Annotated in this window: 37 protein-coding genes and 1 tRNA gene (1 of these 38 running past the window's edge); 21 read left to right on the plus strand and 17 right to left on the minus strand. The window is 63.4% G+C overall.

The window, feature by feature from the left end:
• Together IC234_RS21960 and IC234_RS20730 are read left to right on the plus strand one after the other, a co-directional pair.
• Nucleotides 1–242: hypothetical protein (locus IC234_RS21960; protein ID WP_223827823.1), on the plus strand; the 242-nt coding region annotated here is incomplete at its 5' end.
• A gap of 35 nt (nt 243–277) precedes the next feature.
• Entirely contained in the window at nt 278–769 is a 492-nt protein-coding gene (locus IC234_RS20730) for a gliding motility lipoprotein GldH (RefSeq protein ID WP_190928501.1), read from the plus strand.
• A 73-nt stretch (nt 770–842) separates the two neighbouring features.
• Here IC234_RS20730 and IC234_RS20735 read toward each other — a convergent pair whose 3' ends face one another.
• Nucleotides 843–1,037 carry a cold-shock protein gene (locus tag IC234_RS20735; RefSeq protein ID WP_190928503.1) on the minus strand — a complete coding sequence of 65 codons (195 nt, stop codon included), beginning with the start codon at nt 1,035–1,037 and terminating at the stop codon, nt 843–845.
• 223 nt (nt 1,038–1,260) lie between these two features.
• Between IC234_RS20735 and IC234_RS20740 the strand changes: the two genes are divergently transcribed.
• On the plus strand, nt 1,261–2,583 hold the full coding sequence (locus IC234_RS20740) for a hypothetical protein (RefSeq protein WP_190928505.1): 1,323 nt from the start codon (nt 1,261–1,263) through the stop codon (nt 2,581–2,583).
• A gap of 147 nt (nt 2,584–2,730) precedes the next feature.
• Here the strand turns inward: IC234_RS20740 and IC234_RS20745 are convergent, their stop codons facing one another.
• Nucleotides 2,731–3,708 carry a hypothetical protein gene (locus IC234_RS20745; protein ID WP_190928507.1) on the minus strand — a complete coding sequence of 326 codons (978 nt, stop codon included), beginning with the start codon at nt 3,706–3,708 and terminating at the stop codon, nt 2,731–2,733.
• Nucleotides 3,709–3,825: 117 nt separating this feature from the next.
• On the opposite strand from IC234_RS20745, the gene IC234_RS20750 reads away from it, so the two are divergent.
• A complete protein-coding gene (locus IC234_RS20750) occupies nt 3,826–4,425 on the plus strand; it encodes a DinB family protein (RefSeq protein WP_190928509.1) in 600 nt (199 codons plus the stop codon).
• An 85-nt stretch (nt 4,426–4,510) separates the two neighbouring features.
• Here IC234_RS20750 and IC234_RS20755 read toward each other — a convergent pair whose 3' ends face one another.
• A complete protein-coding gene (locus IC234_RS20755) occupies nt 4,511–5,299 on the minus strand; it encodes a porin family protein (protein ID WP_190928511.1) in 789 nt (262 codons plus the stop codon).
• Nucleotides 5,300–5,488: 189 nt separating this feature from the next.
• Between IC234_RS20755 and IC234_RS20760 the strand changes: the two genes are divergently transcribed.
• The gene (locus IC234_RS20760) at nt 5,489–11,719 is read left to right on the plus strand and encodes an alpha-2-macroglobulin family protein (RefSeq protein WP_190928513.1); all 6,231 of its coding nucleotides are present in this window, start codon (nt 5,489–5,491) and stop codon (nt 11,717–11,719) included.
• A 109-nt stretch (nt 11,720–11,828) separates the two neighbouring features.
• Nucleotides 11,829–12,530 (plus strand): hypothetical protein, encoded by a 702-nt coding sequence (locus tag IC234_RS20765; RefSeq protein WP_190928515.1) that lies wholly within the window; start codon nt 11,829–11,831, stop codon nt 12,528–12,530.
• Between the two features lie 244 nt (nt 12,531–12,774).
• Here the strand turns inward: IC234_RS20765 and IC234_RS20770 are convergent, their stop codons facing one another.
• The gene (locus IC234_RS20770) at nt 12,775–14,328 is read right to left on the minus strand and encodes a family 43 glycosylhydrolase (protein ID WP_190928517.1); all 1,554 of its coding nucleotides are present in this window, start codon (nt 14,326–14,328) and stop codon (nt 12,775–12,777) included.
• A gap of 593 nt (nt 14,329–14,921) precedes the next feature.
• On the opposite strand from IC234_RS20770, the gene IC234_RS20775 reads away from it, so the two are divergent.
• Complete coding sequence (locus tag IC234_RS20775; protein ID WP_190928519.1) at nt 14,922–15,500, plus strand: YdeI/OmpD-associated family protein; 579 nt, start codon at nt 14,922–14,924, stop codon at nt 15,498–15,500.
• Nucleotides 15,501–15,528: 28 nt separating this feature from the next.
• On the opposite strand, the gene IC234_RS20780 is transcribed toward IC234_RS20775, so the two are convergent.
• Entirely contained in the window at nt 15,529–15,975 is a 447-nt protein-coding gene (locus IC234_RS20780; RefSeq protein ID WP_190928521.1) for a DinB family protein, read from the minus strand.
• Between the two features lie 53 nt (nt 15,976–16,028).
• Here IC234_RS20780 and IC234_RS20785 point away from each other — a divergent pair, with 53 nt between their 5' ends.
• Entirely contained in the window at nt 16,029–16,445 is a 417-nt protein-coding gene (locus IC234_RS20785; protein WP_190928523.1) for a hypothetical protein, read from the plus strand.
• Nucleotides 16,446–16,531: 86 nt separating this feature from the next.
• On the opposite strand, the gene IC234_RS20790 is transcribed toward IC234_RS20785, so the two are convergent.
• From IC234_RS20790 to IC234_RS20800, 3 genes are all read right to left on the minus strand, one after another.
• The gene (locus IC234_RS20790) at nt 16,532–17,443 is read right to left on the minus strand and encodes a hypothetical protein (protein WP_190928525.1); all 912 of its coding nucleotides are present in this window, start codon (nt 17,441–17,443) and stop codon (nt 16,532–16,534) included.
• Nucleotides 17,444–17,583: 140 nt separating this feature from the next.
• The gene (locus IC234_RS20795; RefSeq protein WP_190928527.1) at nt 17,584–18,096 is read right to left on the minus strand and encodes a hypothetical protein; all 513 of its coding nucleotides are present in this window, start codon (nt 18,094–18,096) and stop codon (nt 17,584–17,586) included.
• 29 nt (nt 18,097–18,125) lie between these two features.
• A complete protein-coding gene (locus IC234_RS20800; protein ID WP_223827825.1) occupies nt 18,126–20,441 on the minus strand; it encodes a GH92 family glycosyl hydrolase in 2,316 nt (771 codons plus the stop codon).
• A gap of 42 nt (nt 20,442–20,483) precedes the next feature.
• Here IC234_RS20800 and IC234_RS20805 point away from each other — a divergent pair, with 42 nt between their 5' ends.
• Nucleotides 20,484–20,993, plus strand: coding sequence for an HNH endonuclease signature motif containing protein (locus tag IC234_RS20805; RefSeq protein ID WP_190928529.1), 510 nt, complete (start codon nt 20,484–20,486; stop codon nt 20,991–20,993).
• 42 nt (nt 20,994–21,035) lie between these two features.
• Here the strand turns inward: IC234_RS20805 and IC234_RS20810 are convergent.
• A tRNA-Arg gene (locus IC234_RS20810) sits at nt 21,036–21,107 on the minus strand.
• 31 nt (nt 21,108–21,138) lie between these two features.
• Complete coding sequence (locus tag IC234_RS20815) at nt 21,139–22,452, minus strand: Pycsar system effector family protein (RefSeq protein WP_223827826.1); 1,314 nt, start codon at nt 22,450–22,452, stop codon at nt 21,139–21,141.
• Nucleotides 22,453–22,675: 223 nt separating this feature from the next.
• On the opposite strand from IC234_RS20815, the gene IC234_RS20820 reads away from it, so the two are divergent.
• The 9 genes from IC234_RS20820 to IC234_RS20860 all read left to right on the plus strand — a co-directional run bounded on the left by IC234_RS20820 (nt 22,676) and on the right by IC234_RS20860 (nt 42,326).
• A complete protein-coding gene (locus tag IC234_RS20820) occupies nt 22,676–26,656 on the plus strand; it encodes a metallophosphoesterase (protein WP_190928531.1) in 3,981 nt (1,326 codons plus the stop codon).
• A 329-nt stretch (nt 26,657–26,985) separates the two neighbouring features.
• Nucleotides 26,986–28,320: a M43 family zinc metalloprotease gene (locus tag IC234_RS20825; protein ID WP_190928533.1), complete on the plus strand. Its 1,335-nt coding sequence runs from the start codon at nt 26,986–26,988 to the stop codon at nt 28,318–28,320.
• A 289-nt stretch (nt 28,321–28,609) separates the two neighbouring features.
• On the plus strand, nt 28,610–30,379 hold the full coding sequence (locus tag IC234_RS20830; RefSeq protein ID WP_190928535.1) for a GEVED domain-containing protein: 1,770 nt from the start codon (nt 28,610–28,612) through the stop codon (nt 30,377–30,379).
• Between the two features lie 461 nt (nt 30,380–30,840).
• A complete protein-coding gene (locus tag IC234_RS20835) occupies nt 30,841–35,043 on the plus strand; it encodes a CARDB domain-containing protein (RefSeq protein ID WP_190928537.1) in 4,203 nt (1,400 codons plus the stop codon).
• 81 nt (nt 35,044–35,124) lie between these two features.
• The gene (locus tag IC234_RS20840; RefSeq protein WP_190928540.1) at nt 35,125–35,265 is read left to right on the plus strand and encodes a hypothetical protein; all 141 of its coding nucleotides are present in this window, start codon (nt 35,125–35,127) and stop codon (nt 35,263–35,265) included.
• A 144-nt stretch (nt 35,266–35,409) separates the two neighbouring features.
• Nucleotides 35,410–35,949 (plus strand): RNA polymerase sigma factor, encoded by a 540-nt coding sequence (locus IC234_RS20845; protein WP_190928542.1) that lies wholly within the window; start codon nt 35,410–35,412, stop codon nt 35,947–35,949.
• 124 nt (nt 35,950–36,073) lie between these two features.
• Complete coding sequence (locus IC234_RS20850; protein ID WP_190928544.1) at nt 36,074–37,114, plus strand: FecR family protein; 1,041 nt, start codon at nt 36,074–36,076, stop codon at nt 37,112–37,114.
• A 182-nt stretch (nt 37,115–37,296) separates the two neighbouring features.
• A complete protein-coding gene (locus IC234_RS20855) occupies nt 37,297–40,689 on the plus strand; it encodes a TonB-dependent receptor (RefSeq protein WP_190928546.1) in 3,393 nt (1,130 codons plus the stop codon).
• Nucleotides 40,690–40,712: 23 nt separating this feature from the next.
• Nucleotides 40,713–42,326, plus strand: coding sequence for a RagB/SusD family nutrient uptake outer membrane protein (locus IC234_RS20860; RefSeq protein WP_190928548.1), 1,614 nt, complete (start codon nt 40,713–40,715; stop codon nt 42,324–42,326).
• A gap of 140 nt (nt 42,327–42,466) precedes the next feature.
• Here the strand turns inward: IC234_RS20860 and IC234_RS20865 are convergent, their stop codons facing one another.
• Together IC234_RS20865 and IC234_RS20870 are read right to left on the minus strand one after the other, a co-directional pair.
• Entirely contained in the window at nt 42,467–42,928 is a 462-nt protein-coding gene (locus IC234_RS20865) for a hypothetical protein (protein ID WP_190928550.1), read from the minus strand.
• 235 nt (nt 42,929–43,163) lie between these two features.
• Complete coding sequence (locus IC234_RS20870; protein WP_190928553.1) at nt 43,164–43,616, minus strand: hypothetical protein; 453 nt, start codon at nt 43,614–43,616, stop codon at nt 43,164–43,166.
• 409 nt (nt 43,617–44,025) lie between these two features.
• On the opposite strand from IC234_RS20870, the gene IC234_RS20875 reads away from it, so the two are divergent.
• The gene (locus tag IC234_RS20875) at nt 44,026–44,520 is read left to right on the plus strand and encodes a SixA phosphatase family protein (protein WP_190928555.1); all 495 of its coding nucleotides are present in this window, start codon (nt 44,026–44,028) and stop codon (nt 44,518–44,520) included.
• A gap of 164 nt (nt 44,521–44,684) precedes the next feature.
• Entirely contained in the window at nt 44,685–46,751 is a 2,067-nt protein-coding gene (ppk1, locus tag IC234_RS20880; RefSeq protein WP_223827828.1) for a polyphosphate kinase 1, read from the plus strand.
• Between the two features lie 145 nt (nt 46,752–46,896).
• Here ppk1 and IC234_RS20885 read toward each other — a convergent pair whose 3' ends face one another.
• From IC234_RS20885 to IC234_RS20905, 5 genes are all read right to left on the minus strand, one after another.
• Nucleotides 46,897–50,184 carry a M12 family metallo-peptidase gene (locus IC234_RS20885; protein WP_190928557.1) on the minus strand — a complete coding sequence of 1,096 codons (3,288 nt, stop codon included), beginning with the start codon at nt 50,182–50,184 and terminating at the stop codon, nt 46,897–46,899.
• Nucleotides 50,185–50,508: 324 nt separating this feature from the next.
• Nucleotides 50,509–51,633, minus strand: coding sequence for a DUF6268 family outer membrane beta-barrel protein (locus IC234_RS20890; RefSeq protein ID WP_190928559.1), 1,125 nt, complete (start codon nt 51,631–51,633; stop codon nt 50,509–50,511).
• 100 nt (nt 51,634–51,733) lie between these two features.
• Nucleotides 51,734–53,059 (minus strand): GTPase HflX, encoded by a 1,326-nt coding sequence (gene hflX, locus IC234_RS20895; RefSeq protein ID WP_190928561.1) that lies wholly within the window; start codon nt 53,057–53,059, stop codon nt 51,734–51,736.
• 246 nt (nt 53,060–53,305) lie between these two features.
• Nucleotides 53,306–56,083, minus strand: coding sequence for a M16 family metallopeptidase (locus IC234_RS20900; protein ID WP_190928563.1), 2,778 nt, complete (start codon nt 56,081–56,083; stop codon nt 53,306–53,308).
• A 185-nt stretch (nt 56,084–56,268) separates the two neighbouring features.
• Nucleotides 56,269–56,556 (minus strand): c-type cytochrome, encoded by a 288-nt coding sequence (locus tag IC234_RS20905; protein WP_190928565.1) that lies wholly within the window; start codon nt 56,554–56,556, stop codon nt 56,269–56,271.
• 161 nt (nt 56,557–56,717) lie between these two features.
• On the opposite strand from IC234_RS20905, the gene IC234_RS22225 reads away from it, so the two are divergent.
• A protein-coding gene (locus IC234_RS22225; RefSeq protein WP_190928567.1) for a glycosyltransferase family 4 protein crosses the window boundary here: on the plus strand, nt 56,718–57,671 show its 5' portion. The gene runs 159 nt beyond the window's last position; only the first 954 of its 1,113 coding nucleotides appear in the window; the start codon lies at nt 56,718–56,720; the stop codon falls past the right edge of the window.

The following is a 57,671-nucleotide window of genomic DNA, read 5'->3' on the forward strand; positions in this document are numbered from 1 at the left end:
CCCCCGGGGGCGCCCCCGGCGAGGCACGCCCCGAGGGCGGCCGCAACCGCCGCCCCGCAGCCGAAAGCGGCGAGCCTCGCCCCCGGCGCGAAGGCTCGGAGCCCCACGCTGAGGGCGGCGAGCGCCGCGAAGGTGGCGAACGCCGGGAGGGCCGCGGTGGCCGCAACCGCCGCGGTGGCCGCGGCCCGGCCGGTGAGGGCGGCGCCGCGGCTGGGCCCGCACCCGCACCGGCCGGTGCGTAATTTCTCTGCTTGATTACCGAATGCCCGCTATTTGCATGAATCACCGCTTTGCTATCCGCGCGGCCGTGGCCGCCGGGCTACTGTGCGCGCTCACCGCCTGCGACCCCAACCGGGTGTTCGAGCAGAACACGGACTTCGCCAACTACTCCTGGGACGTGCAGCAGAAGCCGGCGTTTACGTTTGCCATAGAGGACACGGCGGCGCGCTACGATGTGTATTTCAACGTGCGGCATGCCTCCAGCTACGGCTACTACAACCTGTACGTGAAGCATACGCTGGTGGGCCCGGCCGGCCCTGTGGGCCAGCCGATGCTGCACCAGATGCTGCTGATGGACCCCAAAACCGGCGAGCCCAAGGGCAGCGGCACCGGCGACATCTACGACATGCAGCTGCTGGCCCTGCCCAACCAGCGCTTTGCCAAGCCCGGCAACTACACCCTCACCTTGGAGCAGTACATGCGCCAGGACCAGCTGCCCGGCCTCATGGCCGTGGGCGTGCGCGTGGCCAGGCACGAGGCCAAGAAGTAGCGTTTGGCTTCAACAACAAAGCCGGTCTGCAGTGCGCAGACCGGCTTTGTTGCTTACAGATAGGGTCATTGGCTTACACGATGCGGGTAACCTCCACGGCGTTGGGGCCTTTTTTGCCGGCTTTAATGTTGAACTGCACCCGGTCGCCTTCCTGAATTTCGTGGATGAGGCCGGTTTGGTGCACAAAGATTTCTTCCTGGTTGTCGTCGGCGACGATGAAGCCGAAGCCTTTGGTGTCGTCGAAAAATTTAACGGTGCCGGTGAGCATGAGTGTATGAATGGGGTAAATAACGGGCCTTGGCATAACGTAGGGCGCCGGTGGCGAGTTGGCCGCCAGCGCGCCACACGGGCCCAGGCCCGGCAAAGGTAAAATTGCCGCGCCGAACGCCGCGCCAGGGCTACCCTTTGCCGAGGGGCTGGGAAAACAACGGGTTAATCGCCGCGTATAGACGAGCAGTTTATTCTTCACCTGTTCCCGCCCCGCCAGCCCCATGGAAAACGAAGCGCTCAACCTCAACACCGAATCCAACGACATTGCGGGCAACCGCATCGACGGGCCGATAGGCAACACAGCCGCCCGCCACACCGCCCCCGGTGCGGGCGTGGGCATTCCCGGCGGCCCGCCCCATACCGGCACCCCCAACCCGGGCACGCCCGACATCAGCAGCCCCGGCGCGCCGGCGTCGAGCGAGTCGCTGGCCGATGCCGAAACCGGCGTGGGCCAGGGCGCCGTGGAAGCCAACCCGCGCCCGCAGGAAAACAAGGAAGCCGACCCCGCCGACCTCACGCCCGGCGACACCTACGGCGGCAATTTCAGCAACAGCACCCAGGACAGCTACCGCGACCAAGCCCGCCGCGACAACCAAGACAGCGACCCCAACCGCGGCGAGTTTGGCGTGCAAAGCCAGCAGGGCACCACCCACGGCGGCTTCGGCAACCAGTTTCGGGAAGGCATCACCGAGCACCAGGGTCCCGCCGATGCTCAGTATTATGGCGAAGGCAATGTGCGCCCCGGCTCCGGCGACCTAAACGCTTACCGCACGTATGACGGCCGCGACGAACGCCCCGACACCCGTTCCGAGTACGGCTTCGAGCGCGGGCCCGTGCTGGCCAGCGCCTCCGGTGGCCCGGCGGCTAGCAGCGGCCAAGTGCGGGGCGGCGAGTATGCCGGCCCCAACGGCGACAACCGCAACCAGCCCGACCGCGCCGATGCCAACAGCGCCCGCCAGGTAGACAACGGCTCGGCCCAGAGCCCCACCGATACCGGCTTCGCGCCCGACTACGGCCATACCTCGTTGCGCGGCACCGCCGGCAGCAGCACCCAGCCCACCGGCGAGCACCGCAACCAAACCGAAGACTACCTGCCCACGCCGGGCGGCACCGACAAGCAAGGCCGCCCCGATGCCCATAACCCCAGCTACGCCGCCCACGCCCCTGCCGCTGCCGACGACCGCGGCGAGCGTCCCGCCAGCAGCCTAGGCTATGCCGACCGTGGCCGCGAGCAGCCCCGCCAAACTCCCGACTTTGCCACCGGCGACGACCGCAACGGCTACGTGCAGGAACAGGCCAACCGCGGCGATGCCAGCCAGGGCGTTGGCTCGCGCGGCGGCTCCTACAACGATGCCTACGACGACAGCCAGCCGGGCAGCAACGCCGGCTCGCCCGCCCAGGGCGAGCAGCGCAGCGAAGACCGCGCCCAGAACTACGGCCAGCAGGCCCGCCAGGAAAACCGCTCCGGCCAGGGCGACGACGAAGCCGCCGACCACGGCGCCCCCCGCCGCAATGCCGGCCGCGACGGCGAAGCCGACGAATAGGGGAGGCCTTGGGTAGGAGGGGAGAAACAGAACGTCATGCTGAGCGCAGCCGAAGCATCTCGCGTGCTGGAGTAATTATTTACTCTCGCGGTAGAGATGCTTCGACTGCGCTCAGCATGACGTTCCTTTTGCTTGCCACCTCACTGTTTACCGGTGCACCTTCACCTTCACATCGTACTGATAGCGCGGCGGGCCGCCCAGCGGGATGGCGAAGAAGGGCAGGGCCGTATCGTACTGGTCGGTGACGTACAGCACCATGTCGTTGGGAGCGGGCTTGGTTGAGGTCAGGCGAAAGTCGAGGCTGAGGCCGTGCTCTTTGTCGGCAATGGGCAGCGTGCTGCTGGTCCACACGCCATCGCCGCTCATGGCGCCGGGCTGGCCATTTTTGGCAATGCTGAACACGTTGAGCGAAGCGGCATTGTCCACGTCGAAATTGCTTTGCTTGATGCTCACCACCTTGTCGTTCACGAAAGGGTAGAGGTGCACGGTGGTTTTGCTGGCCGTGGCCGGCAACCGGAAGCAATACTCGTAGGTGAAGGCATTGCCGCCTTCGACCGACACGTTTTCGGTGGGGCTGGTGCTGAAAAAGTAGCGGTACAGGTTGCCGTCGTTGCCGCTCATTCCTCGGGCCACCAGTTTGAACACGTGGCCTTTGAACTCGTCCACCATCTCGCCTTCCAGCGGGTTGAGCGGGCCGAAGGTGTACCACTTGCCGTCGTACTTCGCATCCTGCCCGAAGGTGACGCTCTTGAGCAGGCGGCCGGGGGGCGTGGGGCTGGTGGGGCGCGGGTCGCGGGCCTGCGGGCCGCTGAAGGTGCCCGGGCCGCCGTAGAGGCTGAACGACGTGGTGGTGTTGGCCGGGCCTTTTAGGTCGTCATTTTTGCCGCCGCAGTCGGGGTCGAACACGCGGATGTACACGGGCGTGCGCTGCTTTTCCGGGATGAGGAAGAAAAAGGTCTGGCTAAAGTCGTCGTCGCCCCACTGCTTGTCCGACTGCGCTCCGAAGGTGATGAGGCTCTCGACTCGCTCGCCGGGGTTGGGCACGGCCTGGGCTCGGGCGGGGGAGAGGGCCAGCGTCAGCAGGCCCGCAAGTGCACTAGTTCCTAAAATCCGGTGTTGAAGCATGAGGCCAAGATACCGAACGGCAGTTAATTGCCCCGCCATGGCGCATGCCATTGCGCAGAAAACCGTTCGGAATCAATTGCTAAATTGTATGTTTACGGCTTGTTAGCCCCCGCGCCCATGCCCGCTGTCGTTCGCGCCACCTCCGATTTTTTTGACCAACTCACCAACGACCTGCTGGTGCTGCGGGTGGTGGCGCAGCAGCGCTTTCGGCCCCTGAGCGCCGAGGAGCTCAACCGCCGGCCCAGCCCCAGCCGCTGGAGCGCCGGCCAGTGCCTCGAACACCTCAACATCGTGGGCGGCTACTACTTGCCCAGCATTGCGGCGCGCATTGCCAAGGCCCAGGCCCGCGGCTCGAAGCCCGCGCCCACCGTGAAATCGGGTTACTTCGGGCGGCGTTTCATCGAGGCCATGCGCACGCCCGCCAGCGTCAAAACCTACGAGTCGCCGCAGCGCTACGCGCCCACCGGCACGCGCCTGCCGCGCACCGTGGCCGAGGTGTTCAGCCGCCAGATTGACGAATTGCTGCGCCTCGTGCTGCTGGCCCGGCAGGTAAACGCCAACGCCATCCGGATTCCGAACGCCATTTTTCCGCTGCTGCTCTTCCGCCTCACCGACCAGCTCGAGTTCATGGTGGTGCACATTCAGCGCCACATTGCCCAGGCCGAAGCCGTACTCGTGGGCAACGGCGTGCCGGCCAGCAACGTGAGCGCCGCCTAAGCCTCCTTTCGTTTTTCTTCTCCATCAAAAAGCCCCACTTCGGCAGGACCGGAGTGGGGCTTTTTGATGTTTTGAGCGGGCAAGCCTATTTGCCGCCGAAGAAGTAGTTGGCCGAAAGCTGCAGCACGCGGTTGTAGCTCTTGCTGCCGGTGTCGTTGCCGTCGGTGTCTTTGGGCACGAAGTTGACCAGGCCCAGGCCGTAGCCCAGCTGCGCCTGAAACGGCCCCACGCGGTAGCCCACGCCGGCGTTGAGGCCGGCGTCGAAGCGCCGCACCGTGACGGTGGCCGAGAGGGTGTTGGACGTGCTGTTGTTGTTGGCGTTGTCGTTCTGCTGGTCGCCAAACTCTACCTTGAGCGAGGCTGGGAACGAGCCCGTGGCGCCGGCGGCTATTAGGTCGGGGTCGTTGGTTTCGATGGTGCCTTTGGCCGAGCCGCTGCCGCTCACGCCCAGCGCCGCGTAGGGGCCGGCAAACACCTGGAAGCCGTCGTGGCCGCCGAAGGTGTACACGAAGTTCAGGGGTAGCTCCAGGTAGTTGATTTTGGGCGTGGCCGTCACCTTGATTGACGTTTTGTAGGGAGGGTTGTCGGCGAAGTCGAATGACCCCACAAATTCGGCACCCTTCTGCGAGAACAGCAGCGAGGGCTGGAACGAGAAGTTGTCGTTGATGCCCACGTTGAGGGTGGCGCCCACCTGCACGCCCACAATGGACTTGGTTTCCTGGCTGAACTGGCCGGCGGGCACGCCACTTTCCTTCACGGTCGAAATGTTGAGGCCCAGCCGGGGACCAAACTCGATGGCGGCCTGGGCGTGGGCGGAGGTAGCCGCCCCGGCCATGGCAGCCGTGAGGGCACACAGAGTAAGCAAGTTTTTCATAGAAAAAAGGAGTGGTAAAAGAGAAAAGAATGAAAGAGTTAAAGATGAAAAATGCAGGCAAAGCTACGCACGTAACTCGTGAGCTACGAGGATGTAGACGGTGAAAAAAAGGTTGCAACGCCGGCGCTGTGCAATAATTGAGCGGCGGGCATCTTTAAGGCGCTACCGGTTCAGCTTGTTATTTTGTTTATGCGCCTTTCCCTGTTGTTTCTGCTGCTGTTTGCGGCCATTCTGAGCGCCGATTCGGCGGCGCCCACGCCGCCCGGCCCGTATGCGGCCCGCTGGAAAAAAATTGACGGGCTGCTGGCCAAGGGCCAAACGGCCACGGCCGCCCCGCTGGTGCAGGCCCTGTATGCCCAAGCCAAAAAAGAAGGCAACAGCCCCCAGTACGTGCGGGCGCTGCTCTACAAAGTCCGCCTGCTGCAGGCCAAAGAGGAAGACGACGTCGAGAAATCCATTGCCCTGCTCGAAGCCGAAGCCTGGACGGCCACCTTCCCGGCCCGGCCCATCCTGCATTCGCTGCTGGCCGAGCTCTACACCCAATACCTCAACCAGAACCGCTACCGCCTCTACCAGCGCACGGCCGGCGCCGCCCCCAGCACCGGCCCCAGCGCCGATGCCGGCACGGGCCTGGCCACCTGGGACATGGGCCGGCTGGGCGCGGCCATTGTGCGGCACTACTACCAGTCGGTGGAAGACGAGCCCCAGCGCCAGCTGAAAACCACCCTGGCCCAGTTGGGCGACCTCGCCGCGGGGGGCGACGCCGAGGGCCGCGCCCTGCGCCCCACGCTCTACGACCTGCTGGCCCAGCGCGCCATCGAAGGCCTGAAGAACCAGGAGCTGTACATCACCCGGCCCGAGCAGCAGTTTCAGCCCACCGAGCCGGGGCTGTTTGGGACGGCGGCCGAGTTTGCGGCCCTGCGCCTGCTGGCGCCCGACGGCGACTCGCTCAACGGCACGCTGCACGCGCTACACCTGCTGCAGCGCCTCACGGCCTCGCGCCAGCAGCTGGCCCCGCAAAACCCGGCCGCGCTGGCCGACGTGGACCTGAGCCGCCTCGACTACCTGCACGGCCTCACCCAGAACACCGGTCTCTCCGCCCAGTACGTACCCGCGCTGGTGCGCATGGCCGATACGTACAAAGCGTTGCCCATCAGCACCGAGTTTATGGCCCGACGCGCCGAAGCCGCGCGCGAAGCCGGCGACAACGTGGCCGCCGTGCGCCTGGCCCGGGAGGCCGAAGCGCGGTTTCCGAAGTCGCGCGGCGCGGCGCGGGCCCGGGCGCTGCGCGCGGACCTTGAACGCCCCGAGCTGACGTTTTCGGCGGCGGGCATTGTGGTGCCCAACCAGCCGTGGCGGCTGGACGTGACGGCCCGCAACGTGACCCAGCTATACGCCTGGGCCTACCGCATTTCGCTGAAGCAGTGGCAGCAGTCTTACGAATACGACCCGCTGCAGCGCTCGTTCGGGCAGCGCTACGCTCGCGCATTGAAGGAAGCGCCTGTCGCGACGTGGGCCATGTCGGTGGCCGCGCCGCCGGACTACAAAGAGCAGAAACTGGCCGTGGCCGGGGCGGCTGTGCCGGCGGGGTACTACCTGGTAGTCGTCAGCAACCAGGCCACCCGGCCCACAGAAGAACGGCCGGGGGCAGTGACGAGCTATGCCCTGCTGGGCGCCAGCGAGCTGAGCGCCGTGAACCAGCGCGATGCCACAACCGGAGCGTTGCGCTTGCTGCTGATGCACCGCCAAACGGGCGCACCGTTGGCGGGCTTGCCGGTGCAGGCCACGACGCGGGTGTATGAAGCCGCGCCGCCCAAAGATTTCACGATTACCAGCGAAGTACTGCAAACCGATGCCAACGGCATCGTGACGCTGCCCCTGCCCGCCACGGCCAAGGGCCGGACCGAGCGCATGCTGTGGACCCGGGCCTGGCGCGGCCCCGACACGCTGCAGCTAAACGGCGGTGGCAGCTACTACCGGCCCGGCACTCTCTCGGGGCCCGTGGCGCAGCGACACGTTTTTCTGTTCACCGACCGTGCGATTTATCGCCCCGGCCAAACGGTGTATTTCAAGGGCATTCTCACCGAGAGCCTGGGCGCTAAAGCGCGCTTGCTAGCCAAACAGCCGCTGGTGGTTGGGCTAATGGACGTGAACGGCCAGCCCGTGCAAACCCTGCCCTTCACCACTTCCGACTACGGCAGCTTCAACGGCTCATTAGTCCTGCCCACGGGCCTGCTCAACGGCCAGATGATGCTGCGAACCGAATACGGCAGCACCAGCTTCGCGGTGGAAGACTACAAGCGGCCCACCTTTTTGGTCACGCTCGACTCGGTGCCCGGCCGGCCGCAGCTGGGCCAGCCGCTCACCCTGGGCGGCCGGGCCCGCGCCTACGCCGGGCAAGCCACCGACGGCGCCGCGGTGAGCTACCGCGTCACGCGCCGCGAGTTGTTTCCGTTGTTCGACCTTGTGTACGGCTCGCGCGGCGGCTACCTGCCCGGCGGCAGCCGCGGCGCGCAGGAAATTGCGCACGGCCGCACCCTCACCGACGGCGAGGGCCGGTTCAGCATCACGTTTACGCCGCCGCTGGTGCCGCCCGCGCAGGGGCGTCGGGGCTGGGAGCCCGGCTACCTGTTCGAAATCACGGCCGACGTGACCGATGCGGCCGGCGAAACCCGCACGGGCACCCGGGCCTTTCCCATCGGCCGCAACCCCATCCGCCTGCAACTTACCGGGCCGAACATGGCCGACAAGCAGCGCCTGCCCGTTGTGACGCTGCTGGCCACCAACGCCACCGGCGAACCCGTGCCCGCCACCGGCACGCTGCGCCTCCGCGCCCTGCGCTACCGCCCAAACCCGCCCGGCGTGCCCGGCCCGGCGCCGGAAACGGCCGAAAACGAAACGAAGTCGGCGGTACTCAAAACCGCTCCTTTCGACACCAACGCCGGGGCGCAACTGGCCTTGGGCGCGCTGGTGGCCGAGGTGCCCACGGGCCGCTACCGCCTCGAAGCCGTGGCGGCCGGCGCCGACTCGGCGCGGACGCAGTTCGATTTTACGCTCTACGACTCGCAGGTCGCCACCGTGCCTTTCGCCACGCCCGACTGGTTTGTGACGCTGGCCGACACCGTGGCCCCGGGCCAGCCCGCCACCGTGTTGGTGGGCGGCGGTGCGGCCGGCGGCCACCTCCTGCTCGAAGTAGACCGCGACGGCCAGCTGCTGCGGCAGGAGTGGCTGACGCTGAACGCCAACGAACAGCGCCGCCTCACGCTGCCCAGCGGCCCGGCCACGGCCAACGGCCCGCTGTTCATCCACACCACCCAAACGCGCGACAACGTGGTGTACCGCCACGATGCCACGGTGCAAGTGACGGAGAAGCCCCAGCCGCTGCAGCTGTCCATTGCCACTTTCCGCAACAAGCTGCAGCCCGGCCAGCAGGAAACGTGGCGCGTGACCATCCGCCAAGCCAACGGCAAGGCGGCCGATGCCGAGCTGCTCGCCACGCTCTACGACCAAAGCCTGGACATTTTTCGGCCGCACCACTTCACAGGGTTGGCGTTCTGGGATGGGTACTACCAGACCCGTTTCGGCTGGCAGGTTTTTTACCAGATGCTGAATGCGGTTCCGCTCTTCGCGCCCACCGACACTGGCCGGGATTACCCCATTGAGTACCCCGTGCTGCGGACTCATGCCGACTACTTCAGCGAAGCGGGCCGCCCGCAGCGTGACAGTGGCTTACACACGGTGGTGGAAGAAGTAGTGGAAAACAAGACGTATACGGCCGCCGCGATGCCGGCGCCGATGGCTGCTGACAGGGCCATGGCCGGCAATGCCGGCGGGGTGGTAAATTCCCAGCGCATCATGCTTCGCGGCAATGCGAGCATGGCCCCGGCCCCCGCGCCGGCCGCTCCCGACCTCAGCACCGTGCCCACCCGCTCCGATTTCCGCGAAACGGCCCTGTGGCAGCCGGCCCTGCACACCGACAAAAACGGCGACGTGGTGCTCGAATTCCAGATGCCCGAGGCGGTGACGCGCTGGCAGCTGCTGGCCCTGGCCCACGACAAAAACCTGCACAGCGGCCAGCTGGCCCGCCAGCTCGTGACGCAAAAGGAAATCCAGATTACGCCCAACGCGCCGCGCTTTTTCCGACAGGGCGACACCTTCACCTTCCCCGCCAAGTTCTCGAACCTGACCGACCACGCCACCAGTGGCACGGCCCAGCTGTTTCTGCTGGATGCCGCCACCGGCCAGGACCTCACCGCCCAGCTGCTGAAAGGCCCGGTGCAGCAGCCGGTGTCGGCCGCTGCGCACCAGAGCGCCGCGCTGGGCTGGGAAATCAGCCTGCCGGCGGATTTTGCGCCGGCGGCGGTGACGTACCGGGTGGTGGTAACGTCAGCAGTGGATATAGGCCCCACTCCGCTTAATGTGGGATACCGTGCGGTAGGACAGAAACCAAATGGAAAGGTTAAGTACAAGAAAATAACTGCTGAGGAACGCAAAAAGCACATGTCGCTCACTTTCTCAGATGGTGAGGAAAATACGCTCTCGGTTCTGCCGAATAGGATATTAATAACCGAAAGCCTGCCGCTGCCCATGGTGGGGCCAGGCACGCGCACCTTCGAGTTGCAAAAGCTCACTAGCACCAGCAGCCCCACGCGCCGCAACTACAGCCTGACGCTGGAAATGACGGCCAACCCGGCCTGGTATGCGGTGCAAAGCCTGCCCTACCTCATGGAGTACCCCTACGAATGCTCCGAGCAGGTATTCAGCCGCCTCTACGCCAACCTGCTGGCCGCCCAGATTCTCAAATCCAACCCGCGCTTCAAAACCGTGCTGGCCGAGTGGACGCGCCAGGCCCAAAGCGGCACGGCCGCCCAGCGCAACGCCCTCGCCAGCAAGCTGGCCCAGAACCAGGAGCTCAAAAATTTGCTGCTGCAGGAAACGCCCTGGGTGCGCGATGCCCAAAGCGAAACTGAGCGCCTGGCCCGCCTGACCGAACTGTTCGATGAAACCCGCCTGAAAGCCGAAACCAGCCGCGCCCTGCTCAAGCTCCAAAAAATGCAGCTGCCCGACGGCGCGTTTCCGTGGTTTGAGCAGATGCCCGCCGACCGCTACATCACCCAGCTCATCGTGGCCGGCTTCGGCAAGCTGCAGAAGCTGGGGGCTTTCGATGCCCGCACCGAACCTACCGCCCAGGCGCTATTGCAAAGCGCCCTGCGCTACCTCGACGCCGCCACCGCCCGCGACTACGCCGAGCTGCGCCGCCAGAAAGGCGTGAAACTGGCCGAAAACCACCTGGGCGACCTGCAGATTCAGGCGCTTTACGCCCGCAGCTTCTGGCGCCAGTTGCCCATTGCCACCGGCGCCAAGGACGCCTACAGCTACTACCACGAGCAGGCGGCCAAGCACTGGCCCGCCCAAACGCGCTACCTGCAAGCCTTGATTGCGCTGAGCCTGACGCGCGAAAAGACCGGGGGCCCGGCCCCTCGGGAAATCATGCGGGCGCTGGCCGAAAACGCCCTGCACTCGCCCGAGCTGGGTATGTATTGGAAGGAAGTGCGCGGCGGCTACTACTGGCGCGAAGCCCCCACCGAAACCCAAGCCACGCTCATCGAGGCCTTCGACGAAATCAACCACGACCAACAATCCGTGGACGAGCTGAAGCTGTGGCTGCTCAAGCAAAAGCAAACCCACAGCTGGGAAAGCACCCGCGCCACCGCCGACGCCTGCTACGCCCTGCTGCTGCGCGGCTCCGACTGGCTGGCGCCCGCCCAGCCGCTGCAAGTGACGGTGGGCGGCCAGGCACTCAAGCCCGAAGCGGCCCAGGCCGGCACCGGCTACTTCAAAACCAGCTGGCTGGCGGCCGCGGTGCTGCCCGCGCAGGGCAAAGTCACGGTGGCCAAGCCCGACGCCGGCGTGGCCTGGGGCGCCCTCTACTGGCAGTACTTCGAAGACCTCGACAAGGTGACGCCCGCCGCCACGCCGCTCAGCCTGGAGCGCCAGCTCTACCGCGAAGTGTCGTCGGCGGGCGGGCCGCAGCTGGAAAAGCTCACGGCCGCCGCGCCCCTGGCCGTGGGCGACGTGCTGGTGGTGCGCCTGGTGATGCGCACCGACCGCGAGCTGGAATACGTGCACCTGAAAGACCAGCGCGCCGCCGGTCTGGAGCCTATTGGCCAGCTCAGCGGCTACCGCTACCAGAACGGACTGGGCTATTATGAGTCGCCGCGCGACGCGGCCACCAACTTCTTTCTGGGCGCCGTGCCGCGCGGCACACACGTGTTCGAGTACCGGCTGCGGGTGAGCCAGGCGGGCGACTTTTCGGGCGGGCTCAGCCAGGTGCAGTGCCTCTACGCGCCGGAGTTTTCGGCGCATTCGGCCGGCATGCGGGTTCGAATAGCTCCTCAGTCCGTTAATCGGGCGAAATAGGCCGTTGGAACGCAGAAAGGGGCTTCACCGCGTTTAAAACCACTATGGCCTTGCATTTAACCGGGGTGCGGTGTAGCTTTGTCTTCCGTTGAAATTACGTTATTCGTTTATGAAACACCTATTTGTCTTCCTTTCGCTGCTGCTCACGTGGGGCAGCGCCCAAGCCCAAAATGGCGTTCAAACCCCCGTCACGAAGCTTCCCGGTGAGGAAAACCTGAGCCTGCGCGAGCGCGCCGAGCGAGACTTCCTGATGCCGGTGCGCCGGAAGAAAATAGTGGCCGAAGCGCCCAAGGCTGCCGCCGACGAAAGCACCGCCTCGCCCGAAACCGACGCCACCGCCCATAACGAGGAAGCCGGCGAAGAAGCCACCCTCACGGCCCGCACCGCCCGCAGCTACGAGGCCCGCCACGCCGAGGCCCTGGCCGCCCGCCGCGCCGCCGCCCGCCGCGAAGAAGCCCGCGAAGAAGCCCGGGCCGAGGCCCGCGCCGAAGCCCGCCGCGCCGCCCGCCACTCCTCGCGCAGCCACAGCAGCAAGTCGAAGTCGCACAAGTCGTCGCATAAGTCGTCGCACAGCAGCAAGTCGAGCAAGTCAAGCAAGTCGAAATCCCACAAGTCGTCGTCGAGCAGCAAGAGCAAGTCGAGCAAATCCAAGCACAAGGCCAAGTCGGAGTCGCACGCCAAGTCCAGCAAGTCGAAATCGAAGAGCAGCAAGAGCAAGGCTTCTTCCAAAAAGAGCACCTCGCACAAGTCTTCCGCTAAAAAGAGTTCGCCTTCCAAGTCGAAAAGCAAATCGAAGAAGCACCGTCGCTAGTAGCCGCCATATTGAATAAACAGTAACGCCCGACACCGATGTGCCGGGCGTTGCTGTTTTCGGGCAGGGGTAGAGACGCGTATTCGCGTCTCAACGTTGAACGATAACGCTTGAACGATACCCAAACGGCGCAGTCCCGGCCGTTCAACGACGAGACGCGAATACGCGTCTCTACACCAACGACGCACACGAAAAAGCCCGGCCATCCGTGAGGACAGCCGGGCTTTTTGCATGGCATGGTTGCCTACCGCTTGTTGCGGATAATCAAATTGTTGAACGCCGCCGTGTTGCCTTCGGCGCCCTGGGCCACCAGGGCCACGCGCACGCCGCGGTCCCAGGGCGGAAGGTAGGTGCCATTGAGCGAGAAGCTCTCGGTGGGCAGGGGCTGCCAAGTGGCGCCGTCGGTGCTGAAGGCGAAGCGGTAGCGCTGGCCGCCCCACACTTCGAGGCGCAGGCTGAGCGTGTCACAGGGCGCGTCGAGGAAGACCTGAGCGAGGCACTGCTGCAGACCGCTCTTCACGTGCCAGATTTGCACCTGGCCGTTGCCGGCCATGAGGGCGAGGGCGTTGTAGGGGTCGCCCACGGCGGCGATGCCGGCGTAGGTGTCGGCGGGCAGGGCGGCGAAATCGAGGGTGGTGGCGGCTTTGTAGGTGGCCACGTGGGTGCGGCGGGCCACCAGGTTGCCCAGGCGCGAGGCGCCGGCGGCGAGATGCAGCTGGCCGCCGCGCAGTTCGGTGGCGGGCTTGGGGGCGCTGATGGGCCACTGCCACTCCAAGCCCAGCTGGTCGCCTTCAAACTCGTCGGCCACGTTCAGGCGGGCCACGTCGGTGAGGGGGGCGGCCTGGGGGCTGCGGTTCACAAACTCGGGCCACTCCTGCTCGTTCCAGGTGAACTCAGAAAGCAAGCCCTGGCGGCCCACGAACTCGTGGCTGTCGGCCAGGTAGGCGTGGTGCAGCAGGAACCAGCGGCCGTCCATTTCGGTCACGGTGCCGTGGCCGGGGCACTTCCACACGTCGTTGCGGTCGAGGATGGGGTTTTGCTCGTGCTTCTCCCAAGGCCCCAGCAGGGAGCGCGACCGGGCCACGCCGGTGGCGTAGTTGCAGCCCTTGCCGCAGCAGCTGTTGCCGGCAAAAAAGTGGTAGAACCAGCCGTTGTGGCGCACCAGGGCCGAGCCTTCCACGAGGGGGCCTTCCCACTTAGCGTCGTTGGCAAACAGCTCGGTGGCTTCGCCGATGAGGGCGGTGCGGTCGTCGTTCAGGCGCTGGGCCCAGATGGGGGTGTCCTGGTGGCAGGAGTTGCCGTCCTCTTTCCAGACGAGGTAAAGGTCGCCGTGTTCGTCGGGCATCGCGAAGCCGTCGATGGAGCCGGCGGCCTGGCCCACCAGGGGGCCGTGGTCGCGGTAGGGGCCTTCGGGGCGGTCGGCGCTGGCCACGGCCACGCACAGCATGCCGCCCTGCTTGCTGCGGGCGGTGTAGTACATATAGGTGCGGCCGTTTTCGTGGTGAAACTCGGGCGCCCAGAAGTTGGAGCTGGCCCAGTCGGGCTGCCGGTCGGGGAAGACGTGGCCCACCAGCTCCCAATCGAGGAGGTTTTTGGAAGAGAAGATGGGGAAGATGGCGCCCCACTCGGCGGTGGTGGCGCTGGCCCAGTAGGTGTCGCCGATTTTGGTGACGGTGGGGTCGGGAAAATCGCCGGGCAACACGACGTGGTCGTAGCTGGTGCGGGCCGGAAACGTTTGGGGGGCAGAGCCGAGCGAAACGGGGGCCAGCGGGGCGGTGAGTTCTAGTTCGATGGACACGGTGGGAGGGTGCAAAGAGGATAGAAAAGAATGCCGACCAAGGCGGAAACGGCTTTCCATGTTAGAAAGGTAGCGGTTTGATTCGAATTCCAGGCGTGAAATGGAGTTTTTAAGGACGAATTATGCGAAAGAACCGGCGAACAACACGCTGCGCTGGGCGAATAGCAGGCGGGTAAATACGTAGGTGGCTCGCTGATAAAGGGCCTTGAGTAACTAAAAAAGGCTATATGCGGGTTGGCGCTGGTCTGGGAAGTACGTATGCAGATTTTGGGCCAAGCTACTTGGAAGGCAGGTATCAAATCCGGTAAGAATTACACTTTGCGAAGAAAGTATAGCTGGAAGCATCGACGACCCTCGGGCCAAAAGCCCTGAGAGGGGCGGCCGGTATTGGGCAGCCGTGGGCACGAAACCGATGGCTGGGCCACTTACTCAACGCTGCCAGTTTCGACGGCTAGGGCCCTGGCCTGCAGGGCGGGAGGCGGCTTGGGCGGCCGGGGTGGCTTATTTGGAGGGCGGCTTTATTTTAGCGTGGCTCTAGCTGAGAAAGCACACACGGCGAATGGCCATTTCGCGCAAGTCCATCAATGAATACCATGAACCCCGCAGTTGATTTTTACTTCAGCAACAACCACAAGTGGCTCGAAGAACTCGCGCATTTGCGCGCGGTTGTGCTGGCCACCGGGCTCACCGAAGAGTTGAAGTGGGGCGTGCCCTGCTACACGCTGCAGGGGCGAAACGTCTGCATCATTCACGCATTTAAGGAGTATTGCGCGGTGCTGTTTCTCAAGGGGGCCTTGTTGAAAGACCCCCAGGGCTTGCTGATTCAGCAAACGGAGAACACGCAGGCACAGCGCCAGCTGCGGTTTGCCAGCCCGCGGGAGGTGAAGGAACGGGAGGCCGTGGTGGCGGCTTACGTTCGGAAGGCCATTGATATAGAAAAGACGGGACAAAAAGTGGCTTTCAAGCCGAGTGAGGACTACGGCGTGCCGGCAGAATTTCAGCAGAAGCTGGACGAAATGCCGGCCCTGCAAACCGCATTCTCAGCTCTGACGCCCGGGCGGCAACGGGCCTACTTGCTACATTTTGCGGCGGCCAAGCAGGCCCAAACGCGGGCGGCGCGGGTGGAGAAATGCACGCCGGGCATTCTGGCCGGGAAGGGCTTGAACGAGTAGCGGCCCCGCGCACGCGGGCGGGCCGGACTTAGGCACCTACCAACCGGCGGTGGTAGTTGATTTGGCCCAGGTGGTAAGCCAGGTGAGTGGCGAGGTGAACCAGGAAATACCCTGTGGTCATCTCGCTTTCGAATACCACGACGGGGTACTGCTGGTGCAGCTGCTCCTCGCTCAGCCGGGCGAGGGTGGCCGCTACCACGGCCCGTGTCGCATCGATGCGGGCCACCAGCTCAGTGCGCGGAACGCCTTGCTGCGAGAACTCCAGCTCCCGGTTTCGAATGTAGCCGGTGCGGCCCAGCTCGGCGCCGATGTAGGTGTTGAGGTTGCCCACCAGGTGCAGGCACAGGTTGCCGGCCGAGTTGCTGATGCCGGGGGCGGTGCGCCACAGAGCTTCTTCGGTTTGATAGGCTCCGATTTCCTGGTGTAGCTTGTCCAGGTCGCGGGCGAAGAGGGTGCGGAGGGTGGCGAGGAGCATGATGAGCAGAAGGGTTTCGGGGGGCAAAAGCTACCGGCCGGCCTTCGCCGGCGATGCGGGCCCGGCTGGTGCGCAAGGCCTTGTGGGCGGGCCGTCCGGCCTGCGTGGCGCCGGTGCGGGCCGGCGGCGCGGCGGCGGCAAAGCTAGCAGGTGGCGGCGGGGCCCGTTCCGACGTAGCGCCCGAGCTGGCCAAGCAGGGCCTCACGCCCAAGGCCCTGGAGCCGCTGACCGACGCCCTCGACACCTCCCGCACCGTCCAGCCGGCCGTGCGCAAAACCATCAGCGAGCGCACCCTCTTGGGCGCGGCCCTGGCAGACCTGCTCGCCGACCTGATGGACGAGCTCCGCACCCTCGACGAGGACATGAAAGCATTTAAGCTGCTCGACCGCCCGCTCTACGACGGCTACACGCAGGCCCGCAAGATTATCAACTCCGGCGGCAGCGGCAAGGAGAAACCGAGCGAGGCGTAAGTTTCGGCAGGAGTGGAAATGAAGCCGCCCGCTTCCGGTTGGGGAGCGGGCGGCTTTTTTATTGATACTGCAAATCAGCAAGGGTATCAAGGGCACCCTGACATCCCTAGAAAAAAGTCTTTTTGGTCGGCAGTTAGTGTCTTTAAGCCTCCTGCAGATTCTACTTCTTGGCGGAGTTTTTTCTCGTATTCAAATGTGCCGCTGTTTAGGTTGGCATCTTCGTAAAGGCCAGGAGCATCGATACGTCGGCCATTATCGATTAACAATGTGTAGTAGTTACCAGAACGGAGATTTTTCTGACTGGTAAACGCAACTTTACCGTTCTCCGGCACTACTCCGTGCATTCGTTGACTAACCGTTAGTTCGTAGTGCTGAGAAAATGTTTTCTGTACTTGGCCAGATACAAGAACTGACGTGGTGGTAAGAGCAGTATCCTGCCTTTTGCTTAGCAGGTTGCCTGATGTAACGTCAAATACAAACGTATTTAACTCGTAAGTTGAAATAGTGAGGGAATTAGTCAGAGGAGCGAATCTGTACTTCGTTAACCAACTAAAGTGGCTTACTGATGAGGAAATACTACCGCAGGAACATAAGAAGTCGTGTAGGACATACTCTTTGATTTTATGTCCCCTTTCATAGAAACTGAGGACACCGTAATTGTAAAAGGGCACTCCGGCACTCCAGTCGTCTAGCACTGCAATCCTATTTCCATTATCAGAGATTAGCGCAGTTTTGAGGGCAATGTTGTCATTGCTGTCTTCGAAAAAATAAAGCATCTGCTGCGTCTGTGTAGCAAACATTGCCCATTTACTAACAGTCGGATAAAGCGCGCTTCCTACTTCATCAGCATACTTGGCGGCAGAGTCTTTTCTGGTGCCAAGTAATCGCAACTCATACAGACCATCCTTGCTGCTGAACTTGGTCTGAAAGCGAGGCTCATCAGCTTTGCAATACCAAGACGGTAGACAAAAAAGCACTATTAAGAACAGCGTTTTCATAGTAGTGAATAACGGAGATAATAATCGACTTTACTTCCGCATCGGCCGCGCCCCCATCACAAACACCAGCGTGCCGCCCTTGGCCACGTCCTGCTGCGCCAGAAACGGCTGCGTCAGCTCTTCATTATGGGTTTGCACAACTATATCGGTTTCCACGTCCCTTTTTTGAAGTACATGTTGCCAAACTTTGGCGAGTTGAACACCAAGAAGAAGCTCCACACGTCGCGGTAAACAGTCGGGTCGGTGGTTAGAATGTGGTGCGTCGGCGCGGGCATGTGGACGATGAGACGAGCAGAGCCATATGGGGCGGAAGTTGAAATATATCCTCTGTACACTTTTGCCGGTCCATCCTTAGGGGTTGAATAGAAATAAATGGAGTTGTCGGGATTGATGGTGAAATGGAAATTGTTGTATTGCCAGTCCGCCTGCTTGCCAGGGAAATAGCTACGGTCGATGACGTATTCCCCGTAGTAGTCTTCCTGGGTAAGAACCTTCTTTTCAAACAGGGGTCGGGCAATTGTTGAGAAAACACCAAGCGCAATGGCAGAAAGCCAGATGAATCCCAACGCTTTGCCAAAAAGCGCTTTTCTGGTTAGTGCCCAAATTACCAGTAGCAATAAAGTCAGTGGGATGAGAAAGAAGCCGGCAAGCATGTTGCAATCGTCACTGATGGGGTAATAATTTATTTCCGCACCGGCCGTGCCCCCATCACAAACGCCAGCGTGCCGCCTTTCGCCACGTCCTGCTGCGCCAGAAACGGCTGCGTTAGCTGTTGCCCGTTGAGGGTGACTTGCTGCACGTAGACGTTTTTGGCGCTTTGGTTTTTGACCTGGAGGGTGAAGGACTGGCCGTTTTCGAGGTGCAGGACGGCGCTGTGCACGAGGGGGCTGCCGAGGGCGTACTGGCCCGAACCGGGGGCGACGGGGTAGAAGCCGAGGGCCGAGAAGAGATACCAGGCGCTCATCTGGCCACAGTCGTCGTTGCCGCCGAGGCCGTCGGGGGTGGGGTGGTACTGGCGGGCGAGGATGTTGCGGACCTGGGCCTGGGTTTTCCAGGGCTGGTCGGTGTAGTTGTAGAGGTAGGCGGCGTGGTGGGCGGGCTCGTTGCCGTGCACGTAGCCCCCGATGATGCCCTCGCGGGTGATGTCCTCGGTTTCGGCGAAGAACGAGTCGGGCAGGTGCATGGTAAAGAGCGAATCGAGGTGGGGCACGAAGCGGCGGTTGCCCCCCATGCGGGCAATGAGGCCGGCGGGGTCGTGGGGCACGGCGAGGGTGTAGTTCCAGGCGTTGCCCTCGATGAAGCCCTGGCCGTTGGTGCTCAGCACGTCGAATTTGGGGCGGAAGCTGCCGTCGGCCAGGCGCGGGCGCATGGCGTTGGCGCGCGGGTCGAACACGTTTTGCCAGTTGGTGGCGCGCTTGCTGAACTCCTGGTAGAGGTCGGCGTGGCCGAGTTTCTGGGCGAGCTGGGCGATGCACCAGTCGTCGTAGGCGTATTCGAGGGTGGTGGAGACGGAGGTGCCGCTGCGCTCGTTGGGCACGTAGCCGCGGTCGATGTAGTCGCCCAGGCCGTCGTACCAGCGGTGGCGGGCGGTGGCCACGCAGGCGGCCAAGGCACGCTCGGCCTGGGCAGGCGGCACCGCGCCGTTGAGGACGGCATCGGCCACCACGGAAACGCTGTGGTAGCCGCTCATGCACCAGTTTTCGTTGGCGTGGTGGCTCCAGACGGGCAGCATGTGCTCGGCGCTCTGGTCGTAGTGGGCCAGCATGGATTGCACCATGTCGGCGTTGCGCTTGGGCTGGATGAGGTTGAAGAGCGGGTGCAGGGCCCGGAAAGTGTCCCAGAGCGAGAAGGTGGTGTAATTCACGAAGCCCTCGGCGCGGTGGGTTTGCTGGTCGATGCCGCGGTACTGGCCGTCGGCGTCCTGGTACACGGTGGGGCTGAGGCAGGCGTGATAGAGGGCCGTGTAGAAGTTCTCCTTATCGGCCCGGTTGAGCGTCTGGATGATGACTTTGGCCAGCTCCTGTTGCCAGAGCTGCTGGCCGGCGCGGCGGGTTTGGTCGAAGTTCCAGCCGGGCAGCTCGGCGCGCATATTAGCCAGCGCCCCGGCCGCGCTCACGGGCGAGAGGGCGAATTTGACCTTGATTTTCTCGCCCGCCACGGTGCTGAAATCGAAGTAGAGGCGCAGCTGGCGGCCGGCCTGCTCGGGCCAGTTTTTGGTTTGGTCGAAGCGGCCCCAGAAGCCGCGGTAGGCTTCCTTGGGGTCATATTTGCGGGCGCCGTAAGTTTTGAAGGGCTTCGAGAACTGCATGGCGAAGTATTCGGTGCGGGTGCGGCCCCAGCCGGTGGTTTGGCGGTAGCCGGTCACGAGCGAGTCGTTTTCGATGCGCACGTAGCTCCACACGTTCTTATCCGGGTAGTTGTAGATGCCGGCCATCATATCCAGGATGATGTGCGCTGGCTCGGTGCCCGGAAACGTGTATTGGTGGAAGCCCACGCGGGTAGTGGCCGTGAGCTCGGCGAGGATGTTGTGGTCGTCGAGCTTCACACGGTAGTAAGCTGGTTCGGCCACCTCATTCTGGTGCGAGAAGGCGGAGCGGTAGCCGCTCTGGGGCCGGTCGGCGGTGCCGGGGTTGAGCTGGAGCGGGCCGGTGGTGGGCATGAGCAGGAAGTCGCCCAAATCGGAGTGCCCCGTGCCGCTGAAATGCGTGTGGCTGAAGCCCACGATGGTGCGGTCGTCGTAGTTGTAGCCCGCGCAGTACTTGTAGATGTCGGGGTTGTACTTGCCGTTCTGCTCGTAGCTGAGGGTGTCGGTATCGGGCGAGAGCTGCACCATGCCGAAGGGCACGGTGGCGCCGGGGTAGGTGTGGCCCATCTTCTGGGTGCCCACCAGCGGGTGCGCGTAGGGCACGAGGTTTTCGGGTTGAGCCGGGCGCTTTTGGGCGGCGGCCGATACGGCGGCCAGGAGCAGCAGAGGCAGGAGGTTCTTCAGATCCATCATGCAGAGGCGCGGATAGGAGAGCAATATCCGGTAATTTGAGGCATGAATAACTGCCTGCATTGCGGTACTGCCACCCCTAATGCCAAGTACTGCTCCCGCTCCTGCGCCAACCGAGTAAATGGCCATCTATTTCCCAGCCGTAAGCGGCTGACTCGCCTATGCAAGCATTGCGGCGCTAAATTGCAAACCCGCCGCACCACCTGCGACAGCTGCAACCCCGGCTTCGTTGATTGGCAACGGGTGCCGCTGCAACAGCTTAGAGCGAAAGCGCTGCAACAGTATGCCGCTCAGATTCGCAGCTTGGCGCGGTTGGCCTATCGCAAATCAAGCCGCCCCAAAGCGTGCGCGGTGTGTGGCTACGATACTCATTACGAAGTGTGCCACATCAAGCCAATAAACGGATTTGCGCCAACAGATTCCGTCGCGAACGTAAATGCGTTGGATAATCTAGTGGCGCTGTGTCCTAACCATCATTGGGAATTTGACCACGGCCTGTTATCCGCCATTGCTCTGACCGCTGCAGAAGCTGAAGGCGTGGGGCATGAGCACTAAAAAACCCGCTCTGCGCACAGCAAAGCGGGTTTTTGGACAGTGTAGCCGCGACGGGAATCGAACCCATATCAAGCGTTTAGGAAACGCCTATTCTATCCGTTGAACTACGCAGCCGCAGCACAAAGGTAAGAACGGGCGCCGCCCCCTACATCTTATACAGCAGCGCGATGCCGAACGAGAGCGCCGTCAAAATCAGCCCCACCATGAAGATGGTGTAGCTGGTGCGCAACAAGCGGTATTTGCGGGTGAGCACCTCGCCCAGGTAGTAGATGTCCGTCACCATGTTGTTGTAGAGCATGTCTTTCTGCCGCATCAGCTCGCGCATGCCGCCCTGGAAGTTGTCGAGGCTGAGCTTGGTGAACTGGCCGAAGAACAGCAGGTTGACGCGGCGGTTTGTGGCAATCTGGGGGCTTTTTTTCAGCCAGGCAAAGCTCGTCACGTCGGGCTGGGCCGAGAGAATGGCCGTGATGACCGAGCCCAGAGCCGTGACCAGCAGAATGCCCATCGGGATGCCCAGCACGGGGTTGCCGCTCATCATGGGGCCCAGCGCGCCGGCCTTGCCCATTTTGGCGCCCAGGTAGGTGATGATGACCGACATGAGCACGGCGTTGAGCTGAATCATCATGCTGGCCTTTTTGTCGGCCATGTCGCTCAGCTTCATGTGGTTCGAGTACATGGTGCGAAACATCGTTTCGATGCCGCGTTTGGGCTCGGCGAAGGTTTCGTTCTTTTCCTTCTCCTTCTTTTTCTTCTTTTTCTCGGTCTTTTTTAAGGCGTCGCGCTGCTCGTCGAGGTTGTCCTTAAACGCCTTTTTGTAGCGCTCCTTGCCCGCATCGGAGTGGTACTTGTGGCTCAGCATGAAGTTGAGCTGCAGTTCGGCCCACTCCGGGTTGGTGTAGGTTTGGCCCAGCACCAGCTCCCACTCGGTGCGCAGCAGCTCGGCGCTGCTGCGGAAGTCGTCGCGCGCCAGGTTGCTCATGTCGGCGTCTACCAGCAGCTGCTGCAGCTCGGTTTCGGGCGCGTAGTCGCGGTGCGTCACCTTGATGAGGTCTTTCACCAGCTGCACCCGCTCGGCGGGCACGCCGTGCTCGGCCAGCCAGGCGCCGGCCCGCTCCATGCTGCGGAACTCGTGGCCCTCGTACACGTCGAGGTAGCCGGTGTCGTGAAACCAGGCGGCCAGCAGCAGGGCCTCGGTGTCTTCGGGCGAGAGGCCGGCGGCCGGGGCCAGCACGCGGCATTCCTTCACCACGGCCTCGGTGTGGCGCAGGGAATGGTAGGTGAGCTTGGCTTGCAGCTCCTGGGCAAACAGGTCGGTGACGTAAGCCTGGGCGTCCTTCACCAACGCCGAGGCCTTGGCCTTGGCGGGCTTGTCGGCGGCTTCGGCGGCGAGGGCGGCTTCGGGCGGGGCGGGGTCCGTGGCCGGGGCGGCGGCAACGGTTTCGGGGGTACTTTCTTTCATGACTAGCGAAGCAGCGGCCGGCTCATTCCGGCGGGCTCGCCGGCTTTCAACGCGAAGCGCCGGGCGTAAGTTAAATAGGCCAGCCTAACCGCACGGCCGCGCTTTGCGTAACGGGCCCTAGCGCGCCGGCTGCAGGTTCGTGCCAGTACGTGGGCAGCCGGCGCTTCGTTTACCTTAACAGTACCCCGCGGCGAGCCTTGATGCTCGGCCCTTTTTCTGCTTTATGCCCCCATTTTTTCGCTTTCGCTCCGCGCTGTTGCTGCTCGGCGCCCTTTTGGCGTTTCACTCGCGTGCTTTGGCCCAGGGCGAATCGTCGCAAAACCCCCACGTTTCGCGCCCCAATTACCGCCGCGGCGGCCTCGACTGGAAAACCAAAACCCCGCCCGACAGCACCCGCATTCGCTACACTGTTTTTCTGATTGGCGACGTGGGCAAGCCCATTGCCAAAGAAAACGGCGGCGAGCCTTCGCTGAACTTCCTGCGCAAAAAAATCATGGAAGCCGGCGCCAAGAGCACCACCATTTACCTCGGCGACAACGTGTATGAGTACGGCATGCCCGAGGAAGGCGCCTACGACCGCAAGGAAGCCGAGCGCCGCCTGGCCGACCAGATTGACGTGCTGCGCGACTACAAAGGCGAGAAGTACATGATACCCGGCAACCACGACTGGAAGCAGGGCCTCACCGGCGGCCTGGAGCAGGTGCTGCGCGAGCAGCGCTTCGCCGAAAACTACATGGCCCAGGACTCGGCCGCTTTCGGCTACAGCGGCGATTTCATCACGCCCAGTAACGGCTGCCCCGGCCCCTACGAAATCCGCCTGCAGGACGATTTGGTGCTCATCACCATCAACTCGCAGTGGTTTCTGACCAAGCAGAGCGAGCGGCCCTACGGCGCCGACGGCGGCTGCGGCGTGGAAGACGAAACCGACTTCATGGCCCAGCTGGAGGACATCATTGCCCGCAACAAGGACAAAAACATCATGGTGGTGGGCCACCACCCGCTGTTTTCCGACGGCATTCACGGCGGCTACTTCACCCTGGGCGACCACATTTTCCCGCTCAGCATCGTGTACAAGTACGCGTTTCTGCCGTTGCCCATCATCGGGTCCATCTACCCCTTTGCCCGCAAATACGGCGGGGTGAGCCAGGACTTGGCCTACCCGGCCTACCAGGCCTACAAGAAGGGCCTGATGGACATTTTCAACAAGTACCCCAACATCATTTACGCGGCCGGGCACGAGCACAACCTGCAGTACTTCAAGGAGGGCGCCACCCACCTCATCGTGAGCGGCTCGGGTTGCAAAACCCAGCACGTGAAGCCCGGCGACGCCGGCGATGCCCTGTTTTCGGACAAGGAAAAGGGCTGGGCCCGCGTGAACTACTACGACGACGGCCAGGTGTGGACGGAGTACTTCATCCCGCAGGGCAACGGCGAGAAGGCCCGCCTCGTGTTCCGCACGCCGCTCTACGCCAAAACCACGCAGGGCGTGGCTTCTACCGAGGCCGCGCCGATGACGCCGCTCGATAAGCAGAAGAAAAAGAACGAGCAGGACGTGCAAGCCCAGCCCGTGCCCGCCAAGCGCCCCGACTTCCGCGACAGCAGCGTGGTGGTGGCCATCAATCCCGGCTACAACAAGCACGGCGGCTTCCACAACTGGCTGCTGGGCGAGCACTACCGCAAGGAGTGGGCCACGCCCGTGAAGTTCCGCCTGCTGGACTTGGCCAACGACAAAGGCGGCCTGGTGCCCTACAAAACCGGCGGCGGCAAGCAAACCGCCTCGCTGAAAGTGCGCAACGAAGCCGGCCACAACTTCTCGCTGCGCGGCATCGACAAAGACCCCGCCGCGGTGCTGCCCGAGGCCCTGCGCACGGGCTTTGCCAAAGACATTTTGCAGGACCAGATTTCGGCCCAGCACCCGTACGCTTCGTTTGTGCTGCCGCCGCTGGGCACGGCGGCCGGCATTCTGCACACCAACCCCGAGCCGGTCTACATTCCGCAGGACCCCCTGCTGGGCCAGTACTACAGCGCGTTTTCCAACAAGCCCGCCGCCATTGAGGAAGACGCCAAGGACGACCAGAGCAACGTGGCCAGCCTGGGCTACGCCAAAAACCTAGTGGGCACCGACAAGATGCTGGAGCGTCTGCTCGAAGACAACGACAACAAGATTGACGCCGTGGCCTTTGCCCGTTCGCGCCTGTTCGACATGTGGATAGGCGACTGGGACCGGCACGAGGACCAATGGCGCTGGGCCGAGGTGAAAGACAAGGACGGCGACCGCACCTTCACGGCCGTGCCCGAAGACCGCGACATTGCCTTCTTCAAAGGCGACGGCGTGCTGCCCTTCCTCATCAGCCGCAAGTTTGCGGTGCGCAACTTCCAGAACTTCGGCTACGACTACGCCGACTACAAGGGCTTGAACCAGACGGCCCTCAGCAACGACCGCACTTTCCTGAGCAGCGTGAGCCGCGAGCAGTGGGTGGCCCAGGCCCAGTACATGAAGGAGCACCTCACGGACGAGGTGATTGAAAAAGCCTTCCGCGACAAGTGGCCCAAGGAGATATATGACCTGCACGCCAAAGAAATCATGGCCAAGCTGAAAAGCCGGCGCGACCTGCTGCCCGACGTGGCCGCCAAGTACGCCGACGTGGTGGCCGACATTGTGGAAGTGCGCGGCACCCAGAAAAACGAGCAGTTTGTGGTGGACCGCCTGCCCAACGGCAACGTGCACGTGACGGTGCGCAAAATCACGAAGGAAGGCAAGGTGACCAAGGTGCTCTTCGACCGCACCGTGGAGTACGGCATCACCGACGAACTGCGCCTCTACGGCATCAGCGGCAACGATACCTACCTGGTGAAGGGCGACGCCAGCAAGTCGGTGAAGGTGCGCGTGATTGGGGGTACCCAGCGCGACACCATCCGCGACGTGAGCCACGTGGGCGGCTTCCTGCACAAAACCCAGGTGTACGACGCCGATACCGGCAACGTCATCAACGTGGGCAAGGAGGCCCGCCTTCGCCTGGAGCCCGGCGTGGACGTGAGCCGCTACGACCACCCCAAGCGCTTCGACCTGAAAGACTACCGCCTGAATTACACCGGCCCGGCCCTGTTCTTCGGCTACAACATCGACGATGGCCTGCTGCTGGGCGGCGGTATCACGCACCGCCGCTACGGCTTCCGCCGCGAGCCCTTCTCGTCGGAGCAAAGTCTGGTGGCCAATTTCGCCCCGGCCCGCGACGCCTTCAACATCAAGTACACGGGGCAGTTCACGCGCATGTTTGGGAAGTACGACCTGCGCATCGTGTCGCAGTATTACGGCCCGCAGCTGCTCTACAACTTCTTCGGCATCGGCAACAACACCGCCAACCTGGCCACCGAAGACGCCAACCGCGGCCGCGTCACGGTGCGCACCGTGAATTCGGCCTACCGCGTGCGCTTCAACAGCTTCACCTTCGCGCCCACCCTCGAGCGCAACCTGTTCAGCTTCCTCAAGCTGGGCGTGGGCCCGCGCTACGAGCAGTTCCGCGTAGAGCGCGACCCCATCGGCTCGGTCATCAAAGACAGCCTGACCCGCGGCGGCGACGTGACCTACGAAAACCGGCACTTCGGCATTCGGGCCTCCGATTTCCAGGTGAACCAGTACCTCGGCGGCTTGCTCTACCTCAACCTCGACGCCAGCTCCTCGCCCAAAAACCCGCGCATCGGCATTCGCTGGTACAACGAGTTCCAGTACAACCACCAGCTCAACGGCGAGCGGCTGAACTACGGCCGCCTGACCTCTGAAATCCGGGCCTACCTCACGCCCAACCTGCCCTTCCAAATCACCTACGCCGGCCGCCTGGGCGTGGCCCACAACCTGGGCGACTACCGCTTCTACCAGGCCAACACGCTGGGCGGCACCACCAACCTGCGCGGCTACCGCCGCACCCGCTACTCGGGCCGCAGCAGCGTGTACGGCAACTTCGAGGCCCGCCTGCAGCTGCTGTCCTTCAACGCCTACCTTTTCCCCGGCAAGCTGGGCATTCTGGGCTTGGCCGACTTCGGCCGCGTGTACTCCGACAACGACACCCGCTCCGGCCTCTCGGCCCTGCACAGCGGTTTCGGCGGCGGTGTCTACGTCGACATTCTCAAGCAGGCCGTCATCAACGCCACCTACTCGATAGGGGAGGAGAAGCTGGTCTTCGTGGGCTTCGACTTTCTTTTCTAAGCTACCTGCCCGACTCCCTGTCCCGACAGCCCCGGCGGCTCATTGCCAGAATGAGCCGCCGGGGCTGTCGATTTTTTGCCTCGGAGGCGGTATAAGATTTGGCACCTACGCCTGCTTCCCGCTACCTGCGCGGTGTGCCCTTGTGGGCATGTGATTTTCAATGGATTCAAATTTTAGTTAGTATTTTCATGTTTATGATTGGTGATTCTGCGTATCCATTCAAAAATTGTTAATGGATTTCGTTTGGTTAGCCAGAAAAAATCCCTAGTTTGGCAATTCGAAGTCACCATTCTTCCACTCCTTTCCCTCCACATATTTTCCACAACTACATGAAAAAGGCTTACCTCTCCGCGCTGGCCCTTTTGGGCAGCGCAGGCACTTTGCTGGCGCAGAACGTTGCATCGCGTGCTGCCCAGTCCACCAACGACGACGCCACTCCCGTCGTCCTGCGCCGCTCCTGCGCCGCCCACGACGTGCTGCAGGCCCAACTGGCCGCCGACCCCGCCCTGGCCCGCCGCATGGACGCCATCGAAGCCCAGACGCAGCGCTTCGTGGCCGCGCGGGCTGCGGCCCAGCGCAACGGCGGAGGCGCCACCGGCGGTTCCACCACGGGCACTTCCTCGGTGCTCAGCGGCGCGGTGGTCATTCCGGTGGTGGTGCACGTGCTCTACAACACAGCGGCCGAAAACATCTCCGATGCTCAAGTACAGACGCAGATTGACGTGCTGAACGAAGACTTCCAGAAGCTCAACGCCGACGCCAACAAGACCTATTCGTACTCGAGCCTGGCCGCCGCCACGCCCGTGCGCTTTGTGCTGGCCCCCGGCGGCATCGTGCACAAGTTCACCAAAACCCGCTCCTGGAGCACCAACGATGCGGTGAAGAACTCCAAGCGCGGCGGCGACGACGCCTGGGACGCCACCAAGTACCTCAACCTGTGGGCGTGTAACCTGGGCCAGGGCCTGCTGGGCTACGCCCAGTTCCCCGGCGGCGCCCCCGCCACCGACGGCGTCGTGATTCTGTACTCGGCCTTCGGCAGCCGTGCCAAAATGCCGACCGGCACCACGGGCACCTTCACCACCACCTACGACCTGGGCCGCACCGCCACCCACGAAGTAGGCCACTGGATGAACCTGCGCCACATTTGGGGCGATGACGGCGGCGCCTGTACCGGCGACGACCTTGTGACCGATACCCCCCTCCAAGGCGCCGAGAATTACGGTTGCCCGGCGGCCGGTAAGTCCTCGTGCACCAACGCCGCGACGGGCGGCGACATGTTCATGAACTACATGGACTACACCGACGACCGGTGCATGTTCATGTTCTCGCAGGGCCAGGCCGCTCGCATGACGGCCGTGTTCGATGCCGGTGGGGCCCGTTCCAGCTTTGCCAGGGCTAGCGGCGTGCTGCGGCAGACGGCCGCGGTGGCCCCCACCACGGTATACCCCAATCCGGGCCGCGACGCCGTGAGCCTGACGCTGCCCGCCGGCACCGACGCCGCCCGCTACGCCGTGCGTGTGTACAACATGAGCGGCCACGAAATGACCCAGGCCCGCTACAACGGCCAGGGCACGCTGCAAACCAGCGCCCTCCCCAAGGGCCTTTACTACATCAGCATCAGCGACGGCGTGAACACGTCGCGTCAGCGCTTCGAGAAAGAGTAGATTTCAGCCGCGCCGATAAGCCCAACGCCCTGCCCGAATCGGGCAGGGCGTTGTGGTTTCTGGCCCATAAAAGAGCCGCCCGGTGGGCGGCTCTTTTCTTTTACAGGCTTCCGGAATCGTTTGTTGAATGAACTTTTGGTGAAAATATTAGAAAATGTTCTAATTATTGATTGAATAGTCGAATTAATTGCCAATTTTGGGATAAATGACAGAATTGTGTTGCCATTTTCGCAAAATTATAAATAGATTGCCACCGTAATTTTTACTTCCACAAACCCACATCTTCTACATGAAAAGAAACGTTTACGCAGTTGCCCTTAGCTTTTTGGGCTTGGCAGCGGCCGCTACCCCGGCCTTTGCCCAAACACCTCCTCGCCGCACCTGCGCCACCGACGACGTGCTGCAGGCGCAGCTGGCCGCCGACCCCGGCCTGGCCCAGCGCATGGCCGCCATCAACAACCAGGCGGTGCAGTTTGCGGCCAACAAAGCGGCCGGTGCCCAGCAGCGCACCTCGGCCATCACGGTCACCATTCCGGTGGTGGTGCACGTGCTCTACAGCAGCGCATCGGAAAACATCTCCGATGCCCAGATTCAGTCGCAGATTGACGTGCTGAACGAAGACTACCACAAGCTGAACGCCGACTACACCAAAACCCCCAGCGCCTTTGCCGGCCAGGTGGCCGACGTGGGCATTCAGTTCACGCTGGCCAAGCGCAACCCCAGCGGCCAGGCCACCACGGGCATCGAGCGCAAGAGCAGCACCGTGACAAGCTGGGGCACCGCCGACAAGATTAAGAGCACCACTACCGGCGGCCTCAACGCCTGGCCTTCCGGGCAATACCTGAACCTGTGGGTGGGCACCATCGGGGGCGGCATTCTGGGCTACGCCCAGTTTCCGGGCGGCGCGGCGTCTACCGACGGCGTGGTGATTTCGCCCGTGTATTTTGGCCGCACCGGCACCGTGACCGCGCCCTTCAACCTGGGCCGCACCGCCAGCCACGAAGTGGGCCACTGGCTGAACCTGAACCACATCTGGGGCGACGACAACGGCGCCTGCACCGGCACCGACAACGTGAGCGACACCCCCAACCAGGGCGCCGAAAACTACGGCAAGCCGGTGTTTCCGCACGTGTCGTGCTCGAACGGGCCCAACGGCGACATGTTCATGAACTACATGGACTACGTGGACGACGCGGCCATGTTCATGTTCTCGACGGGCCAGAGCTCCCGCATGAATGCCCTGTTTGCCACCGGCGGCGCCCGCGCCAGCCTGCTCACTTCGCAGGGCGGCGTGGCGCCCGGCGGCACCACCACGCCGCCCACCACCATCACCTACTGCGCCAGCAAGGGCAGCAGCGTGGCCTACGAATACCTCGACCTGGTGCAGCTGGGCAGCATCAGCCGGGCGTCGGGGGCCGATGGGGGCTACTACAACGGCACGGCCCTGAGCACCAGCGTGGCCGCCGGCTCGTCGCAGACCATCAGCTTCTCGGCTGGGTTCGCGACTTCTTCCACCTACACGGAATACGTGAAAGTATACGCCGACTGGAACCAGAACGGCGTGTTCACCGACGCCGGCGAGCTGCTGGTAAACGCCGTCGGCAGTGCCAGCAGCGCCACGCGCACCGGTACCTTCACGGTGCCGGCCACGGCCAAAACCGGCGCCACCCGCCTGCGCGTGGTGCTGAGCGACAATTCGGGCACCACCAGCTGCGGCAGCTACAGCTACGGCGAAACCGAGGACTACACCCTCAACGTGACGGGCGGCACCGCCCGCACCGACGGCAGCACGGCCCGCCAGGCCAGCGGCAGCGGCGCCCCCGACCAGTACACGCTCTACCCGAACCCTGCCACCGACGTGCTGGCCATTGCCCGCCCCCTGAACGCCGACCCGGAGCAGCCGTTTACGGTGCGCGTGTTCGACCTGCGCGGCAGCGAGGTGAAGGGCCTGTCGTTCGACAACGGCCAGCTGAATATTTCGGAACTGCGCGCGGGCATCTACCTGCTCACCGTGAGCGACGGCAGCGGCACCACGCACCAGCGCTTCGTGAAGGAGTAAGCTAGGGGCGCACCTGTTCAGGGTGCACGCGAGGGCCCCGTTTTCCCGCCAAAAAGAAAACCCCGCCTGTATAGTCGGGGCTTTCTTTTTGGCGGTGATGAACAGTGAAACTGCTGATGCAAACGGCCGATGAACTGGCCGATTTATAAAAAAATGTCAAAGCCAAAATTGTGTTGGAATTGAATTTTTGGCAAAAAAATGAATTTGTGCCCGAATGATTTTCGGAAGATGAAGAAAAAGTTGCGAACCTCGCTACTTAAGCCGGCAAGCATATGATTATTAAAATGAGATTAAAATTCGGTTAAATTGAGAGTTTGACAATAAGTGTGTAACTATGGTGGAGGATTTTGAAAAATCCGCAATGCGCTTCCTTTCTGCCGCTTATCCATTCTTCCACCATTCCCTCCCTTCTGATGAGTAGAGCTACTCGACTACAAACTTCAACGCCTAAAGCCAACCGCTTGCTTTTCCGCCTCGGCGGGCTGGCGGCGGGGCTGGTGTTGCTGACCGGTACCAGCGCCATGGCGCAGCTGGCCGGCACCTACACCATCGACAAAACCCAGCCCACGGGCGGCACCAACTTCGCCAGTTTTACGGCGGCGGCTACGGCGCTCAACACGTCGGGCATTTCGGCCAGCGTGCGCTTCAACGTGCTGAACGGGCCGTATAATGAGCAGTTTGCACTGGGCCAGGTGACGGGCGTGAGCGCCACCGATACCATTGTGGTGGACGGCGGCGCCAGCAAGCAAACGCTGAGCTACACCGGCACCAGCGCCCAGCCCGCCGCCGTGCTGCTGAACGGCACCGACTACGTGACCCTTCGAAACCTGACCATTGACGTGGCGACAGGTGCTACCTATGGCATCGGCGTGCACTTGGTGGGCGCGGCCAACAACAACCGTGTGGCCAACTGTGCGGTGATGGGCACCACCGGCGCTACCTCGACCACGGCCAACGCCGCCATTGCGGCCAGCGGCACCGTGACCTCGGCCAGTTCAGCGGGCGACGCCAACAACCTGCGCATCGAGAACAACGTGCTCAGTGGCGGCTACTACTGCCTGATTCTGACCGGCACCAGCACAACGGCCCGAACCACGGGCGTTCGGGTGACGGGCAACGAAATCCGCGACTTTTATGTCTACGGCCTCGACGTGGAGAATTCCAGCGGGCCCCGCGTGCTCAATAACAACGTGCACCGCAGCTCCCGCGCCACCGTGGGGGCCTTCTACGGCGTGTACCTGGTGGGCACCGCCAGCGCGGCCGTGGAGCGCAACCGCATTCACGACCCGTTCACGGGCAATACGGCGGCCACGGGAGCGGCCTACGGCATCTACTTCTCGGGCGATGCGACGGCCGGCGCGGAGAATGACGTGGTGAATAACCTCGTCTACAACTTCAACGGCGCGGGGACTGAATACGGCCTGTACAACACCAGCGCAGACTACGTCCGGTACTATCACAATACAATTTCGCTGGATAACCAAGCAGCCACCGGCGCTACCCAAACCACCTACGGCTTTTACCAGACGACTTTGGCCACGGGGATTGAGCTGCGCAACAACGTAATAAGCGTGACGCGCACCGGCGGCTCGGGCGATAAAACCGCCCTGGCCTTCGTCACCGCCACGTCGACCATTGCCTCGAACTACAACGACCTGTACGTGGGCAGCGGCACCGGCTACGTGACCGGCACCTACGGCACCACCGACTACGCCACTCTAGCCAACTGGCGCACCGCCAACGGCGGCGTCTACGACCAGAACAGCGTGCAGGTAAACCCCGAGTTTGTAAGCCCGACCCTGGTGCCCTCGGCCAGCCCCCTCAACGGCACGGCTACGCCCCTGGCCCGCGTGCCGCGCGATTTTGCCAACGCCCTGCGCAGCACCACGGCCCCCGACATGGGCGCCTACGAATTCACGCCGGCCAGCAACGACGTGGCGGTGGAAAGCATCGACTCGCCCACGGCGCCCGTGGCGCCCGGTGCCCGCACCGTGACGGTGACGCTTCGCAACAACGGCGCCGTGGCCCTGAACTCGGTGCGGCTGGAGTACACGCTGAACGGCGGCACGCCGGTGGCCCAGACCTTTACCTTGGCTGGCGGCGTGGCCCCCGGCACCACCCGCGCCGTGTCGTTCACCACCCCGGCCACCATCGTGACGGGCGCCAACGTGCTGGCCGTGACGGCCAGCCTGCCCAACGGCAGCACCGACGCCAACCCCGGCAACAACACCCAGACCCTGACGCTGTACACGGCCCTGGCCGGCACCTACACCATCAACAAAAGCCAGCCCACGGGCGGTACCAACTTTGCCAGCTTCACGGAGGCGGCCGCGGCGCTCAACTCGGGCGGCATTGCTGCCAGCGTGCGCTTCAACGTGCTGAACGGGCCGTACACGGAGCAGTTTGCGCTGGGCCAGGTAACGGGCGCGACGGCCACGGACACCATCGTGGTGGACGGCGGCACCGCCAAGCAAACCCTGCGCTACACCGGCACCTCGGCCCAACCGGCGGCCGTGCTGCTGAACGGGACGGACTACATCACCCTGCAAAACCTGACCATCGACGCCTCGGCGGGCACCACCTACGGCATTGGCGTGCTGCTGGTGGGGGCGGCCAACAACAACCGCGTGGCCAACTGCATGGTGATGGGCCCGGCCACGGCCACTTCGACCACGGCCGATGCCGCCATTGCGGCCAGCGGCGGCGTGGCGTCCGGCACTTCGGCCGGTGACGCGCGCAACCTGCGCATCGAGAACAACGTGCTCAGCGGCGGCTACTACTGCGTCATTGTCACGGGCACGAGCACCACGAGCCGGACCACCGGCCTGCGCATCACGGGCAACGAAGTGCGGGACTTTTACCTCTACGGCATTGACGTGGAAAACCAGGCCGGGGCGCAGGTGCTGGGCAACGACGTGCACCGCACCACCCGCGTCGACGTCAGCACGTTTTACGGCGTGTACCTGACCGGCTGCGTGAGCACGGCCATTGAGCGCAACCGCATCCACGACCCCTTTACGGGCAGCCCCAGCGACACCGGCACGGGCTACGGCCTGTATTTCACGGCGGCCGATGGCACGGCGGGGACCGAGAACGACGCGGTGAATAACCTCGTGTACAACTTCACCGGCTCGGGCACGCTGTACGGCATCTACAACACGGGCTCCGACTTCGCCCGCTATTATCACAACACGATTTCGCTGGATAATGCCTCGGGCGGCGCCACTCAGACCACCTACGGCTTTTACCAAACCACGCTGGCCACGGGCATCGACTTCCGCAACAACCTGGTGAGCGTGACGCGCACCGGCGGCACGGGCAGCAAGTACGCGCTGTATTTTGCGACGACGACTTCAACCATCGTGTCGAACTACAACGACCTGTACGTGGGCACCGGCGCGCTCTACTTCACGGGCCGCTACGGCACCACCAACTACGTGGCCCTCTCGGACTGGCGCACCGCCAACGGCAACGCCTACGACCAGAACAGCGTGCAGGCCGAGCCCCGCTTTGCCAACCTGGCCCAGGGCAACCTGCAGCCCACCACCGCCCCGCTCAACGGCGCCGGCATTGCGCTGGCCCGCGTGCCGCGCGACTTTGCGGGGGTGCTGCGCTCCACGCCGCCCGACTTGGGCGCCTACGAGTTTGCCCCCGTGACCGACGACGTGGCCCTCGTGAGCATCGACTCGCCCACGGCCGTGGCCGTGCCCGGCGTGAACCCCGTGCGCGTCACCATTCGCAACAACGGCGTGGGCCCGCTCACGTCCGTCACGCTGGCCTATAGCCTCAACGGCGCCGCGCCCGTGTCGCAAACCTTCACGGGCCTTTCGCTGGCCACCGGCGCCAGCCAGCAGCTGAGCTTCACGCAGGGCGCCAACGTGAGCGTGAGCGGCACCAACACCCTGAGCGTGACGGCCAGCCTGCCCAACGGCAACCCCGACGGCAACGCCAGCAACAACACCCAGACACTCACCTTCGACCAGCCCACGCCGCCCAACGACGAGCCCTGCGGTGCGGTACAACTGGCCTTTGGCCTCGCGCCCGTTTTGTCCTCAAATAGCGGCGCGAGTACCAGCACCCAGCCCGGCATTGTGTTGCCGGCCTGCGGCGGCGGCAACCTGCCCCGCGACGTGTGGTTTACCTTCACGGCCAACATTGCCGACATCAGCCTCCTGCTGACCGGAGCGCCCGCGGGCACGGTGCGCGTGTTCACAGCGGCCGATTGTGCAACGGGGCCGTTCGTGCTGGTGACATGCCAAGGTAGTGGGAGTGCAAATACCAGCGTGGGTCAAGTGAATATGTCCGGCCTTGCAGTGGGTCAACGTTATTACGTGGCCGTGAGTGGCTTTGGCGCTTCCGACACGCCCGGCCCATTTACTATCGTTGTGAGGGGACCGTTGGCTGCGCGCAACAGCCTCAGCGCGGCCCTCTCGGTGTACCCCAACCCCAGCGCCACCGGCGAACTCACGCTGCGCCTGGCCACGGGCATGGCCGGCACGGGCACGGTGCAGCTGCTGAATACCCTGGGCCAGGTGGTGAAACACCAGCCCCTGGCCGGCACCGGCGAGCAGTCGGTGTCGACCCGCGGCTTGGCGGCGGGCCTCTACACGCTGCGCGTGCAGGCCGGCCCCGACGTGCTGACCCGCAAAGTGGTGCTGCAATAAGCGTTTGCCTGCACTGTCTCCGAGCTATTCTTTCAACCTGAAAAAAGCCCCGGCCGTCTGGTCGGGGCTTTTTTTTGTGGGGTGCCGGGCCTGAAGGCGCTGTACCAGGACGGCGCCCATCCGGCGCTGGGCAAGGTGGCGGGCTACACCCGCACCGGCCTCGACGCGTTGCGCGGCCCGATGCAGTTTGTCATCGCAACAGCACGTTCAACAGCCAAGTGAAGGGACTGGCTGAATGGCGGAACTTATCTGACATCCAGCTGTATATTGGCTATTACTCCGAGTGTCTGTTAAAATTTGATTTGTGTGAAGTCTGCCGCGCTACCCAATTATGCCTCCTGGCCAGATGCTGCTTTACTTGAGGCAATGCAGGAGAGCGACGAACGGGCTTTCGCAGAGATATACACGCGGTACAGCTACCAGCTTTTTACCGTGGCGTACGGGAAGTTGAAAAGCAAAGAGGCCGCCGAAGAGTTGGCTCAGGACTTGTTCGAAAACCTGTGGGAGAAACGCCGCAGCGCCCAAATCCAGCAGTTGAAGCCCTATTTGTTTTCGGCCATCCGCTACCGCGTCATCAACTACATCAAATCCGAGAAAGTCCGGACGGGCTACGAGCTGTTCTGCCGCCTCACCCTCACCGACGCCGACACGGGCACGGAGGCCACGGTGGCGCTCAACGACCTGAACGAGGCGCTGGCCGCGGGCATGCAGCACCTCTCCGAAAAGACCCAGGAGGTCTTTCGGTTGAGCCGACTGGAGCAGTGTACCATTCCCGAGATTTCGGTGCGTGTGAACCTGTCGGAAAAAACAGTGGAGTATCACCTTCGGAAGTCGCTCAAGCTCATGCGCTCCTACCTGCGCAATTTCCTGTTAACGGTGTGGCCGTTGTTATTCTTTGTGAGGTAAGTTTATAACATTCAATATGTTGTTGTGGGTACTGATGTGCGGGGAAAAATAAATGGGGGTTGGTTGAGGGTAAATGGCGACTTGGTTGACTTCCTAATCAGCAGCCAGCCCAACTCTCCCAGCCGTGACGGAATCCGAATTTCACAAGCTACTTGAACGCTACCTCAACGGCTCATGCACGCCCGAAGAGCAAGCCGTGGTCGAACGCTGGTACAACCGGCTGGAACAAGCGGAAGGCCCTGCCCTGCGCACCCAAAACCAGGAAGAAATAGAGCAAGCCATCTGGGCGCGGCTCATGAGCAAGCGTGCTGCCAAACCGGAGCCTCGGGTGGTAGCCATGTGGTCGTCGGCGCCGCTGCGGTGGGCAGCGGTGCTGGCGCTACTTGCGTTTGGTATTGGCTGGCTGGTGTTTTCCACCAGCCGTTTTGCCAAGCTTTCCCAGCAGAATACGGTGGCCACAACGAATGGCAAGTGGACGCGGCGCAGCAACCAGACCCAACAAGTGCAGGCTTTCCAACTGCCTGACAGCAGCCGCATCAGCCTGCACCCGGGCAGTAGCGTGCGCTACACCACGGCCTTTGCGGGCCCCCGGCGGGAAGTACACCTGGTGGGCGAGGCCTTCTTTCAGGTAACCAAGAACCCCCGTCGTCCTTTCTTGGTGTTCACCAAGGAAGTCGTCACCACCGTGCTCGGCACCAGCTTCCGGGTGAAAGCCTACGCCGACGGGAAAGAAGCGTCGGTGGCGGTGCGCGAAGGCAAAGTGTCGGTGCAGGCCCGCGAGGGCGCGCAACTCGATGCCTCGCCGGCCCACCCGGCGGCAGCGGGAGTGGTGCTGCTGCCCAACCAGCAGGTGGTGTACTCGGCCAGCCAGCGGCGCCTGAAAAAGGAGCTGGTGGACCGGCCGGTGGTGCTGGCGCCGCAGCCCTTCGAGTTTGAAGAGCGCCCCGTGGTTGAAGTGCTGGCCGCGCTGGAAAAGGCCTACGGCGTGGACATCGTGTACGACAAGGCCACGCTAGCCAACTGCACGGTGAGCATCACTTTCTACGACGAGCCCCTGTTCGAAAAGCTGGGCTTGCTCTGTAAATCCTTGGGGGCCTACTACACCCTTGCCGATGCCAGCATCCTCATTCACAGCCCTGGCTGCCAGGGCCAGCTAGGCAAATAGGGCAGGCCGTTTGATTCTGCCCGAGCCCCGTGGGGCGGCGGCAGGGGCCGACCCCAACAACCCTTTCACAATCGATTGCGGAACTACTAGCCGCGTCTTTTTCCAGTTTCAAATTCCCACAAACTACCCCACATCAATCCATGAAAAAAACAGTACAGTTTCCGCCGCCTTCCTGGTCTGCCGTGAAGGTTCTCTTGCTGCAGGCAGCCCTGGTGAGCCTGCCGGCCGCGGCGAGCGCACATGTAGGTGCGAAGCCCGCCGCTCCTTCGCGCCTGGCCGTGGCACAAGGCGTGCTCGAGCAAAAAATCACTTTACGGGTCGAAGCACAAACGATTAAGGAAACGTTGAGCCAGATTGCGAAGCAGGCCAACATCCGGTTCGTTTACAGCCAGCAGCTCGTGGGCGCCGAGCGCCGGGTGAGCATCAATGCGCAGGATGCGCCCTTGCTGGCCGTGCTGGATGAGTTGCTGGCTCCGCTCAAGGTTCAGTACGAAGTGGACAATAAGCGCGTGGTGCTGCGCGCGCCTTCCGAGGCCGTTCCCGCAATCGATTCCGGTAGGCAGGACGTCACCGTGTCCGGGCGGGTGACGGACGCCAAAGGGGAGGGCATGCCGGGCGTGACCGTGGTGGTGAAAGGCACTTCCACCGGTGCCAGCACCGGTCCGGATGGCAGCTTCACGGTGCAGGCCCCTGAAAACAGCGTGCTGGTGTTCAGTTTTGTGGGTTTCGCCCGGCAGGAGGTGACCGTGACCGGGGCCACCGGCAACTTGACGGTGACGCTTGTGGAAGACAAGCAGGCCCTGAACGAGGTGGTAGTCATCGGCTACGGCACGGCGCGCAAGAGCGACCTCACCGGGGCCGTGGCCTCGGTAACGAGCGCGCAATTGACGCAGGTGGCCACCTCGGACGCCGTGCAGGCACTGCAAGGCCGCGCGGCCGGCGTGGAGGTGACCTCCAACAGCGGCCAGCCCGGCTCGGGCACCCGCATTCGGGTGCGGGGCGTGGGCACCATCAACAACAGCGACCCGCTGTATGTGGTAGACGGCATCCAGACCAGCGACATCGGCTTCTTGCTGCCCGCCGACATCGAGTCGACCGAGATTCTGAAGGATGCCTCGGCCACGGCCATCTACGGCTCGCGCGGGGCCAACGGCGTGGTGCTCATCACCACCAAACACGGCAAGGCGGGCGCCACGCAGTTCAACCTTTCCGGCTACACCGGCTTCCAGCAGATTCGGCGCACGCTGCCTCTCGCCAGCGCCGCCCAGTACGCCACGCTCGTGAAGGAGGCCTACACCAACGCCGGGCAACCACTGCCCGCCGACTATGGCGCGCAGCTGCAAAACGCCATTGACACCAACGCTCAGGGAATTGATTACCAGGACTTGGTGACTCAGAAGGGACTGATTACCAATTATAGCCTGTCGGCTTCGGGCGGCACCGAGCAAAACCGCTACTTGGTGAGCGGCAGCTATTTTCAACAAGACGGCATCGTCAAGAATTCGGGCTTCAAGAAGTACGTCGTTCGGGTGAACGACGACGTGGTGCTCACCAAGCGCATCAAGGCGGGCGTGGCGGCTACGTTCACCAACAACAACCAAACGGGCAGCGGCGACGGCCAGGGGGGCTCGCAGCCCTACCTGGTGCTGCAATACGCCCTGCAAAAGAACCCGCTCCTCGACCCCTACGGCCCCAACGGAACCTACAACGACGACATTATCACGCGCAATGCGCCGAACGTGCCGCGCTACCTCGATGAACAGAAGTACAACAAGATTATCAACAACAACTTGTTCAGCAGCAGCTACCTGGATATTTCGTTGGTTAAGGGCCTGACCTTCCGGTCCACGTTTGGCGTCAACTACTTCAACAACCACCCCAAAGTTTTCCTGCCGCAGTACTACATCGGGCCGACGGACCAGCGCGCCCAGAGTGCGCTCATCGAGACGCGCACCGAGAACGTCTCGTGGGTGTGGTCGAACTACGCCAACTACACCAAAACCTTCGACAACAACACGTCCTTCTCGGCTACGCTGGGCCAGGAGGCCCAGCGCGGCTACGGCAACGGCATTTCCAGCACGGCCTTCGACGTACCCGCCGATGCCTCGCTGCAGTACCTATCGGCTTCGCGCAGCACCAACAACGTGGTGCGGAGCAGCCAGTATGACGGTAGCTTGTCTTCTTATTTTGGGCGGGCCAACTTCAATTTCCGGGACCGCTACCTCGTAACGGGCACGTTGCGACTGGACCAGACCTCCAAGTTTCTGGGGCCCGTGCGCAAGGGGTACTTCCCGTCGGTGGGCGCGGCCTGGAACATCTCCAACGAGAACTTTCTCAAGGGCGTGAGCTACTTGTCGGTGCTGAAACTGCGAGCCAGCTACGGCCAGGTGGGCAACCAGAACGCTGCGCCGAACTACGGCTACGCCTCCGTGGCCAATGGAAACCAGACCTACGTGTTCAACAACACGCCCGCCCCTGGCCTGGCCATCACCCAGATTAACAACCCGGGCCTGAAGTGGGAAACGGCCGTCACCACCGACGTGGGCATCGATGCTGAATTCTTTAACAATCAACTGGTCTTTACGGCCGACTATTTCGAGCGGCGTACCCAGGACATGATTGCCCTGCTGCCCGTGCCCGACTACGTGGGGCAAGCGCCCGCCAGCGCCAACGTGGGCTCGCTGCGCAACCGCGGCCTGGAACTGGCCCTGAACTACCGCAATGCGGTGGGCAAACTCCAGTACAACGTGGGCGTCAACTTCACGAAAATCAACAACGAAGTAACTAGCCTGGGGGGCGGCAACCCCATTGCCGCCGGCAACGTGCTCACGCAAATCAACAACACCACCCTCACCGATGTGGGCCGCGAGGTGGCGTACTTCAACGGCTTGCAGGCCGAGGGCGTGTTCCACAATCAAGGCGAGATTGATGCCTACAAAAGCGCTTCCGGGGCGCTGATACAGCCCAATGCCCGCCCCGGCGACGTGAAGTACACGGACACCAACGGCGACGGTGTAATCACGACCGCTGACTACACGTACCTGGGCAGTGCTACGCCCAGCTTTAGCTACGGGGCCTCGCTGAACCTGAGCTACGTAGGCTTCGATTTCAAGGTGTTGCTCTACGGCGTGCAAGGTGCGGAGGCGGTGAACGGCGCAGGTTTTAACCTGAACAAGTCTTCCAACCTAGTGGGCGTGTGGAGCAACTTCTACGCGAGCCGCCTGGACCGCTGGACGCCCAGCAACCCCAACAGCAACCAGCCCCGCGTGACGGCGACTGACAACAACGGCAACGACCGTTTCAGCAGCCGCTACGTGGAGGACGCCAGCTACCTGCGCGCCCGCAACATGGAGCTGGGCTACTCGCTGCCCAAGGGCTTTCTGGACCGTTACCAAGTGGGGGGCGCGCGCGTGTTTGTGTCAGTCGATAACCTGTTCACCATCACCAAGTACACGGGCTACGACCCGGAAATTTCAACGGTTGCTTCCTACAACAACCCCCTGGCCTACGGCGTGGACTACGGCAACTATCCGCAGGCGCGCACCTATCGCGTAGGCTTCAACGTGCAGTTCTAACCCGCTATTTCCCAATCTTTCATATGAAACCCACCCGCGCCGCCGTGTTGCTCGGCCTGCTGCTTACAACCACCCTGGCCCCAGGGTGCAAAGACTTTCTGGAAAAAGAGCCCCTGGGCACCACCACCCAGGACAACCTGTTCCGGGACCCTGTCAACTCCATTCAGGCCATCAACGCCGTGTACGACGTGACCGCCTGGGACCAGGGCCCTAAATGGGGCGACCCCAACGGCCAGTACGTGGCCCAAACCTACGAATGGATGTTCGGGGATTTGATGACCGATGATGCTGAAAAAGGAGGCGGTGGCCCCAGCGACTTTCAATCCCTGATTGAGCTCAAAAACTGGACCATCCCCCCTTCCAGCCCGCCCGTTACCACGCTGTGGGTGCACAGCTTCACGGGCATCGCCCGGGCCAATACGGTGATTAACAACATCGACGCCGGCACCATCGATGCGGGCCTGAAAATGCGCCTGAAGGGCGAGGCGCTGTTTTTGCGGGCCTATTTCTACTTCAATTTGGTGAAGAGTTTCGGCGGGGTGCCCTTGTTTGAAAAGAGCGTGACCCCCACCGAGGCGCCCAACGTGTCGCGCGCCACCATCGCCCAGACCTATGCCTTCATCGAAAAAGACCTGAAGGCGGCGGCCACCATGCTGCCCGAAAAGAACACCTACTCCGCCGCTGACGCGGGCCGCGCCACCAAGGGCGCGGCCAACGGCTACCTGGCCCGCGCCATCATGTACCAGCTGGGCACCGTGAACGGCAACAACCACACCTGGCAGGAAGTCTACGACCTCACGAGCACCATCATCGCCTCCAACCAGTACAGCCTGCTGGCCAACTATGCCGCCATCCATCAGGACATCGGCGAAAACAGCAGCGAGTCGTTGTTCGAGATTCAGTTCGGCACGGACAACAACACCTATGGCCCCATCTCGATAGGCACAACCAACAACATTTTCCAGAACAACCGCGGGACGTTTGGCTACGGCTTTAACAACCCGACCCAGAATCTGGTCGATGAGTTTGAGGCCAACGACCCTCGCCGCGAAGTCACGATTATCAAGAACAACGACATCGTGCTGGGCATCCTCAACCCCGTCAACCTCTCGGAGAATGCCACGGGCTACTTCAGCCGCAAGGTTGCCATCATTCGTCCGCCCGCCCCGGAGGCTGGCCCCCAAAACATCCGCAAGCTGCGCTACGCCGATATCCTGCTGATGAAAGCCGAAGCCGCTGCCCAAACCGGCAAGTCGGCGGAGGCCATCGCCTTGGTCAACCAGGTGCGGCAGCGCGCCCGCTTGTCGACGCGCCCGCCGGGCACTACGCTGGGCACGCTGACCTACGCCCCGGCCAACACGCCGGCCGGCACGTTGCCGGACCTGGCGGCCGGGTTGTCGGGCCAACCCTTGCTGAATGCCATCTGGCACGAGCGCCGGGTAGAATTTGCCGAGGAGTCGCTTCGGCTGTGGGACCTCATCCGCACGGGCCGTTACCTGGCTACCCTGCCCGCCGACGTGCGGGCCCGGGCCCAGTCGCACGTGGCCACCGAGCCGTCGGTTAATCCGTTCCCACTGCTCCCCATTTCCCTGAACGACGCGCAAACCTGGAAGCTGCCGCAAAACCCCGGTTATTGATTCGTAGCCGCTTCGCAAAAGCCGGCTCGCTACCTTGAGAAGTAGCGAGCCGGCTTTTTAGTATACAATTCGGAATGAGGTGCTCGTACGGTCGGTGCAACAGTACGCGGACCTATGAAGTCGTCGGCTAACTGGGCTGCTTAGCGCCTGGTGTAATGCATTTCGTAGTCCGTGTGGCTGTTTTGAAAGCTGCCCGGCACCACCGTGAAAGTTGTGAGTTCCGTGGCCGTGAGTTGCCGAATGAGGTAAGGAGTAGGAAGATTATGGTCGAAGGTGAGGGTATTGCCTGACCGCGTGTATGGGGCCGGGCCGGTCAGAGCCGTTCCCGTGCCCATGAACAACTGCATGGTTGTGCCGGTGAACGTGGTGTAGCGCGCGGCCGTCGTATTGCCTTGCGGCAGGGCGTAGGCCTGTTGGTCGATTTGCACGCCGGAATCGTTGTAGGTGGTGGTCACGCCGCGGGTGTGATTCCAACTGCCTTCGAGCGCGCCCATCGCCGGGGGCGGGGCGTCGGCCTGTTTGGCGCAGCCCAGGCTGCTGAGCAGAAGCCCCGTGGCGAGGCGTGTGGCAAGGCGTGTGGCAAGGCGTTTATCGGGAAACACGGGCAGCAAAAGAAGTCGGGTGAAGGGATGTGCATTGCAGGGAAGGCCTACTCGTGCGTGCACCATGCACCGGTAATGCCCCGCTCGTTGGAGCGGGCCCCACGGCAGAAATATACGGCCTTCTTCTGTCCGTCAGTACCAGCGCGCCTCAGGGTGTATGCATGCCGCTCCTTTTGCCAATAGGACCCTTTTCCTGAACTAGCTTCTTGCTCTGATGCCGAACCAGGCGGCTACCTCACCAAGTGGTTGCCGTTGCGACACGCTGGCGAAACGCCGCCAACGCGTGCGGGTCCATGTATGGGTTTGTCAGGGCCGATTCTAAGTCGTAATTCACCGAGTTGTCGTCGTTTACGACCAGGTACCGAAAGCCTGAGAAGCGGTAACGAAGCCCCTGGGGCGCCGGGGTTACCTGCACGTCCGCCGTCAGGTGAAACACGCGTTCCCGCCCGCGGTACGAGAAATGCAGCTGGGGCGGCACCCCGGCGTAGCGGAAGGCGTAGTGGCCGGCCCGGCGCAAGCTGTCGAGTTCGGCTGGGGCCTCGTCGGTGAGCTTCGCCCGGTACCAGCGCCACACCAAGTCCTGCCGCACCAGCGTGTCGGCGGCCGGCCACGGCAACACCCCGCTCACTTCCACCTGGCCCGCGCGGTTGCGCGGCCACGGCAACGGGGCGCGCTCCCACAGAGGCAAGAGCCAGAAACAGGAGACCAGCCACACGTTCATGAACGAAACATACGCTCCTTTCGGCAAACCACTAGCAGCAGCCCGCTACCAAGTTCCTGCAAGCTGCTGCGGCACTTGGAGAGTCTAAGAAACCCGTCTACTAATCAACGCTTACGAAACGTGCCAAGCAGATGAGTTTCGTGCACTCCATCCCATCCTACAACCGCCTTTTGCGGGTTGGGATAAACGCGTAGAAAGAGTGTTGGCCCGTGCTGCCGCCAGATTCTCCCGCCTCGGCTACCATTCCGGCCGCTAGGGTAGCCGCAGTACCTGGCCGTTGAAGCGGCGCACGCCGTGGCCGCTTGCTTTTTCCTTCCCGCCCGCATAACCTTTTCCTAACGCCTGAGGTAAGCCAAACGCCCCTAGCTTCGCTTTCATGAAAACCCTGTACCTCCTTCGCCACGCCAAATCCAGCTGGAGCTTCGACGAGCTCAGCGACCAGGAACGCCCCCTCAACGACCGGGGCCGCGACGATGCGCCTCTCATGGGCAAGGCCCTGGCCAAGCGCCGCATCTGCCCCGATTTGGTGGTGAGCTCGCCGGCTGTGCGCGCCATGAGCACGGCCGTGCTGGTGGCGCGCGAAATGCAGTACCCCCACGACAAGATTGTGGTCGACGCCGGCATCTACAACACCGACGTGGACGGCCTGCTCGGCGTCATTCACCATCTGCCCGACACGGCTGCTTCGGTGCTGCTGGTGGGCCACAACCCCACCATCACCGAAACGGCCAACGAGCTGTCGCCGTCGTCGCTGAACGAGATGCCCACCGCCGCCGTGGTGTGCCTGCGCTTCGACACCGACCGCTGGGAAGAGGTGGCCAAGGCCAACGCGGAGTTCTACTTCTACGACTACCCGCGCAACGCGGAATAGCGGGTAGTAAGGGGGATTAACAAAAAAAAAGACGTCATGCTGCGCGCAGCCGAAGCATCTCTACCGTAGAAGTAATTATTTGCTTGTGCAGTAGAGCTGCTTCGGCTGCGCGTACGCTAGATAAGCATGACGTTCTGTTCACTCTTCAATCACCCCCTCCCGAATTGAAAGTTCTTTCCCGCGACCTGAGCTGGCTGCGTTTCAACGCCCGCGTGCTGCAAGAAGCCCAGAGCCCCGCCGTGCCGCTGCTGGAGCGGCTCAAGTTTTTGGCCATTTTCAGCAGCAACCTCGACGAGTTTTTCAAGGTGCGGGTGGCCACGCTGCGGCGCCTAGCCAAACTCAAAAAGAAAACCCGCGCCAAGCTCAGCGAGCAGCCCAAGCGCGTGCTGAAGGAAGTGCTGGCCGAGGTGGCCAGGCAGCAGGAGGAGTTTGGGGCCACGTTTCGGGAGCAGCTGCTGCCGGCCCTCAACGACCACCGCATTCACCTCATCAGCGAGGCCGAGTTGACCGACGCGCAACGCGAATGGACGCGGCAGTACTTTCAGAAAAATGTGCGCGACCTGCTCTCGCCGGTGGCCCTGGATGAGACGCTGCACCACCTGTTTCTGAAGGACCAGGCCGTGTACCTCACCTTTTTTCTGAGTGAGCCGCGCGAGCGCAAAGCCAAAACCGAGGCCGAACGCGTGCTGGTGATGGAGCTGCCCACCAAGCGCCACGGCGGCCGCTTCGTGCGCCTGCCCGACGAAGGCGACGAGCGGTACGTGCTGTTTCTGGACGACGTCATTCGCGTGGGCGCGGCCGAGCTGTTTCCGGCCTACGAGCAGGTCATGGTCAACGCCATCAAGCTCTCGCGCGATGCCGAGCTCGACATTGAGGAAGAAGTGTCGGGCGACCTGATGGAGAAAATCCGCAGCAGCTTGGCCAAGCGCGCCACCGGCTTCCCGGCCCGCCTGCTTTTCGACCCGCGCATGCCCGCCGAGGCCCTGCGCGCCATTAAGCAGAAAACCGGCATCACCGACGAAGAGCTGGTGGAAGGCAGCCGCTACCACAACTTCCGCGACTTTTTCGGCTTTCCGGATTTTGGCGAAACCAGCTTTCACTACCCGGAATGGCCGGCGCTGGCCCACCCCACGCTGCCGCGCACGGGCAGCCTGCTCGACGCCATTGGGCAGCGCGACCACCTGCTGCACCCGCCCTACCAAAGCTTCGACTACGTGACGCGCCTGCTGCGCGAAGCCGCCACCGACCCGCGCGTGTCCGGCATCAGCATCACGCTCTACCGCGTGGCCAGCAAAAGCGCCGTGGTGAAGGCCCTGCTCAAAGCCGCCAAGCACGGCAAGCAGGTGACGGCCGTGGTGGAGCTGAAGGCGCGGTTTGATGAGGAATCCAACTTGTTTTGGGCCGACAAGCTGAAGCGCGCCGGCGCCCACGTCGTGTTCACGCCGCCCGAGCTCAAGTGCCACAGCAAGCTGCTGCTCATTGCGCGCCGCGAGGCCGACGAAACCACCCGCCGCTACGGCTACTTCAGCACCGGCAACTTCAACGAAAGTACGGCCGGCCTCTACACCGACCACGGCCTGTTCACGGCCGACGAGCGCCTCACGCGCGAGTCGGCCGCCGTGTTCGACTACCTGCTCGACCAAAGCACCGTGCCCGCGCTGGAGCACCTGCTGGTGGCGCCCTTCGGCCTGCGCCCCGGTCTCAACGCCCTCATCGACTACGAAATCAAGCAGGCCAAGAAGGGCAAGGACGCGTCCATCATCCTCAAGGTGAACGCAATCGAGGACGAGGGCATGATAGCCAAGCTCTACGAAGCCAGCAAGGCCGGCGTCCGCATCGAGCTCATCGTGCGCGGCATTGGGCGCCTGCTGCCGGGCCTGCCCGAGTGCAGCGCCACCATTCAGCAGCGCGGCCTCGTGGACCGCTACCTGGAGCATAGCCGGGTGTACGTGTTCGGCCACGGCGGCGAGGAAAAAGTCTACGTATCGTCGGCCGACTGGATGACCCGCAACCTCGACCGGCGCGTGGAAGTGGCCTTCCCCATCCTCGACGACGGCCTGCGCGCCGAAGTGCGCCACCTGCTGGACCTGCAGCGCCGCGACAACGTGAAAGCCCGCGATTTCGACAACAACTTCATCGAAGCCGCCGAAGGAGAAAAGCCCCTGCGGGCCCAGGAAGCCACCTACGCGTGGCTAAAAGGCCTGAAGCGCCGCCTGGCAAAGAAGCAGTAAAACGAAAAACGGTCATGCTGAGCGCAGCCGAAGCATCTCTACCGCAATGGTAAATCTTGTCGATTAGATTACTCTGGCGGTAGAGATGCTTCGGCTGCGCTCAGCATGACGGACTGCTTTCAGGCTCTTGCTTCGACGTGGCTGCCTAAAACGCCACCTTCTGCTGCTGCGATGGGCCGGTGGCCGGCTGCAGTTTGAACACGTAGAAGCCCTGCCAGCGGCTGGTGCCGGGCACGGGCAACCGGGTGATGCCGGCGGGCAAAGCCACGGTCTGCTGCCACACGGTGCGGCCCACCAGGTCGGTGGCGGTTAGCTGCACGGTTTGGGCGCGGGGGCTTTGCAGCTCCAGCTGCGGCGTGGTGCCCGTGGGCACCGGGTTGGGGAAAGCCTGCAGGCTGAGCGCCGGCTGGGCGGCCCCGTCGCGCTGCACCATTACCACGGGCGAGTAGCTGGCCGGGCCGTCGCGGTCCTGCATCAGCAGGCGGTAGTAGGCCAGGCCAGCGGGCGGGGCGGTGTCGGGCAGGGCGTAGCTGTGGGCGGTGCTGGTGTTGGTGGCCGGCACCCGGCTCAGGGCGGCAAAGGTGGCCCCGTCGAGGCTGCGCTGCACTTCAAAATACGCCACTTTTTCTTCCGAAGCCGTGGCCCATTCCAGCTCGTTCACCGGCCCGGCGGCCCGGCCCGTGAAGCGCGAAAGCACCACCGGCAGCGGGTTGCCGGTGATGGTGACGCGCCGGCTGTTGGTGCTGAGCTGGCCGCAGGGCGCCACGCTGCTCAAGGCCGTTTGCAAACCGCTGAGCAAGCCGTTTTGCAAGGGGCTCACGTTGTAGCCGCCCTGAACCAGCAGGCCGTACACGTCGTAGGTGCCGGCCGGCAGGGCGCGCAGGTCGGCGGTAGGGGCCACCTGTACCACGGCATTGGTGGCGGTGTTCACCACGGCGTACTGGTACTCGTAGCCGAGGTCCTGCAGGGGCGCAAACACCTTGCCCCCGGCCGGCGACGACGTGAACGTGACGGTGTAGGCGCCCACCGCGGGCGCCGAGGGCGTGGTGCTGCCGAAGTCGGACAGCACCAGCGTGTAGCGCTGCCCGGCCGTGAGGGCCACCGTGAGGCTGCGCGACAGAAAAGTGCTGGGAATAAAGTTGTTGGCCAGTACGTTTCGGCAGGGGTCGCTGGGCACAAAGCCGTTGCTGTCGTACACCCGAATGACCATGTTGCCGAAGCCCGTGGGCGTGTTGATGGTGTAGCTGGCCGTGGTCGAAGGCACAAACACGTAGCTGTCGTAGTACTCGACGTTGCTGTAGCGGAAGCAGGTGCTGACGTTGTTGGACAGGTACGTGGTGGGGTCGGTGGCGGCAATGATGCCGCTGAGCTGGTTCACACCGGTGAGCTCGGTGAGGCTGAAGGCGTTCTGGGTCAGGTTCAGGGCGGCGTCGCCGGCGGGGGCGCTCACCGCAGTGGCGGGCAGTAGCTGCGAGGCCACCGGCGCGCAGACCCCGATGGGGAAGTCCACGTCGTTGATGTCGAAGAAGACGTTGCCCACGGCCTCCACGCGAAGGCGGGCCTGCGTGGTCGTCACCACCGGAACGGTCACGGCCGCCGCGCCGTCGTTGGGCGTAGCGGCGGCCAGCACCGTCGGGAAGGTTTGCCCGCCGTCGGTGGAGAGCGTGATGCGCACCTGGCTTGCGTTGATGGGTGCCGCGTCGGTGCCGTTCACGGCCCACGTCACGGTGGCGGGCTGGCCGGCTATCCAGAGGGCGGCCGTGTTCTGGGTGGTCACGGCAAAGGGGCCGGTGTTGGGGGCCACGGTCAGGGTCACGTTGTCGGTGGTGAAGGTGCCGCCGCTGGCGCGCTGGTCGCGGGCCGTCACCACGAAGTGCAGGTCGCGGCCCACGTTGGGCAGGGCCTCGCCCAGAATGTCGGCCGGGCGGTTGCTATTGGCCAGCACGTACTGCAGGTCGGGAAAGGTGCGGCTGGGCGCAGTGCGCGGCGGCCGCGGCCGAAACAGCGGCGCCTCGGGGTCGTCGACGGCCGCCAGGCCGCCCGTGCCCGCAATGCTGCCCAGGGCGTTGAGGTTGGTGGTGTAGTCGAACTGGTTCCAGGTATACACCAGGGCTTCGCCGTCGGGGTCGGCGCCGCTGGCCGTGAGGGTGAAGGGCGTGTTGCGCGGAATCACGTAGTCGGCCCCGGCGTCCAGGGTGGGCGGGCGGTTGGCGTTGGCGGTCACCGTGGGGCAGCTCACGCTCAGCAGCTCGGCACGCATCTGGTTGAGCGAGTGCGTGTTGAAATGGTCTTCGTCGGTGGCGCCCACGCCCTGCAGCGTTTGGGCGCCGCACACGTAGGTGTAGCCCATGATGGTGGCCCCGCCGCCGGGCTCCAGGTTGCTACCCAGCGAGCCGCTGCCGCAGGGCCCCGTAAACGTGTGCGAGGCCCCGTGCTGGTGCCCCATCTCGTGGGCCAGCACCTGCCGGAACCCCGTGGGCCGCACCCCCGACCACGCCCCGGCCCGATAGGTCAGGTTGCTGTTGCAGATGATGCCCACGTAGGCCACGCCCCCGCCGCTGTTGTGAAAGCAGTGGCCCAAGTCGTAAGCGCTGCTGGCAAAGCGGCTGCCGATGAAGCCGGCCACTTCGCCCAGGTTTTGCTCGCGCAGCCGGCCCGTGGCCGCCGCCGCCGTGCTGGCCAGGGTGGCCGTGGTCATGGCCGAGAAATAGTAGGTGCCGCTGGTGGGCAGCGCCAGCTCAAAGCTCACCGACAGCTCCTGCGAGTACAGGGCCGACATCTGGTTCATGGCCGTTACCACGGCCAGCTCCACCAGCGCGTCGGTGCCGCCGTTGTCGGTATAAAATTCCTGCGTGACGAGAATGGCGTAGCGAATGCGCCGCAGCTGGGTGCCAAAGCTGAACGGGGCCGGCAAGGTGGAGAAATTGCCGGGCCGCCGGAGCCCGCCGGCGGCATCGACCACGCCGCAGGGGCCGGCATCGGGCACGGTGGGTTGCAGCTGGTAGTCCTGGCTTTGGCCATTGGGCACGGGCCGCAGGCTGGCCGCCTCCGCGCCCCCCGCAAAATCGGCCGTCAGGCTTTTGGGCGTCAGCACGACGGACACGCGGTGGGCGGGCACGCCAGCCTCATAGCCCACGAAGGTGCGCAGCCGCCGTTGGGCCGCCGCATCGGCTGCCGGCAGCACAAACGACTCAGTGAGCACGAAGGGCCGCGCCCCGCCCAGCGTGGGCAAGCTCACGCGGTAGGTGGCCGCCTGCCGGGCCGCTACGCCGGCTCCCGGCGCTGGTGCCAGCTGCTGCCGCAGCAGCGCCACGTCGAGGGCCACGCGCCGGGCCGGGCCGGGCTGCGGACGCAGTGTTTGGGCCGTAGCCAAGTGGCTGGTACCGGCCAGCGCCAGCAAGAGCGCGAAAGCAAATAATATAACTTTTTTCATTGAATAATGAAATGAAAAAACGAGGAAGGTGGCCGCTGCTACCCCAGGTTTACTGTGCGACACTGGCCGATTTTACAAAGCCAGGGCACGGGTGCAAACCGCCAAAAGCGCCGATATAGTTGCATAAACAGGCAAACACACGGCGGGCGGCTGGCAAGTTACGGCAAACTACTGGTAGCCATTGGGCGTGGCCGGGCCGATACATCAGCTTGAAACCAACAAAAATGGCCAGTCTCGCGACTGGCCATGGATGGGATGAATATTGAATTAAACCGGTAAGCAAGCCCCGCCGGCGGCCGGGCGAATGCGTCTCCGAGGCTAGGCTTACCGCCGCACGCCGGCTTTTTCCAGCAGCTTGCGCGGCGGCGTGATGAACAGCTCCAGGCTGGCGTAGGGCGCGCCGTTCAGCTGCGAGTCGATGATTTTCTCGCGGTCGGCGTTGGTGCGGTCGAAGGCGTCGAAGGCGTAGTTGTAGCGGTAGCCGCCCTCGGCGCCCAGCCACAGGAAGCTCAGCAGCTCGCGCTCCCAGCGCAGCCGGAATTTGACTTCGGTTTCGCGCAGCTCCAGGGTGCTGAGCACGGCCTTGCTGGGGTCGGGGCTGCCGTCGGCGTTTTTGCGGGCCAGCGGGGCGCGGGTCAGGTGCACGATGTAGTTGTACCCGTCCACGGTGTAGCCGGCGTAGAGGATGGAGCTGGGGTTGACGTTGTAGCGCAGCGTGATGCGGGCCGGCGCCAGCGCCTCCACGCCCCAGCGGTTGTTGAAGGTGCGGTTGTACACCACGGCCGGGTACAGGCTGAGCCGCCCAAACGTGTAGCCGTACTGAAAGCCCACGCCCCACGAAAAATTCGGGCTGCGCTTCCAGCCGTAAATGGCCTCGGCCGAAAAGCGGGAATAATCCGACTTGGTCAGCTCGTTCGAGGTGTAGTCGCCGCTGAGCTCGCCCTTCACGCGGGCCAGGTACCAGTGCACGTCGTCGACGGGCCGGATGACAGCCACCTGGGCGGCCGTGCTTTTCAGGCCCTTGTTTTCGATGTTGTCGTAGAGCTCGTAGGTGGTGGGCAGTTGTGCAAATTGAAACTCTTCGCGCTCGTAGCTCAGCCCCACGATGACCTTGAGGTGGGGATGGTTCCAGGCCGGAATGTAGCCTTTGATGGACAAGCGGGCATTTTTGGTGGCTTCGGTGCTGAAATCGTTCAGCCCCTGCACCTGCGCCGACGACGACACCCCGAACCGCGGCATGCGCTCGTAGCGCACTATCAGGCCCTTGCTGGGGCCCATGCCCAGCACCGAGGGGTTGGCAAACTGCTGCTTGTCGCGAGCGACGGTGTCTTGGGCGGCCGGGGCAGCCGGCGGGTACACCCGTTCCTGCACCTGCGCGCCGACTGGGCGGGCCGCGGCGCTCAACAACGTTGCCGCCAACCCGGCACGGAAGAATATTGAATCGAACATAAGGGAGCAAACCGGCCTGAATGGCTCAGTTTGCTCCCATACGCGAAAACCTCAACTTAGGCCACCCGGGGCCATTTGGTAACATGCGCGTAACACGCGGCTACTCGGCGGCCGTCTGGTAGGGGTAGCGCTGCTGGTGCAGGGCGGCCACGCGCTTGGCCAGCAGCTCGCGCAGCTCTTCCAAGTTGGTGCGCTGCTGGGCCGATACGAACACCACGGGGTCGTGCAGCTTGGCCATGTAGGTGGCCTGCAGCTGGGCCAGCGGCGGGCGCGGCGCGGCGGCGTCTTCGCCCTCGGCCTCGTGCACCTCGCCGAAGGGGTCTTGTTCGGCCTCGTCGGGCTTGTACTGGTCGATTTTGTTGAACACCAGCAGCACCGGCTTGTCGGCCGCGCCGATGTCGGCCAGCGTGTCGTTCACCACCTGAATCTGCTCCTCGAAGCCCGGGTGCGAAATGTCCACGACGTGCAGCAGCAAGTCGGCCTCGCGAATCTCGTCGAGCGTGCTCTTAAAGCTCTCAATCAGCTTAGTGGGCAGCTTGCGGATGAACCCGACCGTGTCGGACAGTAGAAAAGGGTTGTTGTCGAGCACCACCTTGCGGGTGGTGGCGTCGACGGTGGCGAAGAGCTTGTTTTCGGCGAAGACGTCGGCTTTGCCCAGCACGTTCATCAGGGTGCTTTTGCCCACGTTGGTGTAGCCCACCAGCGCCACCCGGATGCTGCCGCCGCGGGTTTTGCGCTGGGTGTGGGCTTGCTTGTCGAGGTCTTCGAGCTTGTCTTTCAGAAAGGCAATCCGGTCGCGCACAATCCGGCGGTCCGTCTCAATTTCCGTTTCGCCCGGGCCCTTCATGCCCACGCCGCCGCGCTGCTTGTCCAAGTGCGTCCAGAGGCCCGTCAGGCGGGGCAGCAGGTACTGGTACTGGGCCAGCTCCACCTGCGTGCGCGAAGTGGCCGATTTGGCGCGCAGCGCGAAAATATCGAGAATCAGCAGGGAGCGGTCGACGATTTTCACCAGCAGCTCGGCTTCCAGGTTGCGGAGCTGGGAAGGGGAGAGGTCGTCGTCGAACACCACCATGCTGCTGCCTTCGTGCTGCACGTAGGCCTTGATTTCGGCCAGCTTGCCCTCGCCCACGTAGGTGCGGATGTCGGGCTTTTCGAGGCGCTGCACGAAGCGCTTGGTGGCCGTGGCGCCGGCCGTTTCAATGAGGAACGCCAGCTCGTCCAGGTATTCCTGGGTTTGGGCTTCGGACTGCCGGCGCGGGGGCACGGATACCAGCACGGCGGTTTCCTGCTCCTTGGCGGTTTCGTAAGTGCCGTTGTCGGCCGCTTTGGCCAGGATGCGGCCGGCGCGGCCCTTCACGCCGTCGACGGCGCCGATGTGGCGGGTGCTGTTGGTGTGCTTTCTGCCGCCGGATTGGGTGGTTGCCATGAGGAAGGAATTCGATAATCGGGATAAAGGTACTGGGAGAATAAACGCAATTGCGGGGAAAAGGAACGGCGTGGTACCAACGAAAGAGGGCGAAGCAAAAAGAAAAAGAACGTCATGCTAAGCGAAATCGAAGCATCTCTACCGCAGCAGTAATCCTGAATCAGGGGATTGGTTGCGCAATAGAGATGCTTCGACTCCGCTCCGCATGACGTTCAATGAAACGTTCAGCTAAGCAGCTTAGCGGTTCTACTTCACCGGCACCTCCGCCGCGGCCTTCATAAAGTCGCCGGCTTTTACGATGGTGAGCTTGCTGTAATCCAGGTACTTCTTGGCGGCAGCGCTCACCTGCTCGGGCGTGAGGGCGGCAATGCGCTTTTCCAGCTCGGCGTCGTAGGTGAAGGAACGGCCGTCTGCTTTGGTGAGGTACTGCGACCATTTGCGGGCCAGTTGGGCGTCCTGGCTGCGCTCCACCTGGAAGCTTTGCAGGGCCGCCGATTTGGCGGCTTTCAATTCCTCGGCGGTCACGCCGTCCTTGCTCATGCGCTCCAACTCCTCGCGGTAGGCGGCTTCGAGGCGGGCCGAGTTGGCAGGGTTGTAGATGGCGTAGGAGCCGAACGTGCCGATGGCGTCGTTGTCGTCGGCGTAGGTGAAGGAGCCCACGCCGTAGCTCACGCCCTCTTTCTGGCGAATGCGGGTGGCCAAGCGCGAGTTCAGGAAGCCGTCGCCGAGGATGTAGTTGGCCATGTACAGGGCCGGGTATTCGGGCGAGTCGTCGCGCAGCGCGTACTTCAGGAAAGTCACGAACATGGCGTTGGCCTTGTCGTCGGTCTGGATGGACTCGGCTTTGGCGGTGGCCGTGTTCTCGAACAGGCGCAGCGGAATGCGGGCATACGCCTGCGGGGCCTTCCAGTTGCCGAGCTGGCTTTTCACGGTTTTGCGCAGGGCCGGCTCGTCAAACGAACCCACCACGGCCAGCGTGGCCGCCTGCGCTCCGTAGAAATTCTTGTAGAAGGCGCGCACGTCTTCCACCTTCAGCGCCTTGATGGCGGCAATTTCCTCCTCAAAGGGGAGCGTGGCGAAGGGGTGGCCCTTGGGGTAGGGCTCGCTCAGGCGCTGAGCCAGGTTGAAGGCCAAAGCCTGCGGCTCCTGCTTCTGCGACTCCAGGCCGGCCAGGCGCTCCTGCTTTAGCTTCTCAAACTCGGCGGCCGGGAAGGTGGGGTTGCGCAGGCAGTCCATCACCACGGCCAGCACGGTGGGCAGGTTTTGCTTGGCGGTTTGCACGCTCACGTTGGTGCTCTGGCCGTCGCCGTAGATGCGCACCTGGGCCTTGGCTTTGTCAAACGCGTCGCGAATCTGCGAGTAGGAGCGGGTTTTGGTGCCGCGCTCCAGCATGGCCGCCGTGAGGCTGGCCACCGACGACTTGTTGCTCAGGCTGGCTTCGTCGCCGTAGCGCAGGCGCAGGTTCAGGTTCACCGAGCTGCCGCGGGTTTGCTTGGCCAGCAGGGCGTACTTCACGCCGCCTTCCTGGCCGCGCTTGGTGCGCGTGTCGATGTTGGCGGGCGTGGCTTCGAAGGCCTCACCGGCCGCGATGGCGGCCTCACCCTTGTAGCCGCGCACCTGGTCGGCCACGTCGGGCGTGGCCGGAATGGGGGCGCGGTCGGGCTTGGCTTCGGGCCGGAACAGGCCCACGGTGCGGTTGCTGGGCTTGAGGTAGGCGGCTGCCACGCGCTGCACGTCGGCGGGCGTCACGTTGCGCAGCCGGTCGCGGTAGAGGTACACCAAGCGCCAGTCGCCGGTGGCGATGTACTCGCTCAGGGCCAGCCCCACCTCGTCCGATTTCTGAAACATCAGCTCGATGTCTTTCAGGCGGGTGGTTTTGGCGCGGTCCACTTCCTCGGCGGTGGGGGCCTGCCGGGCCACGTTGTCCAGCGTAGTCATCATCACCGTGCGGGCCGAGTCCAGGGAGCGGCCCTGCCGCACTTCGGCGTAGAAATACGCAAAGCCAGGGTCGTGCAGCGTAGGCGTGAAACCCCACTGGCTGGCCGCGCGCTTGCTCTCCACCAGGGCTTTATACAAGCGGCCCGAGGGCTGGTTGGTGAGCACGTCCACCAGCACGTCCAGGGCGGGGTAGTCGGGGTGCGAGCCGGCGGGCACGTGGTAGGCGGTGGCCAGGCCCTGGGTGTCGCCGGTGCGGCGCAGGGTCACTTCGCGCTCGCCGTCCTGGGTGGGCTCGGTGGTGTAGGTGGGCGCCAGGGTGCGGGCCGGGCGCGCAATGGGCCCGAAGTATTGGCTAATCAGGCCGAGGGTTTTGGCCTCGTCCATCTTGCCGGCCACCAGCAGCACGGCGTTGTCGGGCTGGTAGTATTTCTGGTAAAACGCTTTCAGGTTGTCAATGGGCACGCGCTCTATGTCTTCCTTCGAGCCGATGGTGGACTTGCCGTAGTTGTGCCAGAGGTAGGCCGTGCTCAGCACGCGGTCCATCAGCACGCGGCTGGGGCTGTTTTCGCCGCTCTCAAACTCGTTGCGGACCACGCTGAATTCGGAGTCGAGGTCTTTTTTGGCGATGAAGGAATTCACCATCCGGTCCGATTCCAGGTCGAGGGCCCACTTCAGGTTTTCGTCGGAAGCCGAGAAGGTTTCGAAATAGTTGGTGCGGTCGTACCAGGTTGTGCCGTTGGGCGAGGCGCCGTGCTCGGTGAGCTCCTGCGGCACGTTGGGGTGCTTGGTGGAGCCCTTGAACACCATGTGCTCCAGCAAGTGGGCCATGCCGCTTTCGCCGTAGCCCTCGTGCCGCGAGCCCACCAGGTAGGTGATGTTCACGGTAGTCGTGGGTTTCGACTGGTCGGGGAAAAGAAGCACCCGCAGCCCGTTTTTGAGCTGGTATTCGGTGATGCCCTCCACCGAAGTGACGCGGGTGACGCCGGCCGGCAGCGCCGCCGTGCCCTGGGCCAGGGCCGGGCCGGCGCTCATGCCGAGCAGGGCCGCGGCAGACAGCCAGTTGCGGAACGGAAAAGTTTTTTGCATGATGAAAAAAGGAAGTGAAAAAGGTTGCGTGCAGTTGAAGATTGACGCTAATAAAGGGTATTAATTTGATATGCCAGTAAGGGGATTGCCGCAGTCAGCCAATGGTTGCCAGCCGCAAAAAAATAGCCGGCCCCTCACGGAGCCGGCTGATAATCAAAAGCAAAAAAAGGCCGGTGGCCGGGCCGTTATTTCAGCGTCAGCGAATAGGCCACTACTTGCTGCACCTGCTCGGGCGTGAGCACCTTGCCAAAGGCCGGCATCTTGCCCATGCCGTTGGTGACGAGGTAAGTGCGCCCGAAGGCATTGAGGTTGCTCTTGGTGAGGTCGTGGGCGCCGTTGGCGCCTTTCTTGCCGTTGGCGCCGTGGCAGCGCGCGCAGTTTTTCTGAAAAAGGGCCTGGCCGGGCACCAGCGGCGGGCCCGCCAGCGCCAGTTGCGGCAAGAAGGCCAGCAAAGCAAAATATCGAAAATTCATACTGGGGCTAACACAAAATCAGGCCACAAAGTACCGGAACAATTAGGGAATGAGGGGAGGAGGGTATGGGGGGAGGAGGACGCAAACTGTGAAATGAACCGGCGGGCCCGACCTTTGCCAACTCGTACCCTCCTGCCTTCATACCCTCTTACCCCAAAAAAGTGCGCGTCGCCATCGTTATCAACACCAGCTGGAACATCTGGAATTTTCGCGCCAGCCTCGTGCGGGCCTTGCAGGCCGCCGGCCACGACGTGCTGGCCATTGCCCCGCCCGATGACTACTCGCAGCGCCTCGAAACCGAGCTGGGCTGCCGCTACGTGCCCATTCTGATGGAGAACAAGGGCACCAACCCCGTAAAAGACGCCGCCCTTACGCGCCGCTTCTACCAGATTTACCGGCGCGAGCGGCCCGACGTGGTGCTGCACTACACCATCAAGCCCAACATCTACGGCAGCATTGCCGCTAAAATGGCCGGCATTCCCAGCATCAACAACGTGAGCGGGCTGGGCACGGTGTTTATCGTCAAGAACTTCGTGAGCAAGGTGGCGCTGGCGCTCTACCGCTTCGCCTTCCGCTTTCCGGCCAAAATATTCTTTCAGAACGGCGACGACCGGCAGCTGTTCCTCGAAAACGGCCTCGTGCGCCGCGAAATCACCGACCTGCTGCCCGGCTCCGGCGTCGACACCGAGCGGTTTCGGCCGGCGGCGGAGTTTGTGCGCCAAACGCCGTTTGTGTTCCTGATGGTGGCCCGCGTGCTCTATGAGAAAGGCGTGGTGGAGTACTTCGAGGCGGCCAAAATCGTGCGGCAGGCCGTGCCTGGCACCCGCGTGCAGCTGCTGGGCGGGCTCGACGAGGCCGGTGGCGTGGGCGTGCCCCGCGCCACGTTTGAGGAGTGGCTGAAGGCCGGCGACATCGAATACCTGGGCCGCTCCGACGACGTGGCCGCCCACCTGCACCGCGCCGACTGCGTGGTGCTGCCCAGCTACCGCGAAGGCACGCCCAAAACCCTGCTCGAAGCCGCCGCCGTGGGCAAGCCCATCGTGACCACCGACGTGCCCGGCTGCCGCGAAACCGTGGTGGACGGCCGCAACGGCTACCTCTGCCAGGTGCGCTCG

The organism is Hymenobacter armeniacus (genome assembly GCF_014699055.1).
Lineage (GTDB): Bacteria > Bacteroidota > Bacteroidia > Cytophagales > Hymenobacteraceae > Hymenobacter > Hymenobacter armeniacus.

Coding starts and splice junctions, on each gene's coding strand:
- IC234_RS20730 (WP_190928501.1), top strand. CDS start 278: ATGAATCACCGCTTTGCTATCCGCGCGGCCGTGGCCGCCGGGCTACTG.
- IC234_RS20735 (WP_190928503.1), bottom strand. CDS start 1,037: ATGCTCACCGGCACCGTTAAATTTTTCGACGACACCAAAGGCTTCGGC.
- IC234_RS20740 (WP_190928505.1), top strand. CDS start 1,261: ATGGAAAACGAAGCGCTCAACCTCAACACCGAATCCAACGACATTGCG.
- IC234_RS20745 (WP_190928507.1), bottom strand. CDS start 3,708: ATGCTTCAACACCGGATTTTAGGAACTAGTGCACTTGCGGGCCTGCTG.
- IC234_RS20750 (WP_190928509.1), top strand. CDS start 3,826: ATGCCCGCTGTCGTTCGCGCCACCTCCGATTTTTTTGACCAACTCACC.
- IC234_RS20755 (WP_190928511.1), bottom strand. CDS start 5,299: ATGAAAAACTTGCTTACTCTGTGTGCCCTCACGGCTGCCATGGCCGGG.
- IC234_RS20760 (WP_190928513.1), top strand. CDS start 5,489: ATGCGCCTTTCCCTGTTGTTTCTGCTGCTGTTTGCGGCCATTCTGAGC.
- IC234_RS20765 (WP_190928515.1), top strand. CDS start 11,829: ATGAAACACCTATTTGTCTTCCTTTCGCTGCTGCTCACGTGGGGCAGC.
- IC234_RS20775 (WP_190928519.1), top strand. CDS start 14,922: ATGAACCCCGCAGTTGATTTTTACTTCAGCAACAACCACAAGTGGCTC.
- IC234_RS20780 (WP_190928521.1), bottom strand. CDS start 15,975: ATGCTCCTCGCCACCCTCCGCACCCTCTTCGCCCGCGACCTGGACAAG.
- IC234_RS20785 (WP_190928523.1), top strand. CDS start 16,029: ATGCGGGCCCGGCTGGTGCGCAAGGCCTTGTGGGCGGGCCGTCCGGCC.
- IC234_RS20790 (WP_190928525.1), bottom strand. CDS start 17,443: ATGAAAACGCTGTTCTTAATAGTGCTTTTTTGTCTACCGTCTTGGTAT.
- IC234_RS20795 (WP_190928527.1), bottom strand. CDS start 18,096: ATGCTTGCCGGCTTCTTTCTCATCCCACTGACTTTATTGCTACTGGTA.
- IC234_RS20800 (WP_223827825.1), bottom strand. CDS start 20,441: ATGATGGATCTGAAGAACCTCCTGCCTCTGCTGCTCCTGGCCGCCGTA.
- IC234_RS20805 (WP_190928529.1), top strand. CDS start 20,484: ATGAATAACTGCCTGCATTGCGGTACTGCCACCCCTAATGCCAAGTAC.
- IC234_RS20815 (WP_223827826.1), bottom strand. CDS start 22,452: ATGAAAGAAAGTACCCCCGAAACCGTTGCCGCCGCCCCGGCCACGGAC.
- IC234_RS20820 (WP_190928531.1), top strand. CDS start 22,676: ATGCCCCCATTTTTTCGCTTTCGCTCCGCGCTGTTGCTGCTCGGCGCC.
- IC234_RS20825 (WP_190928533.1), top strand. CDS start 26,986: ATGAAAAAGGCTTACCTCTCCGCGCTGGCCCTTTTGGGCAGCGCAGGC.
- IC234_RS20830 (WP_190928535.1), top strand. CDS start 28,610: ATGAAAAGAAACGTTTACGCAGTTGCCCTTAGCTTTTTGGGCTTGGCA.
- IC234_RS20845 (WP_190928542.1), top strand. CDS start 35,410: ATGCAGGAGAGCGACGAACGGGCTTTCGCAGAGATATACACGCGGTAC.
- IC234_RS20860 (WP_190928548.1), top strand. CDS start 40,713: ATGAAACCCACCCGCGCCGCCGTGTTGCTCGGCCTGCTGCTTACAACC.
- IC234_RS20875 (WP_190928555.1), top strand. CDS start 44,026: ATGAAAACCCTGTACCTCCTTCGCCACGCCAAATCCAGCTGGAGCTTC.
- IC234_RS20885 (WP_190928557.1), bottom strand. CDS start 50,184: ATGAAAAAAGTTATATTATTTGCTTTCGCGCTCTTGCTGGCGCTGGCC.
- IC234_RS20890 (WP_190928559.1), bottom strand. CDS start 51,633: ATGTTCGATTCAATATTCTTCCGTGCCGGGTTGGCGGCAACGTTGTTG.
- hflX (WP_190928561.1), bottom strand. CDS start 53,059: ATGGCAACCACCCAATCCGGCGGCAGAAAGCACACCAACAGCACCCGC.
- IC234_RS20900 (WP_190928563.1), bottom strand. CDS start 56,083: ATGCAAAAAACTTTTCCGTTCCGCAACTGGCTGTCTGCCGCGGCCCTG.
- IC234_RS20905 (WP_190928565.1), bottom strand. CDS start 56,556: ATGAATTTTCGATATTTTGCTTTGCTGGCCTTCTTGCCGCAACTGGCG.